At 65.2% G+C, this 55,897-nt stretch carries 54 protein-coding genes and 1 tRNA gene; 26 read left to right on the top strand and 29 right to left on the bottom strand.

Annotation, left to right across the window (positions count from 1 at the left end; translation table 11 throughout):
* Positions 1 to 160 precede the first annotated feature (160 nt).
* Positions 161 to 1,852, bottom strand: a complete 1,692-nt coding sequence (locus I6F38_RS23040) for a diguanylate cyclase (RefSeq protein ID WP_225161908.1) — start codon at positions 1,850 to 1,852, stop codon at positions 161 to 163.
* 109 nt (positions 1,853 to 1,961) lie between these two features.
* Here I6F38_RS23040 and I6F38_RS23035 point away from each other — a divergent pair, with 109 nt between their 5' ends.
* Complete coding sequence (locus I6F38_RS23035) at positions 1,962 to 2,666, top strand: YggS family pyridoxal phosphate-dependent enzyme (protein WP_225161907.1); 705 nt, start codon at positions 1,962 to 1,964, stop codon at positions 2,664 to 2,666.
* Positions 2,667 to 2,810: 144 nt separating this feature from the next.
* On the opposite strand, the gene I6F38_RS23030 is transcribed toward I6F38_RS23035, so the two are convergent.
* Both I6F38_RS23030 and I6F38_RS23025 read right to left on the bottom strand, forming a co-directional pair.
* Complete coding sequence (locus I6F38_RS23030; protein ID WP_225161906.1) at positions 2,811 to 3,596, bottom strand: fumarylacetoacetate hydrolase family protein; 786 nt, start codon at positions 3,594 to 3,596, stop codon at positions 2,811 to 2,813.
* 104 nt (positions 3,597 to 3,700) lie between these two features.
* Positions 3,701 to 4,240: a L,D-transpeptidase family protein gene (locus I6F38_RS23025; RefSeq protein WP_225161905.1), complete on the bottom strand. Its 540-nt coding sequence runs from the start codon at positions 4,238 to 4,240 to the stop codon at positions 3,701 to 3,703.
* A gap of 242 nt (positions 4,241 to 4,482) precedes the next feature.
* On the opposite strand from I6F38_RS23025, the gene I6F38_RS23020 reads away from it, so the two are divergent.
* Positions 4,483 to 5,169, top strand: coding sequence for a response regulator transcription factor (locus I6F38_RS23020; RefSeq protein ID WP_016841446.1), 687 nt, complete (start codon positions 4,483 to 4,485; stop codon positions 5,167 to 5,169).
* A gap of 57 nt (positions 5,170 to 5,226) precedes the next feature.
* Positions 5,227 to 5,667, top strand: a complete 441-nt coding sequence (locus tag I6F38_RS23015) for a cyclic nucleotide-binding domain-containing protein (RefSeq protein WP_016841445.1) — start codon at positions 5,227 to 5,229, stop codon at positions 5,665 to 5,667.
* A gap of 178 nt (positions 5,668 to 5,845) precedes the next feature.
* On the opposite strand, the gene I6F38_RS23010 is transcribed toward I6F38_RS23015, so the two are convergent.
* From I6F38_RS23010 to I6F38_RS22995, 4 genes are all read right to left on the bottom strand, one after another.
* Complete coding sequence (locus tag I6F38_RS23010) at positions 5,846 to 6,661, bottom strand: exodeoxyribonuclease III (RefSeq protein WP_225161904.1); 816 nt, start codon at positions 6,659 to 6,661, stop codon at positions 5,846 to 5,848.
* Between the two features lie 158 nt (positions 6,662 to 6,819).
* Positions 6,820 to 7,638, bottom strand: coding sequence for an outer membrane lipoprotein carrier protein LolA (locus I6F38_RS23005; protein ID WP_225161903.1), 819 nt, complete (start codon positions 7,636 to 7,638; stop codon positions 6,820 to 6,822).
* A 100-nt stretch (positions 7,639 to 7,738) separates the two neighbouring features.
* Positions 7,739 to 10,210, bottom strand: coding sequence for a DNA translocase FtsK (locus I6F38_RS23000; protein ID WP_225161902.1), 2,472 nt, complete (start codon positions 10,208 to 10,210; stop codon positions 7,739 to 7,741).
* A gap of 16 nt (positions 10,211 to 10,226) precedes the next feature.
* Entirely contained in the window at positions 10,227 to 11,453 is a 1,227-nt protein-coding gene (locus tag I6F38_RS22995) for an aminotransferase class I/II-fold pyridoxal phosphate-dependent enzyme (RefSeq protein WP_225161901.1), read from the bottom strand.
* Positions 11,454 to 11,630: 177 nt separating this feature from the next.
* On the opposite strand from I6F38_RS22995, the gene I6F38_RS22990 reads away from it, so the two are divergent.
* A complete protein-coding gene (locus I6F38_RS22990) occupies positions 11,631 to 12,101 on the top strand; it encodes an NUDIX domain-containing protein (protein WP_225161900.1) in 471 nt (156 codons plus the stop codon).
* Between the two features lie 187 nt (positions 12,102 to 12,288).
* On the opposite strand, the gene I6F38_RS22985 is transcribed toward I6F38_RS22990, so the two are convergent.
* From I6F38_RS22985 to I6F38_RS22975, 3 genes are all read right to left on the bottom strand, one after another.
* Entirely contained in the window at positions 12,289 to 12,693 is a 405-nt protein-coding gene (locus I6F38_RS22985; protein ID WP_016841439.1) for a GFA family protein, read from the bottom strand.
* Between the two features lie 199 nt (positions 12,694 to 12,892).
* Positions 12,893 to 14,341 carry an ammonium transporter gene (locus I6F38_RS22980; protein ID WP_057020316.1) on the bottom strand — a complete coding sequence of 483 codons (1,449 nt, stop codon included), beginning with the start codon at positions 14,339 to 14,341 and terminating at the stop codon, positions 12,893 to 12,895.
* 39 nt (positions 14,342 to 14,380) lie between these two features.
* The gene (locus I6F38_RS22975; RefSeq protein ID WP_024583097.1) at positions 14,381 to 14,719 is read right to left on the bottom strand and encodes a P-II family nitrogen regulator; all 339 of its coding nucleotides are present in this window, start codon (positions 14,717 to 14,719) and stop codon (positions 14,381 to 14,383) included.
* A gap of 659 nt (positions 14,720 to 15,378) precedes the next feature.
* On the opposite strand from I6F38_RS22975, the gene I6F38_RS22970 reads away from it, so the two are divergent.
* The 6 genes from I6F38_RS22970 to I6F38_RS22945 are packed head-to-tail and all read left to right on the top strand — an operon-like array spanning position 15,379 to position 23,113.
* Positions 15,379 to 15,624: an acyl carrier protein gene (locus tag I6F38_RS22970; protein WP_225161899.1), complete on the top strand. Its 246-nt coding sequence runs from the start codon at positions 15,379 to 15,381 to the stop codon at positions 15,622 to 15,624.
* A gap of 4 nt (positions 15,625 to 15,628) precedes the next feature.
* Positions 15,629 to 16,831, top strand: coding sequence for an acyl-CoA dehydrogenase family protein (locus tag I6F38_RS22965; RefSeq protein WP_225161898.1), 1,203 nt, complete (start codon positions 15,629 to 15,631; stop codon positions 16,829 to 16,831).
* 1 nt (position 16,832) lies between these two features.
* A complete protein-coding gene (locus I6F38_RS22960; RefSeq protein WP_057020313.1) occupies positions 16,833 to 17,756 on the top strand; it encodes an amino acid--[acyl-carrier-protein] ligase in 924 nt (307 codons plus the stop codon).
* Position 17,757: 1 nt separating this feature from the next.
* Positions 17,758 to 18,756: a DUF1839 family protein gene (locus I6F38_RS22955; protein WP_225161934.1), complete on the top strand. Its 999-nt coding sequence runs from the start codon at positions 17,758 to 17,760 to the stop codon at positions 18,754 to 18,756.
* Between the two features lie 44 nt (positions 18,757 to 18,800).
* A complete protein-coding gene (locus I6F38_RS22950; RefSeq protein WP_225161897.1) occupies positions 18,801 to 21,311 on the top strand; it encodes a glycoside hydrolase family 2 protein in 2,511 nt (836 codons plus the stop codon).
* Positions 21,308 to 23,113: an alpha/beta fold hydrolase gene (locus tag I6F38_RS22945; RefSeq protein WP_225161896.1), complete on the top strand. Its 1,806-nt coding sequence runs from the start codon at positions 21,308 to 21,310 to the stop codon at positions 23,111 to 23,113. Before I6F38_RS22950 ends, I6F38_RS22945 begins: the two co-directional genes overlap by 4 nt.
* Before the next feature lie 28 nt (positions 23,114 to 23,141).
* Here the strand turns inward: I6F38_RS22945 and I6F38_RS22940 are convergent, their stop codons facing one another.
* The 5 genes from I6F38_RS22940 to I6F38_RS22920 form a co-directional block, all read right to left on the bottom strand.
* Positions 23,142 to 23,768: an ATP-dependent Clp protease proteolytic subunit gene (locus I6F38_RS22940; protein ID WP_225161895.1), complete on the bottom strand. Its 627-nt coding sequence runs from the start codon at positions 23,766 to 23,768 to the stop codon at positions 23,142 to 23,144.
* A gap of 52 nt (positions 23,769 to 23,820) precedes the next feature.
* Positions 23,821 to 24,177 carry a hypothetical protein gene (locus I6F38_RS22935; protein WP_225161894.1) on the bottom strand — a complete coding sequence of 119 codons (357 nt, stop codon included), beginning with the start codon at positions 24,175 to 24,177 and terminating at the stop codon, positions 23,821 to 23,823.
* Complete coding sequence (locus I6F38_RS22930) at positions 24,174 to 24,488, bottom strand: metalloregulator ArsR/SmtB family transcription factor (protein WP_016841428.1); 315 nt, start codon at positions 24,486 to 24,488, stop codon at positions 24,174 to 24,176. The genes I6F38_RS22935 and I6F38_RS22930 overlap by 4 nt, the downstream gene beginning before the upstream one ends.
* Before the next feature lie 178 nt (positions 24,489 to 24,666).
* Positions 24,667 to 25,986 (bottom strand): ammonium transporter, encoded by a 1,320-nt coding sequence (locus tag I6F38_RS22925; RefSeq protein WP_225161933.1) that lies wholly within the window; start codon positions 25,984 to 25,986, stop codon positions 24,667 to 24,669.
* Between the two features lie 147 nt (positions 25,987 to 26,133).
* Entirely contained in the window at positions 26,134 to 26,472 is a 339-nt protein-coding gene (locus I6F38_RS22920) for a P-II family nitrogen regulator (RefSeq protein ID WP_028335836.1), read from the bottom strand.
* A gap of 330 nt (positions 26,473 to 26,802) precedes the next feature.
* Between I6F38_RS22920 and I6F38_RS22915 the strand changes: the two genes are divergently transcribed.
* A complete protein-coding gene (locus I6F38_RS22915; protein ID WP_225161893.1) occupies positions 26,803 to 27,693 on the top strand; it encodes a DUF4339 domain-containing protein in 891 nt (296 codons plus the stop codon).
* A gap of 43 nt (positions 27,694 to 27,736) precedes the next feature.
* On the opposite strand, the gene tesB is transcribed toward I6F38_RS22915, so the two are convergent.
* Positions 27,737 to 28,600 (bottom strand): acyl-CoA thioesterase II, encoded by an 864-nt coding sequence (gene tesB, locus I6F38_RS22910; RefSeq protein WP_016841424.1) that lies wholly within the window; start codon positions 28,598 to 28,600, stop codon positions 27,737 to 27,739.
* A gap of 117 nt (positions 28,601 to 28,717) precedes the next feature.
* Between tesB and I6F38_RS22905 the strand changes: the two genes are divergently transcribed.
* On the top strand, positions 28,718 to 29,938 hold the full coding sequence (locus I6F38_RS22905; protein WP_225161892.1) for a ubiquinone biosynthesis hydroxylase: 1,221 nt from the start codon (positions 28,718 to 28,720) through the stop codon (positions 29,936 to 29,938).
* 146 nt (positions 29,939 to 30,084) lie between these two features.
* On the opposite strand, the gene I6F38_RS22900 is transcribed toward I6F38_RS22905, so the two are convergent.
* Positions 30,085 to 30,282 carry a Trm112 family protein gene (locus I6F38_RS22900; RefSeq protein WP_018269337.1) on the bottom strand — a complete coding sequence of 66 codons (198 nt, stop codon included), beginning with the start codon at positions 30,280 to 30,282 and terminating at the stop codon, positions 30,085 to 30,087.
* 46 nt (positions 30,283 to 30,328) lie between these two features.
* A complete protein-coding gene (locus tag I6F38_RS22895) occupies positions 30,329 to 30,865 on the bottom strand; it encodes a TetR/AcrR family transcriptional regulator (protein WP_225161891.1) in 537 nt (178 codons plus the stop codon).
* 94 nt (positions 30,866 to 30,959) lie between these two features.
* Here I6F38_RS22895 and I6F38_RS22890 point away from each other — a divergent pair, with 94 nt between their 5' ends.
* The 6 genes from I6F38_RS22890 to I6F38_RS22865 all read left to right on the top strand — a co-directional run bounded on the left by I6F38_RS22890 (position 30,960) and on the right by I6F38_RS22865 (position 36,325).
* Positions 30,960 to 31,310 carry a hypothetical protein gene (locus tag I6F38_RS22890; protein ID WP_092081260.1) on the top strand — a complete coding sequence of 117 codons (351 nt, stop codon included), beginning with the start codon at positions 30,960 to 30,962 and terminating at the stop codon, positions 31,308 to 31,310.
* Between the two features lie 11 nt (positions 31,311 to 31,321).
* Positions 31,322 to 32,128, top strand: a complete 807-nt coding sequence (locus I6F38_RS22885; protein WP_225161890.1) for a crotonase/enoyl-CoA hydratase family protein — start codon at positions 31,322 to 31,324, stop codon at positions 32,126 to 32,128.
* Positions 32,125 to 32,547, top strand: coding sequence for a PaaI family thioesterase (locus I6F38_RS22880; RefSeq protein ID WP_225161889.1), 423 nt, complete (start codon positions 32,125 to 32,127; stop codon positions 32,545 to 32,547). The genes I6F38_RS22885 and I6F38_RS22880 overlap by 4 nt, the downstream gene beginning before the upstream one ends.
* A 161-nt stretch (positions 32,548 to 32,708) precedes the next feature.
* Positions 32,709 to 35,243 carry an EAL domain-containing protein gene (locus I6F38_RS22875; protein ID WP_225161888.1) on the top strand — a complete coding sequence of 845 codons (2,535 nt, stop codon included), beginning with the start codon at positions 32,709 to 32,711 and terminating at the stop codon, positions 35,241 to 35,243.
* A gap of 220 nt (positions 35,244 to 35,463) precedes the next feature.
* A complete protein-coding gene (locus I6F38_RS22870; protein WP_092081268.1) occupies positions 35,464 to 35,760 on the top strand; it encodes a PepSY domain-containing protein in 297 nt (98 codons plus the stop codon).
* A 10-nt stretch (positions 35,761 to 35,770) separates the two neighbouring features.
* Positions 35,771 to 36,325 (top strand): cytochrome b/b6 domain-containing protein, encoded by a 555-nt coding sequence (locus tag I6F38_RS22865; RefSeq protein WP_225161887.1) that lies wholly within the window; start codon positions 35,771 to 35,773, stop codon positions 36,323 to 36,325.
* Between the two features lie 69 nt (positions 36,326 to 36,394).
* Here the strand turns inward: I6F38_RS22865 and I6F38_RS22860 are convergent, their stop codons facing one another.
* Positions 36,395 to 37,069 (bottom strand): LON peptidase substrate-binding domain-containing protein, encoded by a 675-nt coding sequence (locus I6F38_RS22860; protein WP_028335846.1) that lies wholly within the window; start codon positions 37,067 to 37,069, stop codon positions 36,395 to 36,397.
* 30 nt (positions 37,070 to 37,099) lie between these two features.
* A complete protein-coding gene (gene trxA / locus I6F38_RS22855) occupies positions 37,100 to 38,020 on the bottom strand; it encodes a thioredoxin (RefSeq protein WP_069279107.1) in 921 nt (306 codons plus the stop codon).
* Positions 38,021 to 38,241: 221 nt separating this feature from the next.
* On the opposite strand from trxA, the gene I6F38_RS22850 reads away from it, so the two are divergent.
* The 5 genes from I6F38_RS22850 to I6F38_RS22830 all read left to right on the top strand — a co-directional run bounded on the left by I6F38_RS22850 (position 38,242) and on the right by I6F38_RS22830 (position 42,224).
* Positions 38,242 to 38,733, top strand: coding sequence for an SRPBCC family protein (locus I6F38_RS22850; protein WP_225161886.1), 492 nt, complete (start codon positions 38,242 to 38,244; stop codon positions 38,731 to 38,733).
* Between the two features lie 160 nt (positions 38,734 to 38,893).
* A tRNA-Gly gene (locus I6F38_RS22845) sits at positions 38,894 to 38,968 on the top strand.
* Between the two features lie 301 nt (positions 38,969 to 39,269).
* Positions 39,270 to 39,902, top strand: a complete 633-nt coding sequence (locus I6F38_RS22840; protein ID WP_225161885.1) for a DUF2865 domain-containing protein — start codon at positions 39,270 to 39,272, stop codon at positions 39,900 to 39,902.
* A 268-nt stretch (positions 39,903 to 40,170) separates the two neighbouring features.
* Positions 40,171 to 41,448, top strand: a complete 1,278-nt coding sequence (locus I6F38_RS22835) for a PQQ-dependent sugar dehydrogenase (RefSeq protein WP_225161884.1) — start codon at positions 40,171 to 40,173, stop codon at positions 41,446 to 41,448.
* A gap of 194 nt (positions 41,449 to 41,642) precedes the next feature.
* Entirely contained in the window at positions 41,643 to 42,224 is a 582-nt protein-coding gene (locus I6F38_RS22830) for a c-type cytochrome (RefSeq protein WP_225161883.1), read from the top strand.
* A 105-nt stretch (positions 42,225 to 42,329) separates the two neighbouring features.
* Here I6F38_RS22830 and panE read toward each other — a convergent pair whose 3' ends face one another.
* The 4 genes from panE to I6F38_RS22810 form a co-directional block, all read right to left on the bottom strand.
* Entirely contained in the window at positions 42,330 to 43,250 is a 921-nt protein-coding gene (panE, locus tag I6F38_RS22825) for a 2-dehydropantoate 2-reductase (protein WP_225161882.1), read from the bottom strand.
* 111 nt (positions 43,251 to 43,361) lie between these two features.
* Entirely contained in the window at positions 43,362 to 43,967 is a 606-nt protein-coding gene (locus I6F38_RS22820; RefSeq protein ID WP_038382800.1) for a 2-hydroxychromene-2-carboxylate isomerase, read from the bottom strand.
* Positions 43,968 to 44,077: 110 nt separating this feature from the next.
* Positions 44,078 to 45,376, bottom strand: a complete 1,299-nt coding sequence (locus I6F38_RS22815) for an MATE family efflux transporter (protein WP_225161932.1) — start codon at positions 45,374 to 45,376, stop codon at positions 44,078 to 44,080.
* A 293-nt stretch (positions 45,377 to 45,669) separates the two neighbouring features.
* The gene (locus I6F38_RS22810; RefSeq protein ID WP_225161881.1) at positions 45,670 to 46,254 is read right to left on the bottom strand and encodes a DUF2239 family protein; all 585 of its coding nucleotides are present in this window, start codon (positions 46,252 to 46,254) and stop codon (positions 45,670 to 45,672) included.
* Positions 46,255 to 46,385: 131 nt separating this feature from the next.
* Here I6F38_RS22810 and I6F38_RS22805 point away from each other — a divergent pair, with 131 nt between their 5' ends.
* Complete coding sequence (locus tag I6F38_RS22805) at positions 46,386 to 47,051, top strand: glutathione S-transferase (protein ID WP_225161880.1); 666 nt, start codon at positions 46,386 to 46,388, stop codon at positions 47,049 to 47,051.
* Between the two features lie 8 nt (positions 47,052 to 47,059).
* Here I6F38_RS22805 and I6F38_RS22800 read toward each other — a convergent pair whose 3' ends face one another.
* Positions 47,060 to 47,488, bottom strand: a complete 429-nt coding sequence (locus I6F38_RS22800; RefSeq protein WP_225161879.1) for a DUF1330 domain-containing protein — start codon at positions 47,486 to 47,488, stop codon at positions 47,060 to 47,062.
* Between the two features lie 103 nt (positions 47,489 to 47,591).
* On the opposite strand from I6F38_RS22800, the gene I6F38_RS22795 reads away from it, so the two are divergent.
* The gene (locus tag I6F38_RS22795) at positions 47,592 to 47,927 is read left to right on the top strand and encodes a GIY-YIG nuclease family protein (protein ID WP_225161878.1); all 336 of its coding nucleotides are present in this window, start codon (positions 47,592 to 47,594) and stop codon (positions 47,925 to 47,927) included.
* A 1-nt stretch (position 47,928) separates the two neighbouring features.
* Here the strand turns inward: I6F38_RS22795 and I6F38_RS22790 are convergent, their stop codons facing one another.
* The 3 genes from I6F38_RS22790 to ggt all read right to left on the bottom strand — a co-directional run bounded on the left by I6F38_RS22790 (position 47,929) and on the right by ggt (position 52,228).
* Positions 47,929 to 48,804 (bottom strand): NAD(P)-dependent oxidoreductase, encoded by an 876-nt coding sequence (locus I6F38_RS22790; RefSeq protein ID WP_225161877.1) that lies wholly within the window; start codon positions 48,802 to 48,804, stop codon positions 47,929 to 47,931.
* A gap of 204 nt (positions 48,805 to 49,008) precedes the next feature.
* Positions 49,009 to 50,307, bottom strand: a complete 1,299-nt coding sequence (locus tag I6F38_RS22785; protein WP_225161876.1) for an MFS transporter — start codon at positions 50,305 to 50,307, stop codon at positions 49,009 to 49,011.
* Between the two features lie 175 nt (positions 50,308 to 50,482).
* Positions 50,483 to 52,228, bottom strand: a complete 1,746-nt coding sequence (ggt, locus tag I6F38_RS22780; RefSeq protein ID WP_225161875.1) for a gamma-glutamyltransferase — start codon at positions 52,226 to 52,228, stop codon at positions 50,483 to 50,485.
* A 126-nt stretch (positions 52,229 to 52,354) separates the two neighbouring features.
* On the opposite strand from ggt, the gene I6F38_RS22775 reads away from it, so the two are divergent.
* Positions 52,355 to 53,734 carry an MFS transporter gene (locus tag I6F38_RS22775; RefSeq protein ID WP_225161874.1) on the top strand — a complete coding sequence of 460 codons (1,380 nt, stop codon included), beginning with the start codon at positions 52,355 to 52,357 and terminating at the stop codon, positions 53,732 to 53,734.
* 226 nt (positions 53,735 to 53,960) lie between these two features.
* Here the strand turns inward: I6F38_RS22775 and purH are convergent, their stop codons facing one another.
* Positions 53,961 to 55,553, bottom strand: a complete 1,593-nt coding sequence (gene purH, locus I6F38_RS22770; RefSeq protein WP_225161873.1) for a bifunctional phosphoribosylaminoimidazolecarboxamide formyltransferase/IMP cyclohydrolase — start codon at positions 55,551 to 55,553, stop codon at positions 53,961 to 53,963.
* Positions 55,554 to 55,897: the final 344 nt, after the last annotated feature.

The raw sequence follows: 55,897 nt of genomic DNA, 5'->3' as shown, positions 1-55,897 counted from the left end.
AGGCCACAAAAGCGCCTGCGCGGTCAACGGCTTGGGGCCTCCAAACGTCCCATCCCCTCGCGCAGCCGCCCTGCCGCTGTCGCAGAGGCTCCGTCTGCAGCCTCCTCGTCGCCGATGGTCATGGTTCCGCGCTCATCGTGACGCTCGATCACGCACGATCTCAGCTCGCCAGCGCCATCCCGGCTTCGTCCAGCGTCTGCAGGAACCCGTGCTCGATCACGGCATTCCTGCCGCGGCGCTTGGCGGCGTAGAGGGCGGCATCCGCAGCTTCGATCAGGTCGCCGGGGCGCTGGGTCTCGTTCGGCCTGGTCGTCGCGACGCCGACGCTGACGGTGACGACGCAATGGCTCGAGGATGCATGCGGCACGGCGAGGCCAAGCACGGCGGTGCGCACGGTCTCGCCGATCGCGAGCGCATGCGCGGCGTCGGTGTTCGGCAGCAAGAGGCAGAATTCCTCGCCGCCATAGCGGCCGGCGAAGCCCATGGCGTCGGCGGCGATCCCGGACAGCGCTTCGCCGATTCGGGTCAGGCAGGCATCGCCTTCGGGATGGCCGTAGGTGTCGTTGTAGAGCTTGAAGTGATCGACATCGATCATCATCAGCGACAGCTCGCATTCATATTGCTGCGCCCGCATCCATTCGAAGTCGAGCCGGCTCTGGAAGCCGCGGCGGTTGGCAAGGCCCGACAGCGCGTCGATCGAGGCCATCACGGTGAGACGATCGTTGGAGGCGACGAGCTCGCGCTCGCGCTGGCTGAGCTGCGCCGCCATCGCGTTGAAGGCACGCGCCAGCGGCACGAATTCCGCCGGCAGCTTGTGCTTGGCGACGCGCGCCGACCAGTCGCCCTCGCCGAACCGCCGCGCCATGCCGGTCATCAGCTCGATCGGATGGATGACGAGCCGCTCGGCGCCGACCAGCGCACCCAACAAGACGAACAGGCAGACGAAGCCGAGCTGCAGATAGGCGGTGCGGATCTCGCGGTTGATCGCCGCGGTCACCTTGGCCTCGTCCATGCTCACGATCAGCCGGGATTGCGTGCCGGCGATGCGCGCGAAGCTCAGCGTGCGCTGTGCGCCGTCGGACGCCGTGAACGACACCGAGCCGGACGGCTCGTCATAGCTCAGCGCCTTCTCGGCGATCGCCGCCATCAGCGGGATGGTGTCGAGCGAGCGGCCGATCAAGCTCGCCTGATCCGCAGGCGCGGCGATCACGACGCCGGTAGAGTCGACCAGCACCGCCGACATGCCGGGCTGGCCGCCGAGATTGGCCATGATCTGCGACAGCCAGTCGATATTGATGCCGGCGACCACGACGGCATCCTGCTCCGGATTGATCGCGGCGACCGGATAGGCGGCCATCATCATCGGGCGGCCATTGGTCCTGCCGCGCAGATAGTCGCTGAACACGAAGCCGCGGTTGTCCTGCGCCTTCTTGAAATATTCGCGGTCGCCGACATTGAGGCCGACCTGGACGTTGAGGGTCGAACACTGCACCAGCCCGTCCCTGGAGACGAACATGATGCTGCGGATCCAGGGCAGCACCGTCGGCAGGCTGGCGCGCAGCACCTCGCAGCTCTGCGCGATGCCGCCGGAGGCGCGGATGTAGGCGGCGGATTTCAGCATGGTCTCGACCGAGGAGACCACCTCGCGCTGGGTTTCCGCGGCATGCGCGGTGAGGCTGGCATAGCCGGCCGCGGCCTGCGCGACCTGCTTGCTGCGGGAATCCTCCAGCGTGCGGACGCGGTCCAGCATGAGGGGCGCGACCAGCATCAGCGCAAGCAAGGCCAGCCGGGCACGAATTCCCAGAACCTTCTTGAGCCTGACCCGGTTGCGGTTGAAAGTGACGCCCGACATTCTATTCCCTTGCCCGTGCGCAAGTTAGAATGCAGGGCTTCAAAAAGCCTTTCCCGAATTTGGTAAAATTCGAGCCAACCCCCCGCACCTGTCAGAGAACGGCACAAGCATGACGCAAAGCCCGACCACGCCGTTACCGGCCGATTCACCACATGGCCTCGCCGCCGTCGAACGCGAGATCGTCCATGCCTGCAAGGAAGCGCGGCGCGACCGCGCGTCGGTGACCTTGATCGCGGTGTCGAAGACGTTCGCGGCCGACGCAATTTTGCCGATTATCGGCGCCGGACAGCGCGTATTTGGCGAAAATCGCGTGCAGGAGGCCAAGGGCAAGTGGCCGGCGCTAACCCAGGCTCATCCGGGATTGCAGCTGCATCTGATCGGACCGTTGCAGTCGAACAAGGCCAAGGAGGCCGTCGCGCTGTTCGATGCGATCCATTCGGTCGATCGCGCCAGCATTTGCGAAGCGTTAGCCAAGGAAATCAAAAATCAAGGCAAGCACCCAGAACTGTTCGTCCAGATCAATACCGGCGAGGAGCCGCAGAAGGCCGGCGTCGCGCCGCAGGACGCAGATACCTTCATCGCGGCATGCCGTGACACCTACGGCCTGCAGATATCAGGACTGATGTGCATCCCGCCGGTCGACCAGGCGCCGGCGCCGCACTTCGCGCTCTGCGCCAAGATCGCCGCGCGCAACGGGCTGACGAATCTCTCGATGGGCATGAGCGCGGATTTCGCGGTGGCGATCCAGATGGGGGCGACCCATGTGCGGGTGGGCTCGGCGATCTTCGGGACACGGACGGCGCCGCATAACTAGTGTCGTCCTGGCGAAAGCCAGGACCCATACTCCGCGGCCATTGCAAGGGACACGCGGCCAGATCGGCGGACAACAATTCACTTCGGTGGTTATGGGTCCCTGCTTTCGCAGGGACGACATTGGTGTGTGTGGCGCGTGCGCGGCCTACGCGAACTTCACCGACACTTTTCCGATCGCGCCGAAATCGGCCGCGAATTTATCGCCGGCGGTGATCGGCAGCGGGGGATGGCAGGTGCCTGTGGTGACGACTTCCTCTGCCCGCAAGGTCAGCCCGAGCGCGCGCAGCTCGTTGGCGCACCAGGCGAGCGCTGCGCGGGGGTCGCCGAGCACGTTCTTGCCGTGGCCGATATAGCGCTCGCCGCGCAGCGTGATGACCGGGCGGTCCTCGACCAGATCGATCGCGCGCCAGTCCGCTGTCGTTGCGGGTCCGAGCACGAACAGATGCGCGCAGGCATTGTCGGCGATCAGCTGTGCCTCGCCGGCGGCGACGAAATCGGCGAAACGCGAATCCGGAATCTCGATCGCCGGATGCAGCGTGCCGACGGCCTCCAGCACCTCCTGCACGCTGTAAGGTGTCGTGCGCGGCGCGAGATCGCGCGCCATGCGGAAGGCGTATTCCGGCTCGCCGACGCGCATTTCGTTGCCCTGCATCGACGCGGTGCCGCCATCCGGTATCACCGTCTCGGCAAGGATGCGCCCGGCGAGCGGTCCAGCGACATTGATGTGCTTCTGGCCGGCCGCGCTGGTCGCCGCGATCTTCCAGCCGAACAGTTTTTCGCGCGACGTCTTTTCCAGCTGAGCCTGCACCGCATAGCCCTCGGCGCGATCGCGCGGCCGAATTGCGCCATCGAGCGCTGTGAGCTTGGTGCCGGCGTGCCAGTGATCGTGCAGGACCTTCGAGGCGGCGGCGATCTTGTTGTTGTCGAGCATGCTGTTTCGCTCCCCGCGGGAATTATTTTCTGTTGTGCACGATCTCAGCACAAACGCGTCGCGTCTGTCGCGTGGGAAAAGCGATGTTCAGCCATTCGACAACTCTAGCCGATGATGATCCTGGTCTGCGGCGACATCCGCCGCAACAGCCGCAGCATCGAGGCCTTGGTCATCGACACGCAGCCCGCGGTCGGCGAAAAGTTCGGCCGCGCCAGATGCAGGAACACCGCGCTGCCGCGACCGGCGACGCGCGGCGCGGCGTTGTGATCGATCTCGATAATGAAGTCGTAGAGATGATCCTCGCGAGTCAGGCGGTCGCCGCCCTGCTCGCGGTCGAGCCGGATCGGCTGGTTGTAGTGACGGTCTGCGGGGTCCTCGCACCAGGCGTCCTCGCGGCGGATCGGCCGGGTCGGCAGGAAAGTCGTTGGACGCTGGTGCCGGTCGGCGCGCCACCAGAGCTGGCGCGGATGGAAGACGCCGCGCGGCGTGCCGCCGTCGCCCTCGCGCTTGTTGGCGAGGATTCCGCCGCGCCCGAGCGCCACCGGCACGGTCCAGGCGTCGGCCGACAGCCAACCCCGGCGAGGGTCGCCGGCGGCTGCTCGGACCTCGATGATGGAGAGCGGGCGATCACGTTTAACTGTCATATAAGTGATTGAAATAGCTGACCTTCCCTTAAGAATCGTTCCAAACTGAGCTTGCCTTGGAGGTTCAGAACATCCTATCTCCCGGCATTACAGGACATTCACGTCCTGCCCCGCCGGATTTGAGGTAGACTGCGTTGCCTTGTGAATCGGTAACAATCGCCTACCTGAACACATATCTAGCCGATGTTACGGCCATAGGCGCCCTCCGCTTCTGACCGCCCCGCCCCCGAAGGATTGTACCTATGGCCAATGCCCGCAAGATCTTGATCGTGGATGACGATACCGATCTGCGCGATACGCTGGTCGAGCAGCTGTCGCTGCACGAGGAATTCGAAGCCTCCGCAGTCGACACCGGCGCCAAGGGCGCCACTGCCGCCAAAGCCAATTCCCCCGATCTGGTCCTGATGGACGTCGGCCTGCCCGACACTGACGGCCGCGAAGTGGTCCGCTCGCTCCGCAAGGGCGGCTTCAAGGCCCCGATCATCATGCTGACCGGCCACGACACCGATTCCGATACGATCCTGGGGCTCGAATCCGGCGCCAACGACTATGTGGCGAAGCCATTTCGCTTCGCGGTGCTGCTGGCCCGGATCCGGGCGCAGCTCCGCCAGCACGAGGCCAGCGAGGACGCGGTGTTCTCGGTCGGTCCGTACTCGTTCCGGCCCGGCTCGAAGATGCTGACCGGCGCCAATGCCAGGAAGGTGCGGCTGACCGAGAAGGAAACCGCGATCCTCCGCTTCCTCTACCGCGCCGGCCAGATGCCGGTGTCGCGCGAGACCCTGCTCCAGGAAGTCTGGGGCTACAATTCCGGTGTCACCACCCACACGCTGGAAACCCACATCTACCGCCTCCGCCAGAAGATCGAGAAGGACGCCGCCAACCCGGAAATCCTGGTGACGGAAGCCGGTGGCTACAAGCTGGTGCCGTGATACGCTTCGCGCTCAACGATTCGTGAAATCGAGGCGCACCGCGGTTACCGGACCTGAATGTCGATCGATGATGACGTAGCCCTGCTCGAGCGGGTCCCGACAATGCGTCTGTTGGGCGAGAGTTCCTTGCGCATGCTGGCGATCGGCTCCGAGCAACGTGATTTCAACGCAGGCGACGTGCTGTTCAAGGCCGGCGACGCTGCGGATGCCGGCTATGTCGTGCAGCGCGGCACCTTCCGCGTTGAGGAAGGCGGCGCCGAGATCATCGCCGGCCCCGGCGCGCTGATCGGCGAGCTCGCCTTGATCGTCGCCATGAAGCGGCCCTCGACCGCCACCGCGCTGGAGCGCGGCTCCGTGATCCGCGTCGCGCGCAGCCTGTTCCAGCGCGTGCTGGAAAGCGATCCCGCCGCGGCCCGCCGGCTGCGCGACGAGCTCGCGCTACGCACCAGCCAGCTCGCAAGCGATATCCTGATGGCGGGCGGGAAGCTGAGTACGTGATCTTTCCGCGCGTCATTCCGCAAGATCATTGAACCGTCACCCTGAGGTGCGAGCCTTGCGGCGCAATTGCGCCGCTGGGCGAGCCTCGAAGGGTCGACGGCCACCAGCCGGGCCGTGCACCCTTCGAGACGCGCGTTCCGCGCTCCTCGGGATGACGGGTCGAGGGTTGGCGGCGCCCTTAAACCTCCATCACCGCCGTCACCGGCACGTGGTCCGACGGGCGCTCCCAGCTGCGGGCGTCGCGGGTGATCTTGAAATCGCTGACCTGATCCTTCAGCGCGCGCGAGACCCAGATGTGATCGAGCCGTCGGCCGCGATCGCCGACGGTCCAGTCCGCCGCGCGGTAGCTCCACCAGGTGTAGACCTTTTCCGACATCGGGATCCGCTCGCGCGCGATGTCGAACCATTCGCCATGCGCCTGCGCGGCGAGCAGCTTCTCGGTCTCGACCGGCGTGTGCGAGACCACCTTGAGCAGCTGCTTGTGCGACCACACGTCGTTCTCATGCGGCGCGACGTTGAGGTCGCCGACCAGGATGTGGCGGTCGTCGCCGCGCGGATGCAGCGGCTCGCAGGCCCTCATCTCGTCGAGGAATTGCAGCTTGTGCTCGAATTTCGGATTGAGCGCGGGATCGGGAATGTCGCCGCCGGCCGGCACGTAGAAATTATGCAGCACCAGCGGCTTTGACAGCTGCGCCTTCTCGCCGAAGGACACCGAGATGTGTCGTGAATCGATCTTGTCGCAGAACGTCCTGATGTCGGTCGTCTCGAACGGCAAGCGCGAGACGATGGCGACGCCGTGATAGCCCTTCTGTCCGTTCAGCGCGACGTGCTCATAGCCGAGCCGCTTGAAGCGCTTGAGCGGAAACGCATCGTCGATGCATTTGGTCTCCTGCAGGCACAGCACATCCGGCCGCGCGCTCTTGATGAACTTGGCGACGGTGTCGATGCGCAGGCGCACCGAATTGATGTTCCAGGTGGTGACGGAGAACCGCATGAGAGGTGCGTCTTAGCACGGTTCTCAGTGCGGGTTGGCGCTTTGTCCACAAGCAAGCGCTTGTAGGATGGGTAGAGCGCAGCGAAACCCATCACGGTCACAACACGCTGCGTCAATGATGGGTTTCGCTGCGCTCTACCCATCCTACGGCATCGCGATCAGCCCGGCGAGGTGCCGGGATAGGTCGTGAAGTCGATCTTGAACAGCGCCGGATCGGGCTTCTGCGTCGCGTCGAGATTGTAGACCGCAACTGTCGTGTCGTAGCCCTGCGGGTCGGTGACGGTCCACTGCTTGAGCTTGCCGTCCTTGGCGCCGATCATCAGCAGGAAGCGGCTGGTGCCGACCAGCGCCTGCTTCTCCTCGATCGTGATGCTGACGAACACGTCGTCGGCGGTGACGCTGATGACGTTGGTGTCCTTCATCAGGTCGATGCGGTCCGACAGCAGATAGCGCAGCGGGGTCTGCGACAGCGGATAGACGTCCTGGGTGGCGAGCCTGCGGTCGCGCACCGCGACCGAGGAGCCGTCCGCGATCACCTCGATCGGGCTCGGATCGTCATATTCGAAGCGCAGCTTGCCGGGCTTCTGGATGTAGAAATCGCCCTTGGTCTTGGTGCCGTCGGGGCCGACCTGGACGAAATTTCCGACCAGCGTTTGCAGCGACGAGAGATAGGCTGAGACCTTGGCGGCCTGCGCCTTCTGGTTGGCGTCGAAGGTCTGGAAGATGTTGGCGGGCACGTTGCGGCGCGGATCGGGAATCACCGGGTTCGGCGGTGCCTGGGTGGCGCCCGTCGTCGTCGGACCCTTGTCCGCATTGGTCTGCGCGCCGGCGTCCTTCTTTGGCGCAGCCTTGGCTCCAGCGCTGGGTGCGGGCTTCGGCGGCGGCGCATTCTGCGCAGTCGCCGCGCCGGCGATCGCGGCGGTGACGAGAAGAGCCAGCGCGATGCGCGTGCCGCGGTCAATGAGGTGTTTTGCCATCAGATATGTCAGGTCTCTGTTCGACGCTCGTCCCGCTGCGCCGGATTTTATCCCGCCTCTTCCGAGGGAGATATGGTTTTTCCGTGATGATCGCCCCCGATCAGAACTGGCCTTCTTCCTCCCCGACCAGGATTTCGCGCTTTCCGGCGTGATTCGCCGGACCGACGATGCCCTCAAGTTCCATCCGCTCCATCAGCGAGGCCGCGCGGTTATAGCCGATCTGCAGCCGACGCTGAATGTAGGAGGTCGACGCCTTGCGGTCGCGCTTGACGATCGCAACCGCCTGCGTGAACAGATCACCGCCGCCGTCGCCGCCCATGCCGGTGGCATCGAACACGGCGCCGTCCTCGTCGGTCGGCTCTTCCGCGGTGACGGCTTCGAGATATTCCGGTGCGCCTTGCGTCTTGAGGTGACGCACGACCTTCTCGACTTCCTCGTCCGAGGCGAACGGTCCGTGCACGCGGCTGATGCGGCCGCCGCCCGCCATGTAGAGCATGTCGCCCTGGCCGAGCAGCTGCTCGGCGCCCATCTCGCCAAGGATGGTGCGGCTGTCGATCTTCGACGTCACCTGGAAGGCGATCCGGGTCGGGAAGTTCGCCTTGATCGTGCCGGTGATGACGTCGACCGACGGACGCTGCGTGGCGAGGATGACATGCAGGCCGGCGGCGCGCGCCATCTGCGCGAGGCGCTGCACCGCGCCTTCGATATCCTTGCCGGCGACCATCATCAGGTCGGCCATCTCGTCGACGATGATGACGATGTAGGGCAGCGGCTCGAGGTCGAGCTTCTCTTCCTCGTAGATCGCCTTGCCGCTCTCCTTGTCGAAGCCGGTGTGGACGGTGCGCGTCAGCTCTTCGCCCTTGGCCTTGGCTTCGACGAGGCGCGCATTGTAGCCGTCGATGTTGCGCACGCCGAGCTTGGCCATCCGCTTGTAGCGCTCTTCCATCTCGCGCACGGCCCATTTCAGCGCCACCACCGCCTTCTTCGGATCGGTGACGACGGGCGTCAACAGATGCGGGATGCCGTCATAGACGGAGAGTTCGAGCATCTTCGGATCCACCATGATCAGGCGGCATTGATCCGGCCGCAGCCGGTAGACCAGGCTCAGGATCATGGTGTTGATCGCGACCGATTTGCCGGAGCCGGTGGTGCCGGCGATCAGCATATGCGGCGTGCGCGCCAGATCGATGATGACGGGGTCGCCGCCGATCGTCTTGCCGAGGCACAGCGGCAGCTTCGCAACCGAATCGACGCTTTCCTTGGCGACCAGAAGCTCGCGCAGATAGACCTTCTCGCGATGCGCGTTCGGCAGCTCGATGCCGATCGCGTTACGGCCGGCGACGACCGCGACGCGGGCCGACAGCGCGCTCATCGAGCGCGCGATGTCGTCGGACAACCCGATCACGCGCGACGACTTGATGCCGGGCGCCGGCTCGAGCTCGTACAGCGTGACCACCGGGCCGGGATTGGCCTTGACGATCTCGCCGCGCACGCCGAAGTCCTGCAGCACGCCCTCGAGCGAGCGCGAATTGGCTTCGAGCTCGGCCTTGCTCAGCGGCTGTCGATCGCTGGCTTTCGGCGCGCTGAGCACGGAGACCGAGGGCAGCTCGAACTTGTCGGAATTCTTCTTCTTCGGCTTCGGCTCGGCCTTCTTGCGCGGGGCGCGGGCGGCGGGAGCTTCTTCCTCCTCGTCCTCCTCGTCGTCGAAAGCCTCAGCCTCGTCCTCATCATGGTCTTCATGCGCCGGTGCGATCGAGGGCGCCGAGCGGCCGCCGCCGATATTCGGCTCCTGGCGCTCGAACGCGGCGCTGCGGCCCTGGGCTCCGCTCGAGACCAGCGATTTGTAGGCGGTGGTCAGCAGCCAGCCGAGCCGCGCTTTCGCGCTCATCAGCGCATGGAACAGCCAGCCCAGCGAGACCGAGCTGCGGTCGTTGTCTTCTTCCTCGACGAACGGCTCGTCGTCGTCGGAGATCGGCGTCAGCTCGTCGTCCTGCTCCTTGGCGCCCCAGCCGCAGGCGAACAGGAAGCTTGCCGCCATCGCGACGAACAGGATCAGGCCGAGCACGACGCGATAGATGAAGCCGGGCGGGCCGAACACGACGGCCGGCGCACGCAGCAGCGCGTCGCCGACCACGCCGCCGAGCCCGGTCGGCAGCGGCCATGCGGTGTTGTGCGGCCAGCAGCTGGCGAAGCCCGCCGCGATCACCGTGCACAGGATCCAGCAGCCGAGCCGTAGCGCTTCGCGGTCGAACGGGCGATGCGTCAGCATCCGCCAGCCCCATACCGCGACCGGCAGCACCAGCATGATCGCGCCGAGACCCAGAATCTGCATCAGGAGGTCGGCGCCGATCGCGCCCGGATAGCCGAGCACGTTGCGGATCGCGCGCGAGGTGGCGTGGCTCAGCGACGGATCCTGCACCGACCAGGTCATCAGTGCCGCCGTGATGGCGCCGGACAGCGCGATCAGGCCGAGCCCGGTGAGTTCGCGCAGCCGTCGCGCCAGCGCCTCGCGGAGCGAGAGCGGCAGATGGCCGACCAGGGGGATGACACGTTCGATCGCTGGCATACTCAATCTTCGCGCTTCGCGATTAACCCAGGGTTTCGACCAGGCGATGCATCGCCTCGGCCGTCGATTCACTGTCGGAGACGAGCGCAAGGCGGATATAGCCCGCGCCCGGATTGGAACCGTCGTTCTGCTGGCGCGCCAGATAGCTGCCGGGAATCACGCGCACGCCGGCGTCGCGATAGAGCCTGACCGCCGCCGCCTCGTCGCCGCCGCGCTCGGAGACGTCGAGCCAGACGCAGAAGCCGCCGGCGGGACGCTTGTAGCCGTAGCGGTTGCCGAGGATCTGGTCGGCGAAATCGAACTTGATGCGATAGAGCCTGCGGTTCTCCTCGACATGCGCCTCGTCGCTATAGGCGGCGACCGCGACATGCTGCAGCGGCACCGGCACCTGCGGTGCGGCGACATTGCGCAGCTCGTGGAATGCGGCCAGAAACTTTCTATCGCCCGCGGCGAAGCCGACGCGCATGCCCGGCAGGTTCGAGCGCTTCGACAGCGACTGGAACGCCACGACATTGCTGAAGTCAGGACCGGCGCATTCGAGAATGCTGCCCGGCGCCTCGCGGGTGTAGATTTCCGAGTAGCACTCGTCGCTCAGGATGATGAAGCCGAAGCGATCGGCGAGTTGCTTCAGCCGCGTGAAATAGGCGCGCGAGGCGACCGAGCCCTGCGGATTGGCGGGCGAGGCGATGAAGAACGCGACGGTGCGCGCCAGCGTCGCCTCGTCGATCGAATCAAGGTCGGGCAGGAAACCGTTAGCGAGCGTGGTCGGCAGGTAGATCTGCTCGCAGCCGGCCGCGCGGGCGCCGGCGCCATAGGCCGGATAGAACGGGTTCGGCATCAGGATCGCCGGCCGGCCCTTGCGCGGCGCGACGTAGCGCGAGGCTGATATCGCGGCAAAGAACAGCCCCTCGCGGCTGCCGTTCAGCACCATTACCTCGCTCTCCGGATCGACCGGTCGCGGCAACTGGAACCGGCTTCCCAGCCAGGTCGCGACGGCGCGGCGGAACGGTTCGATGCCCTTGGCGATCGGGTAGCGGCCGAATTCGGCGGTATGCTTTGCCAGCACCGGCCCGACGAAATCGGGCACCGGGTGCTGTGGTTCGCCTAATGACAGCGTAATCAATGGCTTGGCAGGCTGATAAGGCGCCAGCAGCTCGGTCGTGCGCAGGAAAGGGGAACGCTCGGCCTGGCCGGCGGATGCGACATCGCCGGCGCCCTGCGCCAAGCCGGATGAGGCGGTCATTGCCATGATTGAAATGCCAGCACTTTCACTGCGGTCGGAGGTAGGGGCGCCGACCGTAAACCGATCAAGTCACCATAGATAGGGCGAGGTTAAGACGCGATTAACCATCGGCGCGCGGCACGATCTGCCGGCGCGTGATATCAGCGCTCACGCCAGAAAACCGCATCGAAATTGCTCCGAGACATGATCCACCGCCGCGCCGTCCGGGCGCTCATCATCACCGGCGAGCGCGAAGTCCTGCTGATGCGGATTCGCCCGCCGCACGGCGACTGCTTCTGGATCGCACCGGGCGGCGGCATCGAGGGCGACGAGACGGCTGAAGCGACCCTGCAGCGGGAACTGGCGGAGGAATTGGGGCTGGTCGATTTCGAGCCCGGGCCCGCCGTCTGGCGGCGTCACCACACCTTCAACTGGGGCGGCCGGCGCATATCCCAGAAAGAAGAGTACCGGATCGTTCACGCCGATCGCTTCACGCCGGTGATGGCCGACGAAGCCGAGGCAAAGGTGCTCGATTGCTTCCGCTGGTGGCCGATCGCCGACCTACCCGGTGCGAGCGAGCGCCTCACGCCGCTGTCGCTTGCCGACATCCTGGAGCGCTATTTGCGCAACGGCGCGCCAAGCGAGCTGCCGGATGAGGAAGTTTTGATCGACTGACGCGGCTCGATGGCTCCAACCTCCCCTTGAAAAGGGGAGGTCGCTTTGCTCGGAGAGCAAAGCGGGTGGGGATCTATTCTCTCCGCAGACAGCAGAGTGCGCGGCTAACCCCCATCCCGACCTTCCCCCTTTCAGGGGGAAGGAGAAAACAGACGGCAGGCCGGGCTACGCGCGCGATACGTTGCGGCTACCGCGCCGGCAGCTTCTCGAACGACGGCTTGCCTTCGGGCAGATGGTGGAAGGTCTGCTTGTCGCAGGTGTAGATCGTCATCTGCGGGGTGAACACCGAGGGGTCGTCGAAGGTGCCGACCTTCAGGATGGTGGCGGGCAGGCCCGGCACCTTGGTCACGAGATGTGTGCCGCATTCCGGGCAGAACTCGCGCGTCACGGCGCGGTCGAGATCCTTGCGGGTGAACTGCTTGGGCTCGCTGGCGGTGTATTTGAAGCCGGTGGTGGGCATCGCCATGAACATGTTCGGTCCGCCGCCCGTGATGTACTGGCATTCGCGGCACAGGCACTGCGCCGCCATCATCGGCTCGCCCTCAGCCTCATAGCGCACATTGCCGCAATAGCATCTGCCCTGCACCTTCATGACGTCCTCCCGTTTTCGTTGTTTGTGGCCTGTCATTCCACAATGGCAGGCAATTCCGACAATATTTTCTCAAGCCGCGGAAAAAAGAAAGGGGCCCCAGCTTGCGCTGGAGCCCCTCAACGGTCCGGACATTGCCGGGTATGTGCCCGAACCGTAGTTCTGGACCCGGCCCCGGAGGGAGCCAGAGTCCCGGGAGAACTCACATGTTGTAGGCGCGCTCCGTATGCTCGGTGATGTCGAGGCCTTCACGCTCGGTCTCGACGTTGGCGCGCAGGCCGACGATCACGTCGACGATCTTGTAGAGGATCGCCGAACCGATGCCCGACCACACCAGCGTGGTGCAGACGCCCCAGACCTGCGAGATCATCTGCGCCGCGAAGTCATAATCGGCGACCTTCGGCGGGATCGCGGTGTAGTCGATGATGCCTGCACCGCCGAGCGCCGGGTTGACCAGGATGCCGGTGCCGAGCGCGCCGACGATGCCGCCGACGCAGTGGACGCCGAACACGTCGAGCGAGTCGTCATAGCCGAGCGCGTTCTTCACGACCGTGCAGAAGAACAGGCAGACCACGCCGACCACGAGGCCGAGCACGATGGCGCCCATCGGGCCGGCATAGCCGGCCGCCGGGGTCACCGCGACGAGGCCCGCGACCGCGCCCGAGAGCGCACCGAGCAGCGAGGGATGGCCCTTGATGATCCATTCCGCGAACATCCAGGCCAGCGCCGCCGCGGCAGTGGCCACGAAGGAGTTGGTCATGGCGAGCGCAGCGCCGCCATTGGCTTCGAGGTTGGAGCCGGCGTTGAAACCGAACCAGCCGACCCAGAGCAGCGAGGCGCCGATCATGGTCATGGTCAGCGAGTGCGGAGCCATCAGCTCCTTGCCGTAGCCGGTCCGCTTGCCAATCAGCAGCGCGCCGACCAGGCCGGCGATACCCGCGTTGATGTGCACGACGGTACCGCCCGCGAAGTCGATCGCGCCCTTCTTGAAGATCCAGCCGGCATCGGCGTTGATCTCGTCGAGCTTGGCCTGCGCCGCGGTCTTGGCCGCGCCGTCAGCCGCGGCGGCGAGCGCCTTGGCGGCATCCTGGATCGCGTCCGGGCCCGGCCAGTACCAGACCATGTGCGCGATCGGGAAATAGATCAGCGTCACCCAGAGCGGGATGAACAGCGCGATCGCCGCGAACTTCATGCGCTCGGCGAAGGCACCGACGATGAGGGCCGGCGTGATCGCCGCGAAGGTCATCTGGAAGCACATGTAGATGAGCTCCGAGATGTTGGCGTCGACCGAGAAGGTCGCCGCCTTCGAGTCCGGCGTGACGCCCATCAGGAAGGCCTTGGAGAAGCCGCCGATGAAGTCGGAACCGCCGGTGAAAGCGAGGCTGTAGCCGTAGAGGGCCCAGAGCACGGTGACGAGGCAGACCGTGTAGAACACCTGCGCCAGCACCGAGAGCATGTTCTTGGAGCGGACCAGGCCGCCATAGAACAGCGCGAGGCCCGGGATGGTCATCAAAAGCACCAGCACCGTCGAGGTCAGCATCCAGGCGTTGTCGCCCTTGTTGACGGTCGGCTCGGCGTAGGCGGCGGTCGCGGCGAACAGGCCGACTGCAAGGGCCGCCAGTCCCGCGCCATAGGGACGCTTGAACGTCATGTTATTTCACTCCTGAGGTCTTAAGGTTTGAGCGCGAAATCAGAGGGCCGCGGCATCGGCCTCGCCGGTGCGGATGCGCACGGCGTGTTCGAGGCTGATGACGAAGATCTTGCCGTCGCCGATCTGGCCGGTCTTGGCGGCGGAGGTGATGGCGTCGATGGTCTTGTCGACCTGATCGGAATTGACCGCGACCTCGATCTTGATCTTCGGCAGGAAGCTCACGGCATATTCGGCGCCGCGATAGATTTCCGTGTGGCCTTTCTGGCGACCGTAGCCTTTGACTTCCGTCACCGTGAGACCGTGAACGCCAATGGCGGTCAGGGCGTCACGGACCTCTTCGAGTTTGAATGGCTTAATGATCGCCATAACAATTTTCATGAGTCCTATCCCCGCTTGGGCCCGGTGCGAATGAACACCGGGAGTTTCGACTGAGGTTCACCACGCGGAGGACATCCACTACGCGGGCACAGCCTGGACCCTTAGAATCAAATGCCGTGCCAAACGGCCGGAGTTCGCTAATGGATTATGAATCCGGACCTTTTCCCGCTTTACGGGTGGGAGGTGCCCCTGCGCTATTCCGCCGCGCCTAAAATATGGTCAGGCCTGTCTAGAACGCAGGCACGGCTAACTCCGGACACAATTCTGCTCAGCCGCGGGGCAGTAGGCGGTATCCGGCGAGGGCTTCCGGGCGCGCTCCGCGGTCCGCGAACATCCTCTCGATCATTTCGCCATTCGCGTCGGTCGGACGATTGCGCGATGGGAATTTGATGTTGGGTTTCATCGGCTTGTTTGGGTTCCCACCCGAAACGGGACCGGCGCAACGACAGTTGCGGGCATCCTCGCCGCGTCGTTCTGCGCGACGCGGACAAGGGCTCGCATCAGGTACGCCCGCCAGGACAGCAAATGCTGGACTTTTGCCGGCGCTCGTTACGGATCGTTAGCTGTCTGTAACATTGTCGTTCCGGCGTTAACGCCGCGGTTGCCGTCGTTGCGCTATTGCCGCCGCATAAGAACTTCAATGACAGGTGGGGCAACCAATGATTGATCGTATCCGCTTGCTGCTCCAGCAGCAGCCGATGATTTCGCTGGATTTCAACACAATCACCGACGACACGAATCTCTATGACGCAGGGCTGACATCCTTCGCCACGGTGCAGGTGATGCTGGCGCTCGAGGAAGAGTTCAACATCGAATTTCCCGAAGCGATGCTCACGCGACGGACCTTCTCGTCGCTCGCCAACGTCGCGGACGCCGTTTCACGGCTGACACAGCAGGCGGCGTAAAACCATGAGCGTGGTGAGAAAGATAGAGCCCGTGCCGGCCTCTGCCGCCACGCCGGCCGAGCGCATGCGTTTGGTCGCCAAGGTGGCGGCGCAGCAGGTCGATGCGGTAGACCGTGAGGGCCGCTTCCCGGCCGATACCATCGAAGCATTGAAGCGCGAGCGCCTGCTCGGCGTCGCGATTCCCGTCGAACATGGCGGGGAGGCATTGGGCACGATGGAGATCGCGGAGCTGATCGTTCAGCTCGCCCAGGCGTGCGGCTCGAGCGCCATGATCTACGCCATGCACCAGATCAAGACGTCGAGCTTCGTCAGCCATGGCGGCGCCAGCGACTGGCATCTGGCCTATATGCGCCGCATTGCGGCGGAGCAGTTGCTGATGGCCTCGGCGACTACGGAAGCCGGCATCGGCGGCAATTTGCGCAATTCGATCTGTGCGGTCGAAGTGGCCGACGGCCGCTTCTCGCTGACAAAGGAAGCAACGGTTATTTCCTACGGCCGCCACGCCGACGCGATTCTTGCCACGGCGCGGCGCGCTCCCGACGCGGCAAGCTCCGATCAGGTGATGGTCGTCATTCCCGCGGACCTGAACCGCACGCTGGAGCGCACCTCCGTATGGGATACGCTCGGAATGCGCGGCACCTGTTCGGACGGTTTCCATCTCGTCGCGCACGGTGACGCGGCGCAGATCTTCCCCAAGCCGTTCTCGGAGATCGCGGCACAGTCGATGCTGGCGAGCTCGCATATCTTCTGGGCGGCGACCTGGTTCGGTATCGCCACCGATGCCTTCAATCGCGCGCAAGCATTCGTCAAGGCTGCGGCGCGCAAGCAGGCGGATGGAAGTCTGCCGCCGGGCGCGCTTCGGCTCGCCGAGGCGGCCGCCCTGCTTCAGGAGATGAAGGGTCATCTCACGGCCGCCATTGACCGCTTCGATGCGGCCAAGGGCAATGACGACGCGCTCTCCTCGATTGGCTTTACCGCCGAGATCAACGCGTTGAAGGTCGCTGCGAGCGAGAAGGCTGGGGCGATCGTGCGACTCGCCATGCTGGTCAACGGCATCGTCGGCTACAAGAACGGCACGCCGTTCAGCGTCGGCAGACACCTGCGCGATGTGAGCTCAGCGCCGCTGATGATTTCGAACGACCGTATTCTTTCCAACACCGCGACGCTCCTGCTGATGAGCCGCTTTGACACCAGCCTGAGAGGTTGAGATGGACGCCAAGACGTTCGATGCCAAGAGCCTGCTCGACACCCTGTTCGACAAGAGCATCCTGTTCAAGACCGGAGTAGACGGACTTTATGGCCGCTCCGGCGTTTTCGAAGACGTGATCGAGCGCTTTGAGCGGCTCGTGACCAGCATCGGAGCGCCAGACAAGGCAACCCGCATCCACTTCCCACCGGGCATGAGCCGCGCCACGCTTGAAGGCAGTGGCTATATGAAAAGCTTCCCGCAGCTTGCAGGCTGCGTGCATTCCTTCATGGGCGGCGAGCGCGAGCACGCGCAGCTTCTCGGCATGATGGCTGCGGGAGAGGACTGGACCGAACTGCAGCAGGCGACGAACGTCGTGCTGACGCCAGCCGCCTGCTATCCGCTCTATCCGACCGTTGCCGCGCGCGGTCCGGTGCCCGATGACGGTGTGCTGTTCGAGCTTTCCTCCTATTGCTTCCGTCATGAGCCTTCCAAGGATCCCGCGCGCATGCAGCTGTTCCGCATGCGCGAATTCGTCCGCATCGGTACGGCCGAGCAGGTGTGCGCCTTCCGCGAAAGCTGGCTGGAGCGCGGCAAGGCGATGATCGAATCCCTCGACCTGCCCTGCGAGGTTGATCTCGCCAACGATCCGTTCTTCGGTCGCGGCGGCAAGATGATGGCCAACAACCAGCGCGACGAGGGACTCAAGTTCGAGCTGCTGATCCCGGTAACCAGCATCGAGAAACCGACGGCCTGCTTGTCCTTCAACTATCATCGCGACCATTTCGGCCAGACCTGGGGCCTGAAGTTCGCGGATGGCAGCCTGTGCCACTCGGCCTGCGTCGGCTTCGGGCTGGAGCGCGTGGCGCTCGCGCTGTTCCGCCATCACGGCCCTGACGTCGAGGCATGGCCGGCTTCCGTGCGTGACACGCTTTGGGGCAACTGAAATGCAGAGTGCCATCGCCGGGCTCGATCCGGCCGACTACAAGCCGCACCGGCTACACGACGCGGCGCGGCGATGGCCGCAGACCAACTGCTATGTCGATCTTCTGATCGAAGTCATGCATGCGAACGGGAATGACCCGGTCGCTGCGCTCGGCTTCACCGTGGCGCAGGATTTCGAAGGCGACCAGTTCACGTTCTTCAAGTTCCCGACGGCCGACCTGCAGCGATTGGCCGGCCTGGATATCCAGGAACTGTCCGTGTTCGATCGTCTGGAGGCGCACGTTCTCAATCAGATCGAGCGCGGGCGGCTGCCGCTGGTCGAGGTCGATGCCTTCTACCTGCCCGACACGAAGGGCATCACCTATCGCAGTGGCCATTCCAAGACGACGATCGGCGTCAACGTGCTCGTTCCCGGGCGCCGCCACATGGCCTACTTCCACAACGACGGCTACTTCGCCCTGGATGGCGAGGACTATGACGGCATTTTCGGGCAGCGCAACGACGCGCCGGCCGGCGGCCTGCCGCTGTTTCCCTATGCCGAGTTCGTCAAGTTCGACACCACGCGCCCCTCGCGCGATCCGGTCAGTGCGGCCACGGAAATCCTCGCGCAGCATCTGCGGCGCAGGCCGAAACGCAATCCGCTCGATGCCTATGCGGCCGTGTTCGGCGGCCATGCCGAGGCACTGGCCGTCCGGTCACCGGAGTATTTTCACATCTACGCCTTCAACACGTTGCGGCAGGTGGGCGCCAATTTCGAACTCCTCTCCAGTCATCTGGAATGGTTGGGACGGCACGGCGAGACCGGTCTGGCCGAGGCGATCGAAGCCGCCGCGGCAATCGCCGAGGGCGCCAAGGTCATGCAATTCAAGCTCGCCCGCGCCATGGCCCGGCATCGGTTCGATGGGCTCGCGGACGCCATCGGGCCGATGGCCAAGGCCTGGCAAACGGTGATGAACGCTCTGGACGGTCGCATGGCGGATCTCGCCAGCAAGGCAGCGTAGGACCGGCCTGCCGGTCATGGGAATGCATGTGTATGGACGCTTTGGTGTCGACGACCGACACGGCCGAGCCTCTGGACAGCGGCTGGTGCATGGTCGTCTCGCCGGCCGGCGCGTGGGCGTCTCCGGCGGCGATCGACGGCAGCGCCGAATGGCTGGAGGCGGCGTGCCCCAGCACGGCCGCTGCTGCGCTGGAGCGGCTTGGCCGCTGGGACCGCAACCATCCCACTCCGCTGCACGACCAGGACGTCTGGTATCGTCGCCGGCTCGACGTCACCGGCCCGGCCCGTCTCGTATTTGACGGCTTGGCGACGGTTGCAGAGGTCTGGCTCGACGATCGCCTCGTGCTGTCCTCGACCTCGATGTTCGAGCGCCATGATGTGGCCCTGACGCTTGCCGGCGGCGAGCAACTGGCCATCGCATTCCGCAGCCTCGACCGCCATCTGGAAACCCTGATCGGTCCGCGTGCGCGCTGGCGGCCGCGCATGATCGACGATCAGCGGCTGAGGCTCGTACGGACCACGCTGATCGGCCATATGCCGGGTTGGTCCCCCGGCTTCGACATCGTCGGACCATGGCGACCGATCAAGCTGATCCGCGATACCAACCGGCAAGGCGTGCGCGATGTGCAAATGCAGGCCGACCTCGCCGGCACAACAGGGCATCTTTCCGTCGCGATCACGCTGGTCGAGCCGTTTGATGACGCGCCGGCTACGGTCGCCTGTGCGGGCGCTGTCGCCGCATTGACCTCCGAGACAGCGACGCGGCTGACGGCGAAACTGGATATTGCGAACGTTGCGCCATGGTGGCCGAGCAGCCATGGCGATCCGGCGCTGCACGAGGTTGTCGTCACGCTCGGCTCGATGCGAGTAGTGCTCGGCCGCGTCGGCTTCCGGCATATCGAGATCGATCGCGGCACCGACGGACGCGGCTTTCGGCTGGTCGTCAACGGCGTATCCGTCTTTTGTCGCGGCGCGGTGTGGACGCCGTCCGACCTGGTGCGGCTGCCGTCCTCACGCGAAGAGGTCGCGCGCGACCTCGATCTTGCACGACGGGCGGGCGTCAACATGTTCAGGGTCGGCGGCACGTTCGTCTATGAGAGCGACGCGTTTCACGAGCTCTGCGACGAGATGGGCATCCTGGTCTGGCAGGACCTGATGCTCGCCAATTTCGACTATCCGGCGAAGGACGAGGCCTGGTGCGCGTCGCTCTCGCGCGAGGTCGAGGACCTGCTCACGCGGCTCAGGCATTCGCCGTCACTCGCCGTTCTGTGCGGCGGCAGCGAGGTGGCACAGCAGGCGGCGATGATGGGCATGCCGATGTCGATGGATCCGACGCCCTGGTTCGACAAGGTGGTGCGCCCCATCGCTGAAGCGAAGCGTCCCGACCTGGTGCTTGTGACGTCATCGCCATCCGGCGGCAACCTGCCTTTCACGGCTGATGGCGGGCCGATGCATTATTACGGGGTCGGCGCCTATTGCCGGCCGCTGGATGACGCGCGCCGGGCCGAAGTGCGCTTCGCGAGCGAATGCCTTGCCTTTGCCAATGTGCCTGACCAGGCAACTCTGGATGCGCATCTGCCGGTGCCGCCGGTGCACGATCCGCGCTGGAAGGCGGGTGTGCCGCGCGACGTCGGCGCGTCGTGGGACTTCGAGGATGTGCGCGAGCACTATCTGGAAACGCTTTTTTCCGTCGACGCGCGCCGGCTGCGCATCGAAAATACCAGACGCTATCTCGAACTCTCCCGTGCGGTGACGACCGAGGTGGTGGAGCGCACCATCGACGAATGGCGGAGACCCTGTTCGCCGACGGCTGGAGCGCTGCTGTTCTTCTGGAAGGACTTGCGGCCGGGCGCGGGTTGGGGCGTGGTCGATTCGACCGGCCGGCCTAAGCCGGTCTGGCACGGGCTGAGGCGCGCATTTGCCCCGCTACGGCTGATCCTGAGCGACGAGGGCGTCAACGGGCTGACCGTCCATGCCGTCAACGATACCGCGCAGACCGTTCGGGCGACATTATCGCTGACCTGTCTGCGGGACGGCGTCACGCCGGTGGTGTCAGCGCGCCAACCGATCAGCGTGCCGGCGCACGGCGGCCTGTCGCTTTCGGCCTTCTCGGTACTCGGCGCCTTTTTCGATATTTCCTACGCCTATCGCTTCGGGCCGCCCGGACATGAGGTCACCGTTGCAAGGCTGGAAGGCGACGACGGGAAGGTCTTTGCCGAGGCCTTCCATGTGCTGCCGGGTGTCATGACCGCGCAGCGCGACGTCGGCCTGACTGTGAGTTTGGTGCGTCGGAAGGACGCGTGGCGGCTGCGGCTGGCCTGCAAACGCGCGGCCTACCACGTCTCCATCCAGGACGATCAGTTCGTTCCAACGGAGAACAATTTCCACCTGATGCCGGGCATCGAGCGGGAGGTCGGCCTTGACGGTCCGCCCCTGGCGACACCTGGCGGCACGGTGACAGCGCTCAATGCCGATCGCGACGCGAGCTACGAGGTGCCGAGAGCGGAAGAATTGGAAGTCGTGCGGACAAAGGAGTCCGCCGGGAGCATGACATGAAACCAGTTGTCTTTGCCGATACCATCGGCTGGCTGAACGTAGCGAAGGGGCGGCGGGGCGTTGTCATCGCCGGCGCGCATGGTCATGAGGATCTGTGCAGTCGCCGATTCCTGAAGCTGTTGTCCGACAGGGCGGCCGCGGCGGGCCTGCCTGTCCTGCTGTTTGACTATCCCGGCTGCGGCGACGCCGCCGGTGACCATTCGGCGCCGGGCCGGGTGATGGCCTGGACCGCCAGCATCGGCGCGGCGATCGACCGGTTAAAGCGGGATTGCGGCGTGGAGGATGTCATCCTCGCCGGCCTCCGTCTCGGCGCGCTGCTGGCCCCGCTCGCTGCGGCGGGGCGGGACGACGTGGCAGGCCTTGCGCTGCTTGCGCCACCGAGTTCCGGCAAAACCTATGTGCGCGAAATCACCGCAATGTCGCGCGTGATCGATGGGTCGCTCGCCAAGAGCGCCGCAAGCGACGCGACGTTCGCCGAGGGCCGCGAGGCCGTCGGCTTCCGGCTTTCGCATGAGACGCTCGCCGATCTGTCAAGGCTGGATTGGCGGCGGGCCGTCGCGGCCCTTCCGCCCCTGCCGATGCTTTTGATCGCGAACGGAAAGCCGTTGGCAGGCTCTGAAATCCGCGACGGTCGAACTTCTTTCGAAGGCGCGACAATCGCGGAGTTCAAGGACTATCACCTGCTCGTGTGCGACCCGACCGCGAACCGGATCCCGGCCGACGTTGTCGATTGCTGGGCGGATTGGTTGTCCGACCGGGCCGTCGCCGGCGTAGCTCAGGGCGTCGTATCCTTGACCGGCCGCGAGCTATTGGAGGGATCGCACTACACGGAAGAGCCGGTTGTGATCAGGCAGGCGCCATTGATCTGTGGCGTGCTGACCCGGCCACGTGACGGCCATGCTGCGGCCGATCCGGTCATCTTCCTCAACTCCGGCGGCGTGCCGCATGTCGGTTGGGCGCGCGGCACGGTCGAGGCGGCGCGCGAACTTGCCGCCGCCGGCGTGGCGTCGCTACGCATTGACCTGCCGGGCCTCGGCCTGAGCGACGATGCCGGGAGCAATCGGCTGTTCCTCTATGATTCCCGCACCCGCTTCGACGTCGGCGCGGCGATTGACTGGATGCAGCGGGCGGGCTTTGCCAAAGTCGAGCTTGTGGGCATATGCTCGGGCGCCTTCCAGGCCTTTCACACTGCGCGCGCGGACCGCCGCGTCCGCGCCCTGACCATGATCAACCCGCTCTGCTTTGCCTGGAACAGTTCCTACGCGCTGGAGCTTACGGCCTGGAAAGCATACGAAACCTCCAAGGCGAATCGCGGAAGCCAGCAGCAGATCGGTCCGGCGGACGGGCCTGCGATGACGACCAGGTCCGCCTGGAAGCTGTCAGTGTCAGATAGCGCCAGGCGGCTGGTGCGGCGCGGATTGGAAGCCGTCAAGTCGACGCTGTCGGCAATGCATCCGTCCGCCTTGCTTGGTCGTAACCGCGTCGAGCGCTGGATGCGCGAGCTTTGTAGCCGCGGCGTGCGCGTCCTCATGGTCACCTCGGACGGCGATCTCAGCCTGCAGGAGATCGCACGGCATTTCGGTCAGGACGGCAAACGGCTCACAAGCATCCCCGGAGTGACGCGGTTGACGCTGCCGAACGCCGACCATTCGCTGACGCCTCGTCATGCGCGGCGCGCTGTCGTCGCGCGCTTGATCGACCACCGCGGCGGCGGCAGGCGCGGAGGATCGAGCCGTCCCGATGCCGTGCGGGTCACGGCGCCGCATGCCGAGGTGAAGCCTAAATCGATGGCGCTGTCATGAAACGGTTTGGCCGCTCCAGCGACGAAGATCAGCGCGGCACCGGATCATGTTTTTCGACGGCGTCGCGTTCGGCGAAGACCTTGTCGATCAATCCCCATTCGAGCGCCTGCTGCGCGGACATGAAGTGATCGCGATCCAGGGTCCGTTCCACGTCGGCTTCGGTGCGCCCGCAGTGCTGCGCATAGAGCCGGGTGATGCGCCGCTTGGTCTCCTGCATCTCGGTGGCATGGATCAGGATGTCGGACGCCTGGCCCTGGAAACCGCCGAGCGGCTGATGCACGTGGAGGCTCGCATTCGGCAGCGCGGCGCGGTGACCGGGCTCGCCGGCCATCAAGAGGAACGACCCCATCGAGCGCGCCGTGCCCATGCACAGCGTGTGCACCGGCGCCTTGATGAACTGCATGGTGTCGTACATCGCAAGCCCGCTGGTGATCACGCCGCCATAGGAGTTGATGTAGAGGTTGATCGGCTTGTTGGGGTTGTCGGCTTCGAGGAACAGCAACTGCGCGCAGACCAGTCCGGACATCGCATCATTGACCTCGCCGTTCAGGAAGATGATGCGCTCGCGCAGCAGCCTGGAATAGATGTCGAAGGAACGTTCGCCGCGGCTCGACTGTTCGACGACCATAGGGACGAGTTGCATCATGTCGCGCATCGGCGACCTCCATTGCTGCAGGTGATGAAGTCTCGGTAGGTGAGGTTGGGGATCAGGCCGCGCGCATCATTGTGCGGTTGTTGCTGTTGGCCGGTTGCGGCTGCTTTCCCCTGATGTCGCATGCTTGCTGGATGATGCGAAAGCGGGTGCCGCCTGCCTCGTTCGGCTCGATCCGGAAGGTGACATGGCTTTCGCGAAACGGCGGCTCGGACTCGCGCAGCCGGAAGCGCACCTCTTCGCCAGCGATCGATGACAGGGGTTCAGCGTCCGCGAGATCGCAATCCGGGAGCCAGCGTTCGCGCAGGGCCGGAATGGTCACCGCGCGCCAGACTTTTTCAGGCGGTGCATCGAGCTCGTATTCGAGCACCAGGTCGGCGTCGGCATGATCAGGCTCAACTGTGTCGCTCATTGATCCATGTCCTTCAGCAGATCGGAGAGCGCTTCGATGCGCTTCGGCCAATAGGCGCGGTAGCGGGCAAGCCAGGTCCCGATGCTGGCGATGCCGTCCGGGTCGACCTCATAATTCACGAAGCGGCCCTGTCGCTGCTCGCGCACCAGCCCTGCCGCGCGCAGCACCGCCAGATGCTGCGACATCGCCGGTTGGCTGATCTCAAGTCCGTCGCGCAAGGCGCTGGCGTTCAGGCTGCCGCCGGCCAGCTTCTCAAAGACCTTGCGGCGGGTCGGATCGGCCAGCGCCTTGAAGATGTCGGTGTCGACCATGACGACACATAAGCATACACTTATGTGTCGTGCAAGCCCGAACCTTGCTCGCGCCGTACTTCGTGACGTCGCGGCGCTCGGGTCCTTTGCATGGGGTTGTTTTACAAATTCGCCCTCGCGGTGGCCGGTGTCGTCGTCCTGGCCCCGTGAGTCCGGCTGCCACCGCCGCCTCGGCTACTTACTGCAGCGCCTCGCCATGCTGGGAGATGTCGAGACCTTCGAGCTCCTGCTGCATCGAGACGCGCAGTGGGACGAAGGCGCTGACCAGCTTGAGCAGCACGAAGGTGACTCCGCCGCACCAGACAAAGGTGACCGCGACGCCGTAGAGCTGGATCAGCAGCTGCTTCGGATTGCCCTCGAGCAGGCCGGACGTGCCGCCGATTGCCGAGGCCGCGAATACGCCGGCAAGCAGCGTGCCGGTCAGGCCGCCGATGCCGTGCACGCCGAACACGTCGAGCGAGTCGTCATACTTGAAGCGATGCTTCAGCCAGGTGCAGGCCCAGAAGCAGACCAGGCCGGCAATGATGCCGATGACGACGCCGTGCCACGGCGCGACGAAGCCGGATGCCGGGGTGATGGTGCCGAGTCCCGCGACCGCACCCGAGATCATGCCGAGCACCGACGGCTTGCGGCGCGTCGCCCATTCGATCGCGCCCCAGGTCAGCGCGCCGGCGCAGGCCGCAAGATGGGTGGCGGTGATCGCCATCACCGCGCGCGAATTGGCCGCGAGCGCCGAACCGCCGTTGAAGCCGAACCAGCCGACCCAGAGCAGGCCGGTGCCGACCACCGCGAGCGACAGATCGAACGGCGAAAGATTGTCATGGCCATAGCCGTGGCGGTTGCCCATCACCTTGGCCGCGACCAGGCCGCTGATGCCGGCGGAGAGATGCACCACAAGACCGCCGGCGAAATCCAGCACGCCCGCTGAGGCGAGGAAGCCGCCGCCCCACACCCAATGCGCCAGCGGCACATAGGCGAAGATGAACCAGCCGATCGAGAACAGCACATAGGCGGAGAACCGCATGCGGTCGGCGACCGAGCCTGCGACCAGCGCCACCGTGATGATCGCGAACGTCATCTGGTACAGCATGAACAGCGCTTCGGGGATGGTCTTCGCCGCCGGATTGATGCTGTCCATGGTGATGCCGGCCAGGAACCAGCGATCGAGCGAGCCGAGCCAAGGACCGTCGCCGACGAAGCTCAGCGAATAGCCGAAGGTGACCCAGAGGATCGAGACGAGCGCAACGGCGGTGAGGCTCTGCGCCATCGTCGCCAGCACGTTCTTCTTGCGCACCATGCCGGAGTAGAACAGCGCCAGTCCGGGGATCGTCATCATCAGCACCAGCGCGGTGGCGACGATCATCCAGGCGGTGTCGGCGGCGTTGACGCCGGAGTTGGATGCCGAGTCTTGCGCGAAAGCCGGTGCGGCTTGCGCGAACAGGATTGCAGCAGTGATCGGCGCAGCTGATATCGCTGCACGAAGAGCTCGTGCCCCCATCATCATTCCCCGGCGGTCGTCGTTTCTTGGTGTGCGGTTGTGGCGTGCGCCGGCGTCGTTGCCGGCGATGATCTCGATCGTTTTGTTTGGGCATGATCTCCGCGCAAACGCTTTCCGCGTTTGTCGCGAAGGATCAGGCTCCAGGGTTCAGAGCGCGTCGTTGTCGGTCTCGCCGGTGCGGATGCGCAGCGCATGATCGATCGGCGTCACGAAGATCTTGCCGTCGCCGATCTGGCCGGTGCGGGCGTGCTCGGTGATGACGCTGACCGCCTTGTCGGCGAGCTCGGTATCGACGGCGATCTCGATCCGAAGCTTGGGCAGGAAGTTCACGACATATTCGGCGCCGCGATAGATCTCGGTGTGGCCCTTCTGGCGGCCATAGCCCTTCACCTCGGTCACCGTCATGCCGTGGACGCCGATCGCGGTCAGCGCCTGGCGCACCTCATCGAGCTTGAACGGTTTGATGATCGCGACGACGAGTTTCATGGTTCAGGCCTTCATTCCCTTGAGGTTTTCCGTGTGCGCCCCTCCCGGAGCGGCACTTGCCGTCCCGCGAGCCGGCACCTGCTGCCTCCCGGAGCGGCAATTTGCCATCCCCGAGCGGCACTTCGCGTCCGCCAAATCTGGCAGCTTTCTGGGCAAATGGCATAAAAAACTTGCAGGTTGAAGCGGAAAACATGCGCAGCGCGTGTGCTCCCTCACTGTACGGAATGGAAACGCTCGGCCACAATGTGGCTTTCCCGCCCCGGCCAGCGCTCTTGCTGGTTCGTTTCGCCTATCGCGTGTCCCTGTGCGCGCGCCCCGAGGAAACAAGAAATGTCGAACCGAAACTGGTTTTATGCATCCGAAGGCCAGCAAAAGGGCCCCCTGCCTGAAACCCAGCTCCGCGACCTGATCACCCGGGGCACGGTGGGGGCCGACACCCTGGTGTGGACCGAGGGCATGGCCGGCTGGCAGAAGGCCGGGGAGATTCCGGGCCTCGTCCCGAGCGCCGGCGCGCCGCCGGCATTTCCGCAGGCCGGCGGACCGCCGCCGGTGGTGGCGTCCGGAAGCTATAGCGGCGGCACGCTGTCCGCCGACTTCCCAATCTGGGGCCTGTTCGGCCGCAGCCTCCTGATGTTCATCGGCCAGATTCTCGTCATCCCGGCGCCGTGGACCGCGACCGGCCTGTACCGCTTTGCGATCCCCTATATCCGCGTGCCGGGCCGGCCGCATTTCGCCTTCACCGGACAGCCGCTCGACATCTGGTGGGTCTTCATCGTGCTCGGCCTTCTGACCTATGCCGGCGCGGCCAACAGCAACATCGTGACGCTGCTCTCGCTGCTGTTGCAGGGCTTCCTGAGCTGGATGATCGTGCGCTGGATCATCGGCCATCTCAGCTCGAGCGGCCAGGACCTGCCGATCTCGTTCAAGGGCAGCCCGGTCGCCTATGTCGGCTGGTACGTGGCGATGGTGGTCTCGGCCATCACCATCATCGGCTGGGCCTGGGTGCTGACCGCCTGGATGCGCTGGATCTGCCGCAACATCGACGGCACGCGCCGCGAGGTCAGCTTCAATGCGTCCGGCATCGAGGTGCTGTGGCGAACCATCGTGTTCACCATCGCCTGCGGCTTCCTGATCCCGATTCCGTGGGTGCTGCGCTGGTACGGCAACTGGTTCGTCTCGCAATTCGCGCTGACCGAGCGCGGTGCCTACGCCGGCCAGTAAGCGCGACCGCATCGTGCCGACCGGCTCCGTTCGAGCGTGAGCGCTACGCCTTTCGCTCGCGCACCGATCCTTCTTGTGCGACGGACGCCACCAGCGTGCCGTCGGGCTTGAAGATCAGGCCGCGTGTCAGGCCGCGGCCCGACTGCGCGCTCGGCGAATCCTGCGCGTAGAGCAGCCATTCGTCGGCGCGGAACGGGCGGTGAAACCACATCGCGTGATCGAGGCTCGCAGGCATCATGCGCTTGTCGAACAGCGTGCGGCCGTAGCGCGCCATCACGGCATCGAGCAGCGAGAAATCCGACGCATAGGCGAGCGCGCACAGATGCAGCGCGGGATCGTCGGGCAGCTTGGCCGCGGTGCGGATCCAGACATGGATGCGGCCGTCGTCGATCTTCTGGCCGAAATAACGGCCGAGCTCGACCGGGCGCAGCTCGATCGGCCGGTCGCTCTCGTAATAGCGGCGGATGAACTCCGGCATCTCCTTGAACATCGGCTGCTTCGACACTTCCTCCGCGGTCAGCTTCTCCGGCGGCGGCACGTCGGGCATCTTCTCCTGATGATTGAAGTTGCTCTCTTCCTCGGCATGGAACGAGACCATGATGGAAAAGATCGCGTTGCCGTGCTGGATCGCGGTGACGCGGCGGGTGGTGTAGCTCTTGCCGTCGCGCAGCCGCTCGACCTGGTAGATGATCGGGATCTGCGGATCGCCGGGCAGAATGAAGTAGCAATGGATCGAGTGCGGCAGGCGGCCCTCGACGGTGCGGCAGGCCGCCACCATCGCCTGGCCGATCACCTGGCCGCCGAACACGCGCTGCCAGCTCGTCTTCGGGCTGTTGCCGCGGAACAAATTCACCTCGAGCTGCTCGAGATCGAGGATGGACAGCAGGTCGATCAGGCTCTTGGACATGGATAGGCCCCGGAATGACGATTGGGGCTGTTAGCCGCCCTTGTTTCTAAACTCTGTTTCGCCCAGCTAATATCAGGTAGCAAGTCTCCTTTGATGGCGTAATCGAGTAAGGATCGCATGCCGGCACAGCGAAGTATTGTCATCTGCGGGGGCGCATTTGCAGGGTTGGCGCTGGCGGTGGCGCTGCGCCAAGGGCTTGGGCCCGACATCCCGGTCATCGTGGCCGATCCGGCGCTGAGCCAGCGCCCGAGCCGCGATCCGCGCGCGACCGCGATCGTGGCGGCCTGCCGGCGGCTGTTCGAGACCCTCGGCGTCTGGGGCCAGGTGGCGCCGACGGCGCAGCCGATCACGGATATGGTCGTGACCGACTCCAAGCTGGAGGACGCGACGCGCCCGGTATTCCTGACCTTCGCCGGCAATGTCGCGCCCGGCGAGCCGTTCGCCCATATGGTCGAGAACCGCTATTTGATCGATGCGCTTGCGAGCCGTGCCGAGGCGGAGGGCGTCGAGCTGCACGCCGCCGCGGTGTCGAGCTTCGCGTCGCGGCCCGACGGCGTCAGCGTTACGCTGGCCGACGGCACCGTGATCGATGCGAGCCTGCTGGTTGCCGCCGACGGCGCGCGCTCGAAGCTGCGCGAGCGCGCCGGGATTGCGACCCATGGCTGGGACTATAACCAGTCCGGCATCGTGGTCACGGTCGGGCACGAGCGCGAACATCACGGCCGCGCCGAGGAGCATTTCCTGCCCGCCGGGCCGTTCGCGATCCTGCCGCTGACCGGCAATCGCTCGTCGCTGGTGTGGACCGAGACGCGCAACGATGCCGCGCGCATTGTCGCCTTGAACGAAGAGCAATTCCACGCCGAGCTCGAGCAGCGCTTCGGCCTGCATCTCGGCGAGATCAAGCCGCTCGACAAGCCGCGCGCCTTCCCGCTCGGCTATTTCGTCGCGCGCTCGTTCATCGCCGAACGGCTGGCGCTGATCGGCGACGCCGCGCATGTGATCCATCCGATCGCGGGGCAGGGGCTCAATATGGGCCTGAAGGATGTCGCTGCGCTCGCCGAGGTCGTGGTCGATGCGGCGCGGCTCGGCATGGACCTCGGCCAGGCCGACGTGCTCGAGCGCTACCAGCGCTGGCGGCGCTTCGACACGATGGCGATGGGCGTCGCCACCAACTCGCTGAACTTCCTGTTCTCCAACGAATCGACACTGCTGCGCACCGTGCGCGACATTGGCCTCGGGCTCGTCGATCGCGCGCCGCCATTGAAGGAGATGTTCATCCGCCAAGCGGCGGGACTGTCAGGCGAGGTGCCGCGGCTGCTGAAGGGCGAGGCGCTGTAGCGGTTGCGGAGGTTCCGTAGCCCGGATGAAGCCAACGGGTCGCGCGAATGCGCGCCCGATGACAGGCTCCGCGAAATCCGGGGCAGACTATCCGCGGTGAGACTTCCCCGGATTTCGCTGCGCTCCATCCGGGCTACGCGCTGACATCAATCGATCTTCCTCGCCTCTTCCGGCAGCATGATCGGGATGCCGTCGCGGATCGGGTAAGCGAGCTTGGCCGAGCGCGAGATCAGCTCCTGCCGCGCGGCGTCAAATTCCAGCGGTCCCTTGGTGATCGGGCACACCAGGATTTCCAGCAGTTTTGGGTCGGCGGTGCTCTCGAGATGATCGGTCGTGGAATTCATGGGAGTCTCCGGCTCGCCGTGATGTAGCACATCCAAATGTCAGCTGTCAGCGCTTGGCCATCCGCAGCAGTTCGTCGATCGCGGCCTGCTGACGCGGCTTCGGCAGCGCCTGCTCGGACAGCGCGTAGCCGATGAAGGCCCAGTAGAAGATCTGCGCGCGGCCGCGCGCCACGTCGTCCGGGAATCCGGCCTGCCGCAGCAGGGTTTCGATATAGCCGATCCGGCGCTGGTCGACCTCGAGTACGGCGGCGCGCGCCGCGGCATCGGCGGTGGCCCAGCTGCGCACCGCGCGTTCCAGCGCCAGCCGCGCCGAGAAGGCGCGGCGCAGCAACAGCGCCAGCGCGTCGCCGCCTTGCGGAATGGTCTCGAGCTCGGCGATCACCTGCTCGGCCGCGACCTCGCGCCAATGGCTGAGGATCGCCGCGCGGTAGGCGCCGATGTCGGCGAAATGCCAGTAGAAGCTGCCGCGCGAGACGCCCATGGCCTTGGCCAGCGGCTCGGCCTTGAGCGCCGTGAAGCCGCGGCGCGCCAGCGTCTTCAGGCCCTGATCGAGCCAGTCCTTGACCGAGAGCTGTTCCGTCATGGTTCCCCGTCCGCGCTGCCTACCATACACAAGTGTATTGACAGGCGCCAGCGGCCGGTATCATATCCATACAGTAGTGTATGGAGGCATCGCGATGCGTGATCTTCTGCTGCAGGGCGCCGGCGTCATCGCCATTCTGGTCAGCCTGATCCATGGCGTGCTCGGCGAGACCAGGATATTCGCGCGCGCCACCGTCGAGCCGCCGCGGCTGCGGCTCTTGCTTCGCCTGGTCTATCAGGCCGGTACCGTCGCCTGGATCGGCGGCGGCGTGCTGCTGATCGCCGCGCCCGCGATGGCCTCCGATGCCGCGCGGCACTGGATCGTGGCGACGCTCGGCGTCGTGTTCGGCATCGCGGCGCTCGCCAACGCGGTGGCGACCCGCTTCCGCCACTTCGGCTGGATGGCGATGAGCGCCGTGGTGGCGCTCGCCGCCGCCGGCTACTAGCGAGGGCGATCATGACGACTGATCGCATCAGCCTCAGCATCGCCGATGGCGTCGCGGACGTCAGGCTCAACCGCCCGGACAAGCTCAATGCGCTCGATCCGGCGATGTTCGCCGCGATCGCCGAGATCGGTGCGCAGCTTGCGGACAACCGCAAGCTCCGCGCTGTGGTGCTCTCGGGCGAAGGGCAGGCCTTCTGCGCAGGCCTCGACATGGAGCGGCTGGTCGCAACGACGGAGGGCGAATCCATCCTGCCGTTCGCCGATCTCGGCCGGCGGACCCACGGCATTGCCAACTTTGCGCAGCATCTGGTGTGGCTCTGGCGCGAGCTGCCGGTGCCGGTGATCGCAGCCGTCCACGGCATCGCCTTCGGCGGCGGCTTCCAGCTGATGCTCGGTGCCGACATCAGATATCTCGCACCCGGCACGCGCCTTGCGATCATCGAAACCAAATGGGGGTTGGTGCCCGACATGGCCGGCACGCAGCTGATGCGTCATCTCGCGCGCGAGGATGTGGTCCGTGAACTCACCTACACCGCGCGCGTCTTCTCCGCGGAGGACGCGCTTGGTCATGGCTTCGCCACCCGGATCGTCGAACAGCCGCGCGAGGCCGCGCTGGAGACGGCGCGCGCGATCGCGGACCGCAGCCCGGATGCGATCCGCGCTGCCAAGCGGCTGCTCAATCTTGCAGCCGATCGCAATGCGGCAACCGGACTTGCAGCCGAAACGGCCGAACAGGCGCTTCTTCTTGGCTCGCCCAATCACATCGAGGCCGTCAGGGCGAATCTCGAACGGCGGCTCCCGCAATGGAGTTTTACATGACGACTGGCCCGGGCTTCGATCTCGAACGTCTCGTTGCGACCAATGCGTCGGCGGCCTTCAATCGGCTTGCCGGCTTCGAGATCGTCTCCACCGGCACCGGCACGGTGGAACTACGCATGCCTTGGCGCGACGATCTCACCCAATATGCGGGCCATCTGCACGCCGGCGTGATCGCGGCGCTGCTCGACACCGCCTGCGGCTTTGCCGCGGCGTCGATCGCAGGTTCCGTCACCGCATCGCATTTCTCGATGAATTGCCTGAAGCCCGCGCTGGGCCGCTGCTTCATCGCCAAAGGAACCACATTGCGTGCCGGACGCAGGCAGGTCTTCGCGCGCGCGGAACTTTTTGCGGAGAACGAGCAGGGTGAGACCTCGCTGGTTGCAACCGGTGAAACCGTGCTCGTTCCGCTGGCAGGCTGAGCCGCGCGGATCGCGCATGACTGTGAAATTTATGGAGCCATCAATTTCGGTGCGGAATCGGCTTACGCGCGGATAACCATGCCACTGAAAGTTGCAGAATATTATCGAGAAGACAATTCAATCAGCCTAGCCTGTGCGTACGGACAACCATGGACCGACGCATGTTTCGTGTTCTTACGTGCCTTTCAGGTGAGCATGACTGGCGGCTCGTTCTGCTCGCCGGACTGGTCTGCTTCGTTGCCAGTATTGTGGCCGTCAATATTTTTCATCGCGCAATTGCATCGCAGGCGAGGACGCGGCTGATCTGGATTGCGATCGCGGGAGCCGCGATCGGCTACGGCATCTGGGCAACGCATTTCATCGCCATGCTGGCCTACGAGCCGGGAATCCCGACCGGCTACGGTATCGTCCTCACCGCGCTGTCGCTCGCCGCGGCGATGATGCTGACATCCGGCGGCCTCGGCCTTGCCGCCAGCGACTCCAGCCGCTGGCGCGCGCCGGTCGGCGGCGCCGTGATCGGAGCCGGGATCGCCAGCATGCACTATCTTGGGATGTGGGCGCTGGAGGTGCCGGGCCACGTGGTCTGGTCGCTCGATCTCGTGGCGGCCTCCGTCGTGCTCGGCATGCTGTTCGGCTACGCCGCGCTGGCGATCGCGGTCCGCCGTCAGGACCGCTGGATGTCGCTCGTCGCTGCGCTGCTGTTGACGCTTGCGATCGTGTCGCATCATTTCACCGCGATGGGCGCGGTCGAGATCGTTCCGGATCCGTTGCTGGCTCCGGCGGCCCTGTCGCTCTCGCCTGCCTTCCTCGCCATCGTGATCGCCGGCGTGGCGCTGTCGGTGCTCGGGATGAGCCTGGTCGGCGTGCTCGCGGATCGCCGGCTGGCGCTTCGCACCCGCCGCTTCGAGGAGATCATCAGCCAGCTTTCGTCGGCGCGACAGCAGGTCGAGGCGTCGCAGAAGGAGCTGGAGGAGCAGAGGTTCCGGCTGGATACGGCGATCAACCACATGGGCGAGGGCCTCTGCATGTTCGATGCGGAGAAGCGCCTCGTCGTCTGCAACGATCGCTACGCCAAGATGTACCGGTTGCCGCCGGAATTGCTGCTGCCCGGCACGGCCCATCGCGCGATCATCAGGCATCGCATCGCCAACGGCATTCTCAAGGGCGAGACCAGCGACAGCGCCGCGACGCAGGTGCTCGCGACACTGAACGCGCTCCCGGCCGGCGAGATCAACAGCCGGGTCGACGAGCTCGCCGACGGCCGGCTGATCTGCGTGACGCGGCAGCCGATGCCCGGCGGCGGCTGGGTGGCGACGCATCGCGACGTCACCGAGCAGCGGCGCTCCGAGGCCAAGATCACCTATATGGCGCAGCATGACGCGCTGACCGATCTGCCGAATCGCGTGCTGCTCAAGGAATGGATGGAGCGCGCGCTGTCCGGTGCCCGGTGCGGCGGACCGAGTCTTGCGGTGCTGATGCTCGATCTCGACCGCTTCAAGGACGTCAACGACACGCTCGGGCATCCGGCGGGCGATGCGCTGCTGAAGTCGGTGGCCGCGCGCTTGCGCAGATCCGTCAGTGATACGACGCTGGTTGCGCGGCTCGGCGGCGACGAGTTCGCGGTGATCGACTATGTCAGCGATCCGGTCACGGAAGCGGGCCTGCTCGCCGAGAAGATCAGGAAGGCGCTCAGCGAGCCGATCGATCTCGGCGACCATCGGGTGACCACCACGACCAGCATCGGCATTGCGATCGCACCGCGCGACGGCACCGATTCGGACGAGGTGCTGCGCAGCGCCGATCTCGCGCTTTACTCGGCCAAGGGCGGCGGGCGCGGCTCGTTCCGCTTCTTCGAGCCGGAGCTCGATCGGCTGCTGCAGGCCCGCCGCGGCCTCGAGCGCGACATGCGCAGTGCGCTCGCCAATGGCGAGTTCGAGCTGCACTATCAGCCGTTCATCCACGTCGCGAGCGGGGAGACCTGCGGCTTCGAGGCGCTGCTCCGCTGGCACCATCCGCAACGCGGCATGGTATCTCCGGCGCAGTTCATTCCGCTGGCGGAGGAGACCGGACTGATCGTGCCGCTGGGGGAATGGGTGCTGCGCACCGCGTGTGCGGAGGCCGCCAAATGGCCCGACAACCTCAAGATCGCGATCAACCTGTCGCCTGTGCAGTTCAGGAGTCCGGAGTTGGTCCCGGTGATCGTGCACGCGCTGGCGAGTGCCGGAATTTCGCCGGAGCGCCTCGAGCTCGAGGTCACCGAAACGGCCATCATTCAGGACAGCGAAGCGGTGTTTACCGCGCTCAGCCAACTGCACGATCTCGGGGTGCGGATCGCGCTCGACGACTTCGGCACCGGCTACTCGTCGCTGAGCTTTCTGCAGAAGTTTCCGTTCGACAAGGTCAAGATCGACCGCAGCTTCGTGTCCGAACTCTCGGGAGCAACCGACGAGTCGCGCCGGATCGCGCGCGCGATCGTGCGCTTTGCCGTCAGCCTCGGCAAGACCACGACGGCCGAAGGCGTCGAAACCAGGGAGCAGCTCGACATCCTCCGCGCCGATGCCTGCGTGGAAGTGCAGGGCTTCCACTTCAGCCCGCCGGTGCAGAGCGAGAAGGTCGCGCAGATGATCGGCGGGCGAACCCCGGCAGCGGCCGAACGGCCTGCGGTTCGTCTCGCGATGGCGGGTGCCGCGTCCTGATCGAGGGCTGCGCCGGGCGCCCCGATACGCATGAGGCGTAAGGCCGCAGCACGCCGTCAAAACCAAACTGCGCGTGGAGCGCAAAGCGGTTTTCGCGACCGTTAGAATTCCTCTAAAGCCAGCCTCCGCGGCGCTTCCTTGACTTGGCAATCGCCTCAGCATTCTTCACGCATGTGCCCTGCGCGAAAGCGTTGTGGGTATGATTGTCAACGGAGGGGATATGCGCGTGAGAGTGATTTCGAGTGCTGCGCTTGCAGCATGCGTCCTTGGGAGCGTTCTTGGGTTGACCGGATCGGCGGCGTTCGCCGACGGCTACAAGAATTGCACCAAGCTCGACAAGGCGTCGTGGAAGCCGGCAAGCGAGGCCGAAGCCAAGGCCAAGGCGCTCGGCTACGAGGTGCGCCGGTCGAAAATCGAGGGCTCCTGCTACGAGGTGTACGGCGTCAAGGAAGGCAAGCTCTACGAGCTGTTCTACAGCCCGGAAGACCTCAGCCTGAAGCACACGATCGCGAAGTGAAGCAGGCGCGATGACGGAGGCGGCGCCGGGCGCCCGCGGCGCGACCAGCGTGCAGGTCTGGGACCTGCCGCTGCGGCTGTGGCACTGGGCGCTCGCCATCCTCGTCCTGGTCGCCTGGGTGACGCCCAGCACCTATGACCGAGTGCACCGGCTGGCGGGTTATTCGGTGATCGGGCTGCTGGCGTTCCGGCTGATCTGGGGCTTTGCCGGCACGCGCTACGCGCGTTTCGCCAGGCTCGGCGTTCGCCTGCGCGCGGCGCCGCGCTACATCTGGAATCTCCGCCGCGGCATCACCGGGCGCTATATCGGGCTCAATCCGGCGGGCACCGTGATGCTGGTGGCGCTGCTGTTCCTGCTTGCGATCTCGACAATCACGGGCGTGATGGAGGTCACCGTGACCTTCTTCGGTGTCTGGTGGGTCGAGGACACCCACGCCTATGCCTCCGATGCGGTCATGGTGCTGGTCGGGCTGCACGTGCTCGGCGTCGTCGTGGTCGGCTTGCTGCAGCGTCAGAACCTGGTGCGCGCGATGTTCACCGGCCGCAAGCAACTGCGCAATCGCTGATCGGCGGGAAGCTTTTTGGTCTGACGCGTTTTCTTCACGCGAGCCGGTAGCCGCTTCACTCGAAGAGCCTTACTGCACCGGCGGGTCGCCCGAGGTGCGCTTCTTGGCGAGGTCCATCTCGGTGACCGCGATCAGGATCTCGGCACGGGTCTTCAGGTCCGGCGCCTCGAGCATCGCCTGCTTCTCGGCCGGACCATAGGGCGACATCATCGCCAGCGCATTGACCAGCGCCTCGTTGGGCGCGGACTCGATACCTTCCCAGTCGACCTTCAGATTGTTGGCTTCCAGGAAATCGGCCAGCACTTCGAGCAGCGCCTTGCGGTCGACGGCCTCCTCGCCCTTGCGCGCGGTGAAGTCGCCGGCGAAGGAGAAGAAGTCGACCTTGCACTGCCGGTACGGCGTCTGCACGGTCAGCTCCTCGACCACCTTGAAGCGCGCGACGCCGGTCAGTTCGAGGATGTAACGGCCGTCGCCGGATTCGGCGAGCTGGGTGATGCGGCCGACGCAACCGATCCGGAACAGGACCGGCTTCGCCTCTTTCTGCGAATGCGTCACGTCGGGCTGGATCATGCCGATCAGGCGATGGCCGTCGCGCAGCGCGTCGTCGATCATTGCGAGATAGCGCGGCTCGAAGATGTTGAGCGGCATCTGGCCGCGCGGCAGCAGCAACGCGCCGGGCAGCGGGAACACCGGGATCACCTCCGGGAGCTCGCCGGGCCCGCGATATTCGGCATTGATCGGCATCTGCGGTCCCGCTGCTGTGACGGGCGTGCTTTACGAGAACAGGATGGTCGACAACCGCTTGCGCCCCTCGACGGTTGCCTCATCGGTGCCGCCCCACGCCTCGAAGAATTGCACCAGCTGCTTGCGCGCGCCGTCGTCGTTCCACTTGCGGTCACGCCTGACGATGGCGAGCAATTGCTCGGTCGCTTCCGTGCGCTTGCCCATCGCATTGAGCGCGGTGGCGAGATCGAATCGGGCCTGATGATCGAGCGGGTTTGCGGCGACTTTCTGTTCCAGCTCCGCGACCGGACCGACCGCTTCCGCCTGTTCGGCGAGATCGATCGCCGCCTGCACCGCCTTCACCGCGGCGTCGTTGCGCTTGGATTCCGGAACCATCGCCAGCGTCTGCTTGGCCTGCTCCATCGCACCCGACGTGACGTAGCACTTGGCGAGGCCGGCGAGGGCCGCGATGTTGGTGGCGTCGTGCGCCAGCACCTCGGCATAGATCTGCGCGGCCTGGGCGGCGTCGCCCTCGGCAAGCACGGCGTCGGCCTCGGCCAGGATCTCGGTGAGATTGGGCTCGCCGGCGGCCGGCACGCCCTTGGTGATCTTCTCGATGAAGGCGTTGACCTGGCTCTCGGGCACCGCGCCCATGAAGCCGTCGGCGGGCTGTCCGTTCACGAAGGCGATCACGGCCGGGATCGACTGGATGCCCATCTGGCCGGGGATCTGCGGATGCTCGTCGATGTTCATCTTGACCAGCTTGACCCGGCCCTTGGCGTTGCGAACCGCCTTTTCCAGGATCGGCGTGAGCTGGCGGCAGGGACCGCACCACGGCGCCCAGAAGTCGATCATGACCGGCTGACGGCGCGATTCCTCGATGACGTCCTTGACGAAGGTCTGGGTCGTCGTCTCCTTGATCAGATCGGGCGCTGCCTCGGGCGTGGGGCCGCCCTGCTCCATTATCGTCACGTTGTCCTCGCCTGCTTCTGAGGTCGGAAATCCGGGGGCGTTCTAGCACGCCCGGAACGGCACGTTCAGCCGTTCTGTCAGCTAGAGCATGATCCCGGAAAAGGGGGAACCGGTTTCCGGGATCATGCTCCGTAAATGGCAGTCAGCCAGCAAAATTCAATCGCTTGGCCGCCTGTCCCGTTCCATCGGAGATCGGGTGGGTTGGTGCCGCGGAACGGCCGATGATGGCGATCCTTCATGACAGCAGGGGAGCGCCCGTGGCAAAGGCCTATTACAGCACGGTGTTCGAGCAGCCGGCCGGCGAGGTCTGGAAAATCATCCGCGATTTCAACAATTACCCGGTCTGGGTCCAGGGCGCGGGGGCGAGCGAGATCGAGGACGGCAAATCCGGCAATAGCGTCGGGGCGGTGCGCAATGTGCTGTACCGGGGGCGGCGGATCCGGCAGCGGCTGCTCGCGCAGTCCGACGTCGAGCGCTTCCAGAGCTACGAATTCGTCGACACCCCGACCCTGCCGGTGACGGATTTCAGTGCGACCCTGCGGGTAACCCCGGTGATCGATGGCGACCGGGCCTTTATCGAATGGTGGGCCGTGTTCGATTGCGACCCGACCCGCCGCGTCGAGCTGGCGCAGACGCTGGCCGGCTGGTTCGAGACCTGGCTCGAATCGCTCCGGGACGAGATGGCCCTGAGGCCGGTTCCGGCGGAAATCTAAAAAGAAATCGGCGGCGCAGCCGGTTTCGGCCGATTCGGGGTCAGTTTTTAGAGAAACCGTGCGATTTCGTGAGGTTCGGACCGCGCTCTTGTGTTGCATTCACAGACAGCTTTTGGCATAGGTCTGCCGTTGCCGGCGAGCGATCGCCGCCATTTCGGATGCGGGTGTAGCTCAGTGGTAGAGCACGACCTTGCCAAGGTCGGGGTCGAGGGTTCGAGCCCCTTCGCCCGCTCCAAAACTTCTCGCTGACCGAGCTGACAGTCTGATGAAGGCCCGCTGATGAGGCCCGCCCGTTGGCGCGGGCTTTTTGCTGTCCGGCCCGAGGCCGCATCTCCAGGCCGCGATTGCGGGGTCAAGATGCCGCGGCCCGCCGTAGCGGTTTCCGGCTTTTGTTAACCGGCAAACGTTGCATTCTCAAAACTGATAGAAATCTGTGGTTGTGTTGGCGTTGGAATGTTGCGGTCGGTTTTGCCGGCGCGGCAAGCGCGTGAACGATGTCGATCAGTTGGAAGCCGGCTCCCGGGTTAAGTCGCCGCTTGGCTCGCGCAAATATTGCTGCGCTGGTCGTGCTGGTCGGCGTCTGGGCATGTTCGGGCGCATCAGCGCAGCAATTGCCGAGCGACTCGGCGTATGCCCCGGCGCCGAGCTTCTCTCCCATGCCTGGCTTTGGGCCGGCGCCTGACTTCGAGCCGGCCGAACGGCCGCGAGCGCGGGTCTACATCACGACGCGGTCGCACCGCGGCGGCCAGCAAAACTTCTGCGTCAGGACCTGCGACGGCCGCTTCTTTCCGCTGCCGCGCGTCAGCGTGACGGCGGACGTCAAGGCATGCGAGGCGGCCTGTCCCGCTGCCGAGGTGAAGCTGTACTCCGGCTCCGATATCGACAGCGCCAGAACCGAAGCGGGCGAGACCTACAAGGCGCTCGCCAATGCATTCCGCTTCCAGCGCGAGATGGTGCCGCAATGCTCCTGCAGCGCCGGCGCGTCCACCGGCCTGTCGCCGATTGCGATCGAGGACGACATGACGCTTCGGACCGGCGACATCATCGCCGCCGATGACGGCTTCAAGATCGCGGCGATCACGAGCGGGCAGCGCCGCAGCGTGTTGTTCAGGCCGCTGTCGAAGGCCAAGGCGCAAGCGCTCGGTCTGGCGCGCCTGTCGTCGCGATAGAGGCGATCACGAGCGTTAGCTTCATTCGAATATCACGCTGCGGTGCAGAATGCCTTGTTATCAGGCAGGCTGCTCAGGAAAATTTCGTCTCAAATATCGTCTCAACTAGTTTTGACGCAGCGCACACAGCTCCACGCGCTTTTCAGCCTCGATGGATGTGCTACCATTTTGCCGTCTGACCTACCTCACAGACCGCCACCATCATCTCTCAGGGCGTTCAAAATCAATAACAGGCAAGCTGCAACGGCTTGCGTAGGGGAGTGACGCGATGAAATCCGCTTTCAATCGATCAATACTTGCGTTCGCGGCGATCGCGCTGCTGGCGGGGACGACCTTCGCCAGTGCGCAGCAACAGACAGACAAGAATCGTGCGCTGAAGAAGTACGAATCGGGCACCAAGGAATTCTGGACCCATCCGCCGGATGACTGGTTCCTCGGCGACGAGACCGAAGCGCAGAAGGGCCTTGCCCCGCCGTCCGGTCCGCCGACCGGCGCGTCCGATTCCGAACTCGCGGCGATGATGAAGAAGATCAAGCTGCCGCCGGGCTTCAAGATCGAGGTCTATGCCTCGAACGTGCTCGCGGCGCGGCAGATGGCCTGGGGCGACAAGGGCACGCTGTTCGTCGGCTCGTTCGGGCTCGGCAACGTCTACGCGATCAAGGACAACAACGGCAAGAAAGAGGTCAAGACCATCCTCAAGGGCCTCAACATGCCGACCGGCCTCGCCTTCCGCGACGGCGCGCTCTACGTCATCGCGGTCGACAAGCTGATCAAGTACGACAATGCCGAAGCCAATCTCGACAATCTCGGCAGCGGCAAGGTGGTGTATGACGACATGCCGTCCTACGCGGCGCATGGCTGGAAATACATTGCCGTCGACAAGGAAGGCTGGTTCTACATTCCGTTCGGACCGCCCTTCAACATCGGCATCCCGCCGACCTCGGTGTCGCAGATCCGCCGCGTCGATCCGAAGACCGGCAACGCGGAGATCTGGGCGCTTGGCGTGCGCAACTCGGTCGGCGGCGACGTCGATCCGCGCACCGGCAAGTATTGGTTCACCGAGAATGCCCGCGACTGGATCAGCGACGATCTGCCGAGCGACAAGCTCAACATGATCTCGAAGATCGGCGAGCACTTCGGCTATCCCTATTGCCACCAGGGCAACCTGCCGGACACCAAGTTCGCGATGGGTCACAAGTGCTCGGAGTTCACCCCGCCGGTCTACAATCTCGGTGCGCACGTCGCGCCGCTCGGCATGAAGTTCTATACCGGCAGCCAGTTCCCGGCCGAGTACAAGAACAGCATCCTGATCGCCGAGCACGGCTCCTGGAACCGGCATAAGTACCAGGGCGGCCGCATCGTGAAGATCACCGCGAGTCCCGACGGCAAGAACGCCAAGCAGGAAATCTTCGCCGACGGCTGGATCGAGGGTGACCAGGGCTATCTCGGCCGTCCCGCCGACATCCTGCTCGACAAGGATGGCTCGATCCTCGTCGCCGACGACTGGGCCGGTGCGATCTATCGCATCAGCTACAGCAAGAAGTAACGGTTGAAACAATGCGGGGCTGCGGTGGCCGATCAGGGACCCGCAGCCCCGTTTACGTGGTTCGGCAAGCCCAACGACGGAACAGACTCGTCATGCCCGGACTTGATCCGGGCATCCATCCAAACAAAAACCCTTCTGCAAGCCAGATGGATTGCCGGGCCAAGCCCGGCAATGACACACGGAGAAAACTGGCAATGCGCGTTGTGACCCTCGGAGTTCTGCTCGCCTCGGCAATCGCGATGACTCCTCTTGCCAATGCCGCCGACGTCGCCGCCGGCAAGGCGAAGGCCGAACTCTGCGCCGCTTGTCACGGCGACAACGGCATCTCGCAGACCGAGAACATTCCCTCGCTCGCCGGCCAGCTCGACCAGTACGTTCAATGGCAGCTGGTGTTCTTCCGCGCCGGCGCGCGCAAGAACGAGCAGATGCAGCCGATCGTCGAGCAGCTCAACAACGACGACATCCGCAATCTCGGCGCTTATTTCGCGTCGTTGACGCCGTTCAAGGGCGGCAAGGACGACAATCCCGACTTGTCCGAAAAGGGCAAGCAGGCCGCCGCCGGCCGTCGCTGCGCCTCATGCCATGGCGATACGTTTGCCGGCACCAAGGCGGTGGCCCGCGTCGCCGGGCAGCGTGAGGAATATCTCGTCAAGGCGCTGCACGATTACAAGTCGGGCCAGCGCTCCGGCGGCGCCCAGGCCGCGATGGCCGATGTCGCCTATCCGCTGAGCGACGAGGAGATCACCGCGCTCGCGCATTATCTGGCGCATTTGTAGCCGCAAAAAAGTGCGTAGCCCGGATGGAGCGCAGCGCAATCCGGGGCGCTCTATTTGCCGCGAGATGATTCCCGGATTTCGCTCCGCTCCATCCGGGCTACAAGTTCACCCAGCCCGCTGCTTCTCATACGCCTTGAGATGCGTGTAGGCCGTGCGCAGCTTCGGCACCGGAATCTTGGCGGCGTCGGCGCGCACGATCAGGTCGCCGATCACGTGATCGGCCTCGACCGGCAGCCCCGCCTTGATGTCGCGGAACATCGATGCGGTCATCGGTGAGCCCTCGGTGGTCAGGAGCCCGCGGGTGCGCTGGAAGAACGGGCCGCCCGGGGCATGGCCGGCGTCGGCGGCGATCGCGCTGCATTCGTCGAGGATGCCGAGCAGGAAATCCTTGCCGCCGGGCGCGGCCAGGATGTTGCCGACCGAGGTCCGCATCAGGCTGGTGGAGGCGGCGAGCGAGGCCAGGAACACCCATTTCTCCCACATGTCCTGCATCACATGCTCGCTGGCGTTGGCGCCGTTGATCGCCGAGAAAGTTTCAGCGATCGCGCGCACCCGGTCCGACAGGCCGCCGGCGCGCTCGCCGAAGCCGAGCGACTGCATCGGCTGCAGCTGCACCACCTCGCGTTTCTCGTTCAGCGTCGCCGCGATCGCGCACAGACCGCCGAGTACATGCTGAGCGCCGAACGTCTTGTCGAGCGCATCGAGATGCAGCATGCCGTTGAGCAGCGGGATGATCGCGGTCTTGTCGCCGACGGCGGGCGCAAACGACTTGATCGCATCCTCGAGATCGAACGCCTTGCAGCTCAACAGCACGACGTCGAACTTGTCCGACAGCTTGTCGGCCTGCACGGTCGGCGGGTTGTTCAGCGTGACATCGCCGTTCGGGCTCTTGATCACGAGCCCGGCGGAGGCGAGCTCGGAAGCGCGACGAGGGCGCACCAGGAAGGTGACGTCGCGGCCGGCCTGAAGCATCCGGCCACCGAAATAACCGCCGATCGCACCGGCGCCGACCACGAGAACGCGCATGGGAATTTGTCCTTCTTTGTTGTTGCCCGAGGAGGCGAGCGAATAGGGAGTAGCGAATAGATAAGGATACTGTTCGACTATTCGCTACTCGCTATTGGCCATTCGCTCATCTCACTTTCCCGATACCATTTCCTCGACTTCGCGCAGCTGCTCCTTGCCGAAGAAGATCTCGTTGCCGACGAAAAAGGTCGGCGAGCCGAACGCGCCGCGCTCGACGGCGGATGAGGTATATTCGATCAGCTTGGCCTTCACATCCGCGTCCTGTGCGCGGGCGAACAGTTTTGCGGCGTCAAGGCCGGAGGAAGCGATGGCTTTGCCGGCGACCTCAGGATCGTCCATCTTCTTCGGCTCGACCCACATGTGGTGGAAGGCGGCCTCGATATACTTCTCGAACACGCCCTCAAACTGGGCGGCGACCGCCGCGCGCATCAGGTTCAGCGTATTGACCGGGAAAAACGGGTTCCAGGTGTATGGCTTGACGTTGAAGCGCTTGAGAAAGCGTTCGGTCTCGATCTTCTGAAACTCCGGCTTGTTCTTGACGCCCGCCAGCGTCTCGGCCGGCGACTTGTTGTTGGTGGCCTTGAAGATGCCGCCGAGCAGGATCGGGACATATTCGAACTTGACGCCGGTGCGTTTTTCGATCGCCGGGATCGCTTCATGGCTGAGGAAAGCGTTGGGGCTGCCGAAATCGAACAGGAATTGCGGATTTTGGCTCACGGCGGTCTCTCCCTCGGCCTGTCTAGTTTGGGCTTGTTTAGCATGGACCTGCTGTCGCAGGCGCCATCAGTAGAATATGATAGTCATCATGTGAGCCGCGGCGCGCGATGTCAAATCAGCCGCTTGATGGTCTGCTTGCGCCATACCAGGGCGTAATAGGCCATCTGCAGCACGAACATGGTTGCGAAGGTGACGGGATAGGCGATCCAGATGCCGCTGACGCCGATGGTGCGGCTGAGCAGGATCGCGACCGGCACCTCGACCACCGCGATCGCCAGCGTCGAGAGCAACAGCGGCATCCACACCGTGCCACCGGCGCGCATCGCGCCCGAAAACACCGTTGCCATGCCGAACAGCACCATGCTCCACAGCACGATGTACAAGAGCTGCTGCGCCAGCCCGAGCACGGCATTGTCGACGATGAAGAAGCCCATCAGCGGCCGCGCAAAGAGATAGCCGAGCACGACCAGCCCGCCGGTCAGCGCGAGATTCATCTCGATCCCGGTCCGGACGATGGCACCGACCCGGGCGGAATCGCCGCGGCCGATCGCCTGCGCGCCGAAGATCGACACCGATATTGCGATCGAGATCGCCGGAAACTGCACATAGCCGATTACCTGGTTGACCGCGCCATAGGCCGCGGTGGCGTCCGAGCCGAAGCCGTTGACGAGCCCGAGCAGCACCAGCTCGGCAAGCGAGACCACCACCATGCCGATAGCGGTCGGAATGCCGAGCCGCAGCACGATGCGCAGCAGCGCGCCGTTCGGCCGCATCGCGCGCAGGAACGCGGCGTCGAAGGCCAGCGCATGGCGGTGCCGCAGCATATGGACATGCAGCCACAGCAGCGTGACCACGCCCGAGACCGCGGAGGCGATGGCAGCGCTGGCGACGCCGAGCATCGGCAGGCCGAGCCAGCCGCGGATCAGCGCCGGCGTCACCACCAGGCCGATGGCGGTCGAGACCGTCAGCGCAACCAGTGGCGTCACGGTGTCGCCGACGCCGCGCATCATCGCCGTCAGCAGCAGGAATGCGAAGGTTATGGGCATCGTGATCATCATGATCCGCGCATAAGCCACCGCAGCGTCGAGGACGTCGGATGGCGTCGCGAGCGCGATCAAGAGCGGGCGGGCGAACAGGCCGCCGAGGACCGCGATCGCTAGCGCGAGCAGCAGCGTCACGGTCATGGTGGTGCCGGCGACCGCCTTCACCCGGTCGGGCTCTCCGGCGCCCCAGGCCTGGCCGATCATGACCGAGGCACCGGCGCAGAGGCCGATCACGAAGGAAATGAAGAAGAACATCACCGGAAAGAACACCGAGACGGCGGCGAGCGCGTCGACGCCGATCATCTGGCCGAGATAGACGCCGTTGATGGTGCCGAACAGCGACTGCAGCACGTTGCTGAGCAGCATCGGCGCGAGGAAGGCGAGGAAGGCTTTGCGCAGGGAGGGAGGGTTGGACACGTTCAACTTCCAAAAATTGACCAGGCACCTGGCTGGTACGTCCTAGATCAGGCGGCACACTCGCTGCACCTCTCCCGCTTGCGGGGGAGGTCGGATCGCATCGACAGATGCGATCCGGGTGGGGGCTCTCTCCACCGGAAAGAATCTCTGCGTGGCAAAACCCCCACCCCAGCCCTCCCCCGCAAGCGGGAGAGGGGGCGCAGCTCGCTCGCGGTTGCCCGTCGACATTAGTTCATCGGGCGTCAGTCCGCTTGATCGCTATAGGCGAGCCGGATCGCGTGATCGCGGATATCGGCCGGCCAGTCCGCGATCAGCGTCGCAAAGCGACGCCGGTCGTGGGCGAACAGCGCGCGGATCGCATCTTCATAGTTCGGCCGGTTGCCGGCCATCACAGTCATGAAGCGATAGGCGGCGTCCTGCGCGCTGCGCGTGCGATCCTTGTCGCCGCTCGCGCGCCGCGCCTCGTCGACCAGCTTACGGATCGCAACCGACGCGCCACCCTTCTGCTGCGCGAGCCAATCCCAATGCCGTGGCAACAGCGTGATCTCGCGCGCGACGACGCCAAGCTTCGGACGTCCCGGGCCGCGCGGCGCGGTCGGCGCCGGCTCCTCGTCGCGCGCAGGCGCGGGCTGCGGCAGCCGCGCCAGCACGTCGTCGACCGAGCCGCGGAAATCGATATCGACCAGCGCCGAGGTGCGGCCGTTGAACACCAGGATCGCGGCGTCCTTGCGCTGGTCGAGGTGTTGCTTGGCGGCGCGCGCAACCTCCGGGAGGTCGCCGGCCCCGATGCGGTGCTCGCCTTCGAACGCGACATAGGCAGGATTCATGGTAGACCTCTCAGATTGCGCGACATACTGCCCGGATAATTCTTGGCAATCGCGGCGCGTGGATCTCGACTTTCTGGTTTCCCGCTGGCACCAAACGCCGCCCGATTGCGCTGATCTTTCAGAGGATGCCCATGCTGACGGTTCATCACCTCAACAATTCCCGCTCGCAGCGCGTGCTGTGGCTGCTCGAGGAATTGGGTGTGCCCTACGAGATCGTGCGCTACCAGCGGCAGCCCGACATGCGGGCGCCGAAGGAGCTGCGCGCGATCCATCCGCTCGGCAAGTCGCCCGTCGTCACCGACAACGGCCACACGATCGCGGAATCCGGCGCGATCCTCGAATACATCATCGCGACCTGCGGCAACGGGCGCCTGATCCCGCAGGCTGATACGCCGGAGCGGCTGCGCTACACCTATTGGCTGCACTACGCCGAGGGGTCGGCGATGACGCCGCTGCTGCTGAAGCTCCTGTTCACGCTGATGCCGAAGCGCGCGCCGGCGCTGCTGCGGCCCTTGGTGCGCAAGGTGTCCAACACGGCGCTGTCCACGCTGGTCAATCCTCAGCTCAAGCAGCACATGGCCTATTGGGAAGGCGAGCTCGGCAAGAGCGAATGGTTCGCCGGCAGCGAGTTTTCCGGCGCCGACATCCAGATGAGCTTTCCGCTCGAGGCCGCCGCGGCGCGCGGCGGGCTCGAGGACGGCCATCCCAAGTGTGTCGCGTTCCTCGAGCGCATCCACGCCCGCCCGGCCTATGCGCGGGCGCTGGAGAAGGGCGGGCCGTATCAGGTCGGCCGATAGAGTCGCGGTCATCGCGGCAGCTCGACCAGCGGCAGCAGCCGCGAATCCGCCAGCGCCGCGGTGCGATGTCCGATGCCGGCGAGGTAGGCCTCCGCTACCGCGAAGGCGAGGAACGCGCCACGGCTCTTCTGCCGGATCAGCATCGCGCGATCCCAGCGCTCGCCCTCCGGCCCGATCAGGAACGAGCCGCCCTCACCCATGAACAGGATGTCGCCGCCGCTCTTCCGCAGATGCGGCAGCGTGTGCGCGACATAGCGGTCGTAGGCCGCAGCCCCCGCGATCGGCTGTGGCGGGGCGAGCTCCGGGCTTTGCGAATAGTCGGCGATCGCGCGGAAGCGCAGCAAATTGAGCATCACCAGCTCGCCCGCGATCTCGCGCTGGGCAAAGTCGCGGCCGGCGTTCCAGGTCGGCTCGAGATAGCAGGCGGCGGTGTCCATGTCGGTTGTCCCATCGAAGGTTGACGGCACTTTTTACCCGGGCATAATCGCCTTGTCAATAATACCCGGATATAAATAGCCCGACGGGATGACAGGAGCCACCATGAAGACCGAGGACCGCAAGCAAGCCATCGCTGACTACAAGAGGCGCGCTGCTGCCGCCGGCGTGTTCGCGATCCGTTGCCGCGCGACCGGTGAGGTTTGGGTCGGACAGGCGCTCGATCTCGACAAGATCGAGAACCGCATCTGGTTCACGCTGCGGATGGGCAGTCATCGCAATGCCGAGCTGCAGCACGCCTGGACGGCCCACGGCGCGGATCATCTCTCACTCGAAACGCTGGAGCGGATCGAGGACGAGGAGCTCGCCTATGTGCGCGATACGCTGCTGAAGGAGCGCGTGCAGCATTGGCGCGCGGCGCTGAATGCGTTCGCGGTGTAGCCTAGTGTGACGGCAGCGGCTGCACGGTGACGCCGGGCGGCGGCACGTCGTCGTCGGGCACGAAGAAGTCCGACATCAGCGGCACCGAGGGATCGACGCGGTAGCGCTCGAAGTCACGGACGCCATTGGCATAGAGCACCTTGTCGTCGATGCAGAAATGCCCGGTGAATTCGCGCGACGGCCGGGTGATGATCGCGTAGGCCGCATCGCCCATGATCTCGGGCGTGCGGCTCGCGCGCATCATGGCGTCGCCGCCGAGCAGGTTGCCGACCGCGGCGGTCGCGATCGTGGTGCGCGGCCACAGCGCGTTGACGGCAATGCCGGCCGATTTCAATTCGCCCGCGAGCCCGAGCACGCACATGCTCATGCCGAATTTCGCCATCGTATAGGCGGTCGAGTGTTCGAACCATTTCGTCTTCATGTCGAGCGGCGGCGACAGCATCAGGATGTGCGGGTTCTCAGCCTTCTTCAGGTGCGGGATGCAGTATTTCGACACCATGAAGGTGCCGCGGGTGTTGATTCCCATCATCAGGTCGAACCGCTTCATGTCGGTCGCCTGCGAATTGGTCAGGCTGATGGCGCTGGCATTGTTGACGCAGACATCGATGCCACCGAACGCGGCGACGGTCTGCTCGATCGCCGCCATCACCTGCACCTCGTCCCTGATGTCGCAGAGCACCGGCAGCGCCTTGCCGCCGGCGGCGCGGACCTCGTCGGCGGCGGTGTAGATCGTGCCCTTCAGCTTCGGATGCGGCTCGGCGGTCTTCGCCGCGATCGCGACATTGGCGCCGTCACGCGCGGCGCGCAGCGCGATCGCCAGCCCGATGCCGCGGCTCGCGCCCGAGATGAACAGCGTCTTGCCTTTGAGCGACGTCATGGCAGGGACCTCCAGTTAGGGACGCACCATGTCAGGCTCCCTCTCCCCCTGTGGGAGAGGGTTGGGGGTGAGGGGTATCTCTCCACACGGCATACTGCATGGAGAGACCGCAACCCTCCACCCGGATCGCATCTTCGATGCAATCCGGCCTCTCCCACAAGGGGAGAGGCGAAGCGGCGCAAGTCCGACGATCGTTACTCAATCTCAGCCATCCGCATGCAGCACACGCCCACGCGTTTCCGGCAGCGCGTAGGCGGCAATGAAGAACACGCCGTAGGCCGCCACCGCGAAGATCGCGATCGCGTTGGCGAGCGTGGTCGTGGTCGACAGCGCGCCGACCAGGAACGGGAACAGCGCACCGATGCCGCGGCCGAAATTGTAGCAGAAGCCCTGGCCGGAGCCGCGCAGCCGGGTCGGATACAGTTCGGTCAGGAACGCGCCCATGCCGGAGAAATAGCCCGAGGCAAAGAAGCCGAGCGGGAAGCCCAGCACCCACAGCACCTCGTTGGACAGCGGCAGTTGGGTGTAGAGCAGCACCACCGCGATGGCGCCAATCGAGAAGATCAGGAACAGATTGCGTCGCCCGATCCGGTCGGCGAGCCAGGCGCCGACGAGATAGCCGATGAAGGAGCCGATGATCAGCGTCGCGAGATAACCGGTCGAGCCGACCACCGAGAGCTTGCGCTCGGTGGTGAGGAAGCGCGGCACCCAGAAGGTGATGGCGTAATAGCCGCCCTGCATGCCGGTACCGACCAGGGAGGCCAGCAGCGTGGTCTTCAGGATCGGTCCGTGGAAGATCTCCCACAACGCGGCGGGGCCGCTGCCGGAGGCCTGCGCCTGCGCCATGGTCGCGGCGGAGATTTCCGGCTCGGTGACGTAGCGGCGCAGGTAGAACACGAGCAGCGCCGGCAGCGCGCCGATCACGAACATCCAGCGCCAGGCGTTCTCCGCCGGCAGCACCGAGAACAGGATCGCCTGCGCCAGCACCGCGAGGCCCCAGCCGACCGCCCAGCCCGACTGCACCGAGCCGACCGCGCGTCCCCGATATTGCGGCCGGATCGCTTCGCCGATCAGCACCGCGCCGGCCGCCCATTCGCCGCCGAAGCCGAGGCCGAGCAGCGCGCGGGCGATCAGCAGCTGATCGAAATTCTGCACCAATGCGCAGACCAGCGAAAAGAACGAGAACCAGACGATGGTGAGCTGCAGCGTCTTCACCCGCCCGATGCGGTCGGACAGATAGCCGCCGAGCCAGCCGCCCACGGCCGAGGCCAGCAGCGTCACGGTGCCCGCGAGGCCGGCGGTGCCGGGGTCGACCTTCCAGAGCGTGATGATGGTGCCGATGACCAGCGGATAGATCATGAAATCCATGCCGTCGAGCGTCCAGCCCGACGCGCAGGCCCAGAACGTGCGCCGCTCCTGCAGGTTCATGTCGCGATAGAAGGCGAGGAGGCTGGTGTCCTCAATCTCTGCAACTTCCATCGGTTTGGATTCGGCCGTGCTCATGCGCGTTCCCCGGAGAAATCTTTCACCGGCTGTTTGCGATCCGCGGCCGGAGGTGCGCGGATCGCCAATCTATCGCGATGTCGCAGGCGGAGCAAAGCCGCGTTTGCCACTTCTAGGTCTTTAGTTTGAGCATGATCTTTTCGGAAAACCGCTACGCACTTTTCCGGATCAAGCTCTAGTATCCCGCAGCCTCCGAGCCGCGCGTGCGCGGATCCGGCGCGCCGAGCAGACCGTTGGTCGTGACGAGGATCGAGTTCGCGGAGGAGTAGCCGAGCGGCTCGACCAGTTTGTGGCCCCTGGCGCGCAGATCGCCCAGCACCGCGTCGGGAAAGCCGCGCTCGATCCGGACCTCGTCGGGCAGCCATTGATGGTGCATGCGGGGCGCGGCGACCGCGGCCGCGATGTCCATCTTGTAGTCGATCACGTCGACGATGATCTGCGTGACCGCGGAGATGATGCGGCTGCCGCCGGGCGAGCCCGTCACCAGCACCGGCTTGCCGTCCTTCAGCACGATGGTCGGCGACATCGACGACAGCGGACGCTTGCCGGGTCCCGGCAGATTGGCCTCGAAGCCGACCAGGCCGAAAGCGTTGGAGGCGCCGGGCGCCGCGGTGAAATCGTCGAGCTCGTTGTTGAGCAGCACGCCGGTGCCGTCGGCGACGAGGCCGACGCCGTAGGGAAAGTTCAGCGTGTAGGTGTTGCTGACGGCGTTGCCGCCGGCATCGACGACCGAATAATGCGTGGTGTTGTCGCCCTCGTGCGGTTGCTTGGCGTTGCGCACATCGGTCCAGGACGTGGCGCGGGCAAGATCGATGGTCGCGCGCTGTTTGGCGGCATAGTCCTTGTCGATCAGCAATTGCGTCGGCGCGTCGACGAAGGCGGGATCGCCGAGATAGCGCGCGCGATCGGCATAAGCCCGCTTCATCGCCTCGATCATCACGTGCAGCGAGGCGGCCGAGCCCTGCTTCACGTCGGACATCGGAAAGCCTTCGAGGATGTTGAGGATCTCCAGCAGCACGACGCCGCCGGAGGAGGGCTGCGGCATCGAGACGATGTCGTAGCCGCGATAGCTGCCGCGGATCGGCGTGCGGATCACCGGTTGGTAGGATTTCAGATCCTCGAGGGTGAAGATGCCGCCGGCGTTCTTGATGCCGCCGACGAGCTTCTCGGCGACGGCGCCTTGATAGAAGCCGCGCGGGCCCTGTTCGGCAATATCAGTCAATACGCCGGCGAGATCGCCCAGGATCAGGCGGTCGCCCTCGCGCAGCGGCGTGCCGTCGGCGTGCGAGAACGTCCTGGCCGAGTTCGGCCAGCGCGACATGCGGCGATACATGTCATTCAGCGTGTCCGATGTGTCGTCGGTGACGATGAAGCCGTCGCGCGCGAGATCGATCGCGGGCTTGAGGATCTGCGCCAGCGTGAATTTGCCGGAGCCGTATTTCTCCAGTGCCAGCGCGAGGCCCGCGACCGTGCCGGGCACGCCGATCGCGAGCGCGGAGTTGCGCGACTTGTCGGGATCGGGCTTGCCGTCGGCGTTCAGGAACATGTCGCGGGTAGCGGCCTGCGGCGCAGTCTCGCGATAATCGATCGCGACATCCTCATTGCGGCCGGCGAGATGGATCACCATGAAACCGCCGCCGCCGATATTGCCGGCGCGCGGATAGGTCACCGCCATCGCAAAGCCGGTGGCGACCGCGGCGTCGACCGCATTGCCGCCCTGTCGCAGGATGTCGGCGCCAATTTGCGCGGCCAGCCTCTCCTGCGCCACCACCATGCCGTTTTCGGCGCGAATGCTGCGAATCGTGTCCGCGGCTGAAGGTTCATAGAAGCGGCGCTGGACCTGGCCGAGGGCCGGCGTCGCGATACCAATCACCAGGAGAGCGGCAAACAGCCGTCGCGACATCGTTGCCGTCAGCGCCATCGAAATGTCCTGCCCTGTTCATCGCCGTATCAGTCAAACCGGCCCATGCTATATGGGAGCGGATTGGAGCGGCAAAAGCCTGCCTGTGGTTCGAGTTGGGGAATATCTTTCGCGATGACGGCAACAATGCAGACGGACGCCGGTGACGCGAAGGCCACCACCAAGGTTTATCCTGGCCGCGCCGCCGTCATCAGCTGGATCTTCTTCGACTGGGCTGCGCAGCCATATTTCACGCTAATCACGACCTTCGTGTTCGCGCCTTATTTCGCGAGTTTCGTCGCGCCCGATGCCGCGAGCGGCCAGGCGCTGTGGGGCTTTGCCACCGCGGCGGCCGGACTTGCGATCGCGCTGCTGTCCCCGGTGTTAGGTGCAATCGCCGATGCCAGCGGCCGGCGCAAGCCGTGGATCGCGGGCTTCGGCGCGCTGCTCGTGATCGGCGCCAGCGGGATGTGGATCGGCAAGCCCGGCAATCCCGACATCATCCCTATGCTGCTGCTCGCCTATGCGATTGCGAGCGTCGGCGTCGAGTTCGCGACCGTGTTCAACAATGCGATGATGCCGACCCTGGTGCCGCCCTACAGGATCGGGCGGCTGTCGGGCACCGGCTGGGCCACCGGCTATGTCGGGGGCATCCTGAGTCTTGTTCTCGTGCTCGGCTTTCTTGCCGCCAATGCCGAGACCGGCAAGACGCTGTTCGGCTTCACGCCGCTGTTCGGTCTCGATCCCGCCATGCATGAAGGCGACCGCATCACCGGTCCGCTGACCGGGCTTTGGTTCATCATCTTCGTGACGCCGATGTTCCTGTTCACGCCGGACTATCCGGCGAAGCGCCCGCTGCGCGCGGCGCTCGGCGAAGGCCTGCGCGAGCTCAGGGAATCGTTGTCGAGCCTGCCGAAGCAGAAGTCGCTGGCGCGCTTTCTGTTGGCGAACATGATCTACACCGACGGGCTGGTCTCGCTGTTTGCGTTCGGCGGCATCTATGCCGCCGGCACGTTCGGCTGGGACACGATCCGGATCGGCACCTTCGGCATCATCCTCGCGGTCGCCGGCACGTTCGGCGGCTGGATCGGGGGCAAGCTCGATGATGCGTTCGGCCCGAAGCGCGTGATCACCGGCAGCCTCGTGATCCTGCTGTTTGCGATCGTCGTGATCCTCACCGTGAACAAGGATTCCGTCCTGTTCATCCAGGTCGCGCCGCCGGTGCCTGGCGGTGCGTTGTTCGCGGGCGCCGCCGAGCGCGCCTACATCGTGCTGGGCTGCCTGATCGGCGCCACCGGTGCGCCACTGCAGGCCGCCTCGCGCTCGCTCCTGATCCGCCTCGCGCCGAAGGATCGCATCGCGCAGTATTTTGGCTTGTTCGCGCTCACCGGCAAGGTGACGTCGTTCATCGGCCCGCTCCTGATCGGCGCGATCACCGCGGCGACCGCAAGCCAGAAGGCCGGCATGGCGGTGCTGGTGGCGTTCTTCGTCGCGGGACTGGCGCTACTGGCGAAGGTGCGGGAATGATCACCGCCGTCGTCCCGGCCAAGGCCGGGACCCATACCGCGTGATCCATCGAAGGCGCGCTGGGGCTAGTTGTCCCTCACCAAGCAACATCGGTGGTTATGGGTCCCTGCTTTCGCAGGAACGACAGCTTCGTAGCCCGGATGAAGCGGAGCGCAATCCGGGGTCTTTGGTCCGCGGAGAAACCGCCCCGGATTTCGCTACGCTCCATCCGGGCTACAGATCGTACTCAATGCCGGAAATGCCGCACGCCGGTGAACACCATGGCGATGCCGTGCTCGTCGGCGGCCTTGATCACCTCGTCGTCGCGCATCGAGCCGCCGGGCTGGATCACCGCGGTGGCGCCGGCCTCGATGCAGGCCAGCATGCCGTCGGCGAACGGGAAGAAGGCGTCGGAGGCGACCACCGAACCCTTGGTCAGGGGCTCGGCGAGCTTCAGCTCGGCCGCTGCATCCAGCGCCTTGCGCGCGGCGATCCGTGCCGAATCGACCCGGCTCATCTGGCCGGCGCCGATGCCGACGGTGGCGAGGTCCTTGGCGTAGATGATGGTGTTCGACTTGACGTGCTTGGCGACGCGGAACGCGAATTTGAGATCGCGCAGCTCGGCGTCGGTCGGCGCGCGCTTGGTCGCGACCTTCAGGTTCATGTCCTCGACCACGGCATTGTCGCGGCTCTGCACCAAGAGGCCGCCGGCGACGGTCTTGGCGGTGAGGCCGACCGCGCGCGCGTTCGGCAGGCCGCCAGCGAGCAGCAGGCGCAGATTGCGCCGGCCGGCGATGATCGAGATCGCCTCCTCGGTCGCGTCAGGCGCGATGATCACCTCGGTGAAGATGCCGATGATGGCGCGCGCGGCGTCCGCATCGAGCGTGCGGTTGACCGCGATGATGCCGCCATAGGCCGAGGTGGAGTCGCAGGCCAGCGCGCGGGCATAGGCGGTGGCGAGATCGGGTCCCTCGGCAACGCCGCACGGATTGGCGTGCTTGACGATCACACACGCCGCGGTGCGCTGCGGATCGAACTCGCCGACGCATTCATAGGCCGCGTCGGTGTCGTTGATGTTGTTGTAGGACAGTTCCTTGCCCTGCAGCTGGCGTGCCGTCGCAACGCCCGGCCGCTTCTCCGGCGTGGCATAGAACGCCGCGGTCTGGTGCGGGTTCTCGCCATAGCGCAGCGACTGGATCAGCTTGCCGCCGAAGGCGCGGAAATCCGGCGCCTTGGTATCGAGCTGCACGGCAAACCAGTTCGAGATCGCGGCGTCATAGGCCGCCGTGCGCGCATAGGCCTTGGCGGCGAGCCGCCGGCGCAACTGAAGCGAGGTCGCGCCCTTGTGCGCGGCGAGCTCGTCGAGCACAGCCTGATAATCGTTCGCCTCGACCACCACGGCGACGTCGTCATGGTTCTTGGCCGCGGCGCGGATCATCGCGGGACCGCCGATGTCGATATTCTCGATGCACTCTTCGAAGCCGGCGCCTTTGTCGACGGTGGCCTCGAACGGATAGAGGTTGACGACCAGAAGATCGATCGGCGCGATGCCGTGCGAGGCCATCGCCGCGGCGTGTTCCTTGTTGTCGCGGATCGCGAGCAGGCCGCCATGCACCTTTGGATGCAGCGTCTTGACCCGGCCATCCATCATCTCCGGAAAACCGGTGAGCTCGGAGACGTCCTTGACCTTCAGCCCGGCCGCCGCGATCGCCTTGGCGGTACCGCCGGTCGACACCAGCTCGACGCCATGGTCGGCCAGCGCCTTGGCGAAATTGATCAGTCCGGTCTTGTCGGAAACGGACAACAGAGCGCGGGTCACGCGGCGAAGCTGCTCGGTCATATCGGAAAATCCCTGGCTGTTAAGGCAGCCGGGTAGCATGGTTTTGTGCCATACGAAACCGGTCTCCGAGGCCGATTCCCCGCAAAATGGCGATGATTGGGCGGAAATCGCCCGACCTTGCAGACCCGTCACCCTGAGGAGCGCGCAGCGCGTCTCGAAGGGTCGACGGCCACCAGCCGGGCCGTGCATCCTTCGAGACGCCGCTTCGCGGCTCCTCAGAGCCTGACTGAAAAATGGGTGAGTGATCTCAGTGGGGTGTGATTCCATCGGATTTGCAAAGATTCGAGGGAGAGCACGATGCCCTGGACCAAGATCACTCGGGAGCAATATCGGCGGGACGATCT

The sequence above is a fragment of the Bradyrhizobium sp. BRP56 genome (genome assembly GCF_020194035.1).
Taxonomy (GTDB): Bacteria; Pseudomonadota; Alphaproteobacteria; order Rhizobiales; family Xanthobacteraceae; genus Bradyrhizobium; species Bradyrhizobium australafricanum.
This window is presented reverse-complemented; position numbering and strand designations above follow the sequence as displayed.

Coding starts and splice junctions, on each gene's coding strand:
- I6F38_RS23040 (WP_225161908.1), bottom strand. CDS start 1,852: ATGTCGGGCGTCACTTTCAACCGCAACCGGGTCAGGCTCAAGAAGGTT.
- I6F38_RS23035 (WP_225161907.1), top strand. CDS start 1,962: ATGACGCAAAGCCCGACCACGCCGTTACCGGCCGATTCACCACATGGC.
- I6F38_RS23030 (WP_225161906.1), bottom strand. CDS start 3,596: ATGCTCGACAACAACAAGATCGCCGCCGCCTCGAAGGTCCTGCACGAT.
- I6F38_RS23025 (WP_225161905.1), bottom strand. CDS start 4,240: ATGACAGTTAAACGTGATCGCCCGCTCTCCATCATCGAGGTCCGAGCA.
- I6F38_RS23020 (WP_016841446.1), top strand. CDS start 4,483: ATGGCCAATGCCCGCAAGATCTTGATCGTGGATGACGATACCGATCTG.
- I6F38_RS23015 (WP_016841445.1), top strand. CDS start 5,227: ATGTCGATCGATGATGACGTAGCCCTGCTCGAGCGGGTCCCGACAATG.
- I6F38_RS23010 (WP_225161904.1), bottom strand. CDS start 6,661: ATGCGGTTCTCCGTCACCACCTGGAACATCAATTCGGTGCGCCTGCGC.
- I6F38_RS23005 (WP_225161903.1), bottom strand. CDS start 7,638: ATGGCAAAACACCTCATTGACCGCGGCACGCGCATCGCGCTGGCTCTT.
- I6F38_RS22995 (WP_225161901.1), bottom strand. CDS start 11,453: ATGGCAATGACCGCCTCATCCGGCTTGGCGCAGGGCGCCGGCGATGTC.
- I6F38_RS22990 (WP_225161900.1), top strand. CDS start 11,631: ATGATCCACCGCCGCGCCGTCCGGGCGCTCATCATCACCGGCGAGCGC.
- I6F38_RS22985 (WP_016841439.1), bottom strand. CDS start 12,693: ATGAAGGTGCAGGGCAGATGCTATTGCGGCAATGTGCGCTATGAGGCT.
- I6F38_RS22980 (WP_057020316.1), bottom strand. CDS start 14,341: ATGACGTTCAAGCGTCCCTATGGCGCGGGACTGGCGGCCCTTGCAGTC.
- I6F38_RS22975 (WP_024583097.1), bottom strand. CDS start 14,719: ATGAAAATTGTTATGGCGATCATTAAGCCATTCAAACTCGAAGAGGTC.
- I6F38_RS22970 (WP_225161899.1), top strand. CDS start 15,379: ATGATTGATCGTATCCGCTTGCTGCTCCAGCAGCAGCCGATGATTTCG.
- I6F38_RS22965 (WP_225161898.1), top strand. CDS start 15,629: ATGAGCGTGGTGAGAAAGATAGAGCCCGTGCCGGCCTCTGCCGCCACG.
- I6F38_RS22960 (WP_057020313.1), top strand. CDS start 16,833: ATGGACGCCAAGACGTTCGATGCCAAGAGCCTGCTCGACACCCTGTTC.
- I6F38_RS22955 (WP_225161934.1), top strand. CDS start 17,758: ATGCAGAGTGCCATCGCCGGGCTCGATCCGGCCGACTACAAGCCGCAC.
- I6F38_RS22945 (WP_225161896.1), top strand. CDS start 21,308: ATGAAACCAGTTGTCTTTGCCGATACCATCGGCTGGCTGAACGTAGCG.
- I6F38_RS22940 (WP_225161895.1), bottom strand. CDS start 23,768: ATGCGCGACATGATGCAACTCGTCCCTATGGTCGTCGAACAGTCGAGC.
- I6F38_RS22935 (WP_225161894.1), bottom strand. CDS start 24,177: ATGAGCGACACAGTTGAGCCTGATCATGCCGACGCCGACCTGGTGCTC.
- I6F38_RS22930 (WP_016841428.1), bottom strand. CDS start 24,488: ATGGTCGACACCGACATCTTCAAGGCGCTGGCCGATCCGACCCGCCGC.
- I6F38_RS22925 (WP_225161933.1), bottom strand. CDS start 25,986: ATGGGGGCACGAGCTCTTCGTGCAGCGATATCAGCTGCGCCGATCACT.
- I6F38_RS22920 (WP_028335836.1), bottom strand. CDS start 26,472: ATGAAACTCGTCGTCGCGATCATCAAACCGTTCAAGCTCGATGAGGTG.
- I6F38_RS22915 (WP_225161893.1), top strand. CDS start 26,803: ATGTCGAACCGAAACTGGTTTTATGCATCCGAAGGCCAGCAAAAGGGC.
- tesB (WP_016841424.1), bottom strand. CDS start 28,600: ATGTCCAAGAGCCTGATCGACCTGCTGTCCATCCTCGATCTCGAGCAG.
- I6F38_RS22905 (WP_225161892.1), top strand. CDS start 28,718: ATGCCGGCACAGCGAAGTATTGTCATCTGCGGGGGCGCATTTGCAGGG.
- I6F38_RS22900 (WP_018269337.1), bottom strand. CDS start 30,282: ATGAATTCCACGACCGATCATCTCGAGAGCACCGCCGACCCAAAACTG.
- I6F38_RS22895 (WP_225161891.1), bottom strand. CDS start 30,865: ATGACGGAACAGCTCTCGGTCAAGGACTGGCTCGATCAGGGCCTGAAG.
- I6F38_RS22890 (WP_092081260.1), top strand. CDS start 30,960: ATGCGTGATCTTCTGCTGCAGGGCGCCGGCGTCATCGCCATTCTGGTC.
- I6F38_RS22885 (WP_225161890.1), top strand. CDS start 31,322: ATGACGACTGATCGCATCAGCCTCAGCATCGCCGATGGCGTCGCGGAC.
- I6F38_RS22880 (WP_225161889.1), top strand. CDS start 32,125: ATGACGACTGGCCCGGGCTTCGATCTCGAACGTCTCGTTGCGACCAAT.
- I6F38_RS22875 (WP_225161888.1), top strand. CDS start 32,709: ATGTTTCGTGTTCTTACGTGCCTTTCAGGTGAGCATGACTGGCGGCTC.
- I6F38_RS22870 (WP_092081268.1), top strand. CDS start 35,464: ATGCGCGTGAGAGTGATTTCGAGTGCTGCGCTTGCAGCATGCGTCCTT.
- I6F38_RS22865 (WP_225161887.1), top strand. CDS start 35,771: ATGACGGAGGCGGCGCCGGGCGCCCGCGGCGCGACCAGCGTGCAGGTC.
- I6F38_RS22860 (WP_028335846.1), bottom strand. CDS start 37,069: ATGCCGATCAATGCCGAATATCGCGGGCCCGGCGAGCTCCCGGAGGTG.
- I6F38_RS22850 (WP_225161886.1), top strand. CDS start 38,242: ATGATGGCGATCCTTCATGACAGCAGGGGAGCGCCCGTGGCAAAGGCC.
- I6F38_RS22835 (WP_225161884.1), top strand. CDS start 40,171: ATGAAATCCGCTTTCAATCGATCAATACTTGCGTTCGCGGCGATCGCG.
- I6F38_RS22830 (WP_225161883.1), top strand. CDS start 41,643: ATGCGCGTTGTGACCCTCGGAGTTCTGCTCGCCTCGGCAATCGCGATG.
- panE (WP_225161882.1), bottom strand. CDS start 43,250: ATGCGCGTTCTCGTGGTCGGCGCCGGTGCGATCGGCGGTTATTTCGGT.
- I6F38_RS22815 (WP_225161932.1), bottom strand. CDS start 45,376: ATGCTGCTCAGCAACGTGCTGCAGTCGCTGTTCGGCACCATCAACGGC.
- I6F38_RS22810 (WP_225161881.1), bottom strand. CDS start 46,254: ATGAATCCTGCCTATGTCGCGTTCGAAGGCGAGCACCGCATCGGGGCC.
- I6F38_RS22805 (WP_225161880.1), top strand. CDS start 46,386: ATGCTGACGGTTCATCACCTCAACAATTCCCGCTCGCAGCGCGTGCTG.
- I6F38_RS22800 (WP_225161879.1), bottom strand. CDS start 47,488: ATGGACACCGCCGCCTGCTATCTCGAGCCGACCTGGAACGCCGGCCGC.
- I6F38_RS22795 (WP_225161878.1), top strand. CDS start 47,592: ATGAAGACCGAGGACCGCAAGCAAGCCATCGCTGACTACAAGAGGCGC.
- I6F38_RS22790 (WP_225161877.1), bottom strand. CDS start 48,804: ATGACGTCGCTCAAAGGCAAGACGCTGTTCATCTCGGGCGCGAGCCGC.
- I6F38_RS22785 (WP_225161876.1), bottom strand. CDS start 50,307: ATGAGCACGGCCGAATCCAAACCGATGGAAGTTGCAGAGATTGAGGAC.
- ggt (WP_225161875.1), bottom strand. CDS start 52,228: ATGGCGCTGACGGCAACGATGTCGCGACGGCTGTTTGCCGCTCTCCTG.
- I6F38_RS22775 (WP_225161874.1), top strand. CDS start 52,355: ATGCAGACGGACGCCGGTGACGCGAAGGCCACCACCAAGGTTTATCCT.
- purH (WP_225161873.1), bottom strand. CDS start 55,553: ATGACCGAGCAGCTTCGCCGCGTGACCCGCGCTCTGTTGTCCGTTTCC.